The sequence below is a fragment of the Streptomyces sp. NPDC127106 genome (assembly GCF_042677605.1).
GTDB lineage: Bacteria > Actinomycetota > Actinomycetes > Streptomycetales > Streptomycetaceae > Streptomyces.
Genome location: NZ_JBHXTC010000008.1, coordinates 1 through 56,120, shown reverse-complemented (window position 1 = coordinate 56,120; position 56,120 = coordinate 1). Strand labels below are relative to the sequence as shown.

Genomic DNA, 56,120 nt, shown 5'->3' with positions numbered 1-56,120 from the left:
CCCGGTCCGCCTCCTCGTCGGTCCACGGCCCGTGCACCTCGGCGACGAGCCCCAGGACGCCGCCGAGCCCCCGCCCCGCGTCCCAGGCCTCCAGCAGCTCTTTGATGGAGGCCAGGGTGTAGCCGCGGTCCAGCAGGTCGGCGATCTGGCGCAGCCGTGCCAGATGCGTGTCGCGGTAGACGTTCGAACGGCCGCGCCGCTCCGGCTTCGGCAGCAGGCCGCGGTCCTGGTACGCCCGGATCGTGCGCACCGTGGCTCCGCTGTGGTGCGCCAGATCCTCGATCCGGTACTCGGCTGCTGCCTGATCGGACAATCCCGGCTCCCTACGACATGGCGGCCCGGCCCCGCCTGCGCAGCGAGCCCTCCTGCGAGGGATGGTACGACCGCCGGAATGAGGGGTACACGGCCGCGCGGCCCCCGTTCACAGCCGGGGCTCCATCCGGGCCAGCCGCCGCAGGGCGCGCGGCGCGAAGCGGGACATCCACAGGGCGCCCCTGGACTCCGGCGTCACCGGGACCACGGCCTCGTTGCGCACGACTGCCCGAAGGATCGCCTCGGCGACCTTCTCGGGCGGGAAGTTGCGCAGCCCGTACAGCCGCGAGGCGCGCTCCTGGCGGCGCTTCTCCTCGGTAGCGTCCACCCCGGCGAACCGGGACGTAGCGGTGATGTTGGTGTTCACGATGCCCGGGCAGATCGCCGAGACGCCGATCGACTGCGAGGCGAGTTCGGCGCGCAGGCACTCCGACAGCATCAGGACCGCCGCTTTCGATGTGCTGTACGCGGGCAGGGTACGCGACGGCAGGTAGGCGGCGGCCGACGCAGTGTTGACGATGTGCCCGCCCTGGCCGCGCTCGGCCATCTGCTTCCCGAAGATCCGGCAGCCGTGGATGACGCCCCACAGATTGACGTCGAGGATCTTCTTCCAGTCCTCCGCCGTGGTCTGCAGGAACGGGCCGGACAGGCCTATCCCGGCGTTGTTGACCAAGACGTCCACCACGCCGTACTCGGCCGCGGTCTTCGCCGCGAGCTTCTCCATCGCCTGCTCGTCGCTGACGTCGACGCACTCGCCCCAGGCCTCGGGGGCCCCGACGAGCCGCGCCATGTCGGCCGTGCGCGCAGCGCCCTCCGCGTCCCGGTCCACGCACACCACCCGGGCCCCGGCCTCGGCGAACGCGAAGGCGGTGGCCCGGCCGATGCCGCTGGCGGCGCCGGTGACCAGGACCAGGCGGCCCCCGAACCAGTCGGCGTACTTGCCCGGGGCCTTGTCCTCCGGGGCCCGTACGGCGGGTTCCTCCCGGGCGGTGACGAACTCGGTGATCCATGCCGCCAGCTGGTCGGGACGGGTCCGCGGCACCCAGTGCTTGGCCGACAGGGTGCGCCGCACCAGGTCGGGGGCCCACCTCTCCAGGTCGTCGTAGAGGTTCTCGGAGAGGAAGGCGTCGCCGGTCGGTGTGATCAGCTGCACCGGTGCGTGGGCGTACGCGTCGTCGCGGGGGCGGCGCAGCCGGGACCGTACGTTGTCGCGGTAGAGCCAGGCCCCGTGTGCGGCGTCCGAGGACAGCGAGGTCGTCGGGTACGAGCCCGCCGGCACCTTCTCGATGCGCTGCAGGACGGCGGGCCACCGCTTGCCGAGCGGGCCGCGCCAGGCGAGCTCCGGCAGGACCGGTGTGTGGAGCATGTAGACGTACCAGGATTTGACCCCCTGGCTCAGCAGTTGGACGGTCCGGCGCGGTGTGGGCCGGCTCATCCGCTTCTTGATCCAGTGCCCGAAGTGGTCGAGGGAGGGTCCCGACACGGAGGTGAAGGAGGCGATCCGGCCCTCGGTACGAGCGACGGTCGCGAACTCCCAGCCCTGTACGGAGCCCCAGTCGTGGCCGACCAGGTGCACCGGGCGGTCGGGGCTGACCGCGTCCGCCACAGCCAGGAAGTCGTCGGTCAGCTTCTCCAGCGTGAAGCCTCCACGCAGCGGCACGGGTGCGGTGGAGCGCCCGTGGCCGCGTACGTCGTAGAGCACCACGTGGAAGCGGGCCGCCAGCCGCTCGGCGACCTCCCCCCAGACCTCCTTGCTGTCGGGGTACCCGTGCACCAGCACCACGGTCGGCCTGGTCGTGTCCCCGAGCTCGACCACGCACAGGTCGATCCCGCCGGTGCTCACCCGGCGCTCGCGCGCTCCCGCCAGACCCGTCCGGCGCGCGCCGTCCGGCCCGTTCACACCATCCACTCCGCCCTTGCGCTCCACACTGCTCATGCTGCCCCCTCCTCGGCCCAGCGCCGCACGTGCGGCAGATCGTCGTCCAGCCAGAACGCGCTCTCCTCGGGATCCCGGGAGTCCGTGACGACCAGGATCTCCTCGAACTTCGCGCCGGTGCCCCGGAACCCCAGGTGCGGCTCGACAGCCCACATCCCCGGCTGCGGGGCGTGGTCGGAGAAGCGGTACGGGCTCCACAGCGGGGACCAGCCCTCCCGGTGTCCGTGCAGCGCGTCGGAAGCCAGCCCCTTGAGGGACTGCGCGCCGAACCCGAACGCCGTCGGGGACCAGCGCCGCTCCCGCACCCGGTCGACCTTGTGCGCGATCACGCCGAAGGGGTAGGCGCGGTGCCGGTTGGCGTACCCCTGCCGGACCATCAGCCGGTCGACGTTCCCGTATATCTCGCGCAACGGCCGGCGCTCGCGGACCTGCTCGAGGATCAGCTCCCGGTGGGCGTGCAGGTCGGACATCAGCCGGTCCTGCACCGGGTTCAGCCCGAGGCTGCCCGAGTAGCCGATGTCGGCCGCGTACCCCCGGTGGACCGGCGCCATGTCGAGGATGAACGGCATCCCCGGCTCCAGCTTCCGGTTGGTCGGGAAGAACTGCAGGGGGATCTTGAAGTCCGCGAAGGCGGTGCGGTCCCCGAACCAGGCGAACGGCAGGTGGAACCAGTCCCGCACGCCGCGCTCGCGCAGCCACTCCCGCTGCATCCGCGCGGCCTCGCGCTCGGTCACACCCGGCCGCAGCTGCGCCGCCACGGCCTCGGCGCACTCGTACGCGAGGCGCTGCGCCGCTCTGAAGCCGTGGAGGTCGGCGGCGAGCCGATCGGTGAGCCGTGTGGTGCGCTGCCTCGTGTCCCCACCCATAGCCGTCCGTCCGTAGAGCCGTACCGCCCGTAACTTGACATTGATGAATGTGACAATGGCCGGAGGTCACGTCAAGGGTCGTGCGCGAACCCTGTGGACAAAGTTGTCCGGTGCACATCAGTCTTCCGTCAGGGTTCGTAGTCCTGAAGGCTGATACCGGATCGCGCTCCAAGTCTGACGACCCGCTGTTGACGCGCCACTACCGTCGAAGCCGTGACTGTCATCGCGGCCGAAGGCCTGACCAAGCGGTACCCCCGAGTGACCGCCATCGACCGGCTCTCCCTGGACATCGGCCCGGGAGTGACCGGCCTGGTGGGCGCCAACGGGGCCGGCAAGTCCACGCTGATCAAGATCCTGCTGGGACTGTCCCCCGCCACGGAGGGGCGCGCCTGCGTGCTCGGCCTCGACGTCGCGACGCACGGCAGCGCCATCCGGGAGCGGGTCGGCTACATGCCCGAGCACGACTGCCTGCCGCCCGACGTCTCGGCCACCGAGTTCGTCGTGCACATGGCGCGCATGTCCGGGCTCCCGCCGGCCGCCGCCCGCGAGCGGACCGCCGACACCCTGCGCCACGTCGGGCTGTACGAGGAGCGCTACCGTCCCATCGGCGGCTACTCGACCGGCATGAAGCAGCGCGTCAAGCTCGCCCAGGCGCTGGTTCACGACCCCCAACTGGTCCTCCTCGACGAGCCCACCAACGGCCTCGACCCGGTCGGCCGCGACGAGATGCTCGGCCTGATCCGCCGCGTGTACACCGACTTCGGCATCTCGGTGCTGGTCACCTCCCACCTCCTCGGCGAGCTGGAGCGGACCTGCGACCACGTCGTGGTCGTCGACGGCGGCAAGCTGCTGCGCTCCAGTTCCACCAGCGACTTCACGCAGACCACCGCGACGGTCGCCGTCGAGGTCACCGACTCCGACGCGCACCCGGACGGCACCGCCGCCCTGCGCGCGGCGCTCATCGCGGCCGGCGTGGTCCTGCACCCGGGCGAGGAACAGGGGCTCCCCGGCGCGGGCCACATCCTGCTCGTCGAGGCCACCGGTGAGAGCACCTACGACACCATCGTCGACACCGTCGCCGGCCTCGGCCTCGGCCTGGTCCGCATGGAGCAGCGACGCCACCACATCGCGGAGGTCTTCCGCGACCACGACCAGCGGAAGGGAACCGGTAGCGATGGCGCCTGAGACCTCCACCCAGATCCACAACATCGGCTACCGGTCCTACGAGGGCGACCGGCTGGGCCGCTCCTACGCCCGGGTCTCGCTGTACTCGCAGTCCCTGCGCGGCGCGTACGGACTCGGCCGCTCGGCCAAGTCCAAGGTCCTCCCCATGATCCTCTTCGCGGTCATGTGCATCCCCGCGCTGATCATCGTTGCGGTCGCCATCGCGGTGCCCGGGTCGACCGACCTGCCGATCAAATACACGACGTATGCCCTGACCACCCAGATGGTCATCGGCCTCTACCTCGCTTCACAGGCACCGCAGTCGGTCTCCCGGGACCTGCGGTTCAAGACCGTCCCGCTGTACTTCTCGCGGCCCATCGAGCGGGTCGACTACGTCCTGGCCAAGTACGCGGCGATGGCCTCGGCCCTGTTCGTCCTCACCGCCACCCCGCTGCTGATCATGTGGATCGGCTCGCTGCTGGCCAAATTCGATTTCGCGGACCAGACCAAGGGGTTCGCTCAGGGGCTGGTCTCCGTGCTGCTGCTCTCGGTTCTGTTCGCGGGCCTCGGCCTGGTCGTGGCCGCGCTCACCCCGCGCCGAGGGTTCGGAGTCGCGGGCGTCATCGCCCTGCTGCTGATCCCCTACGGTGCGGTCACCGCGGTGCAGGGCGTCGCCTACAGCGCCGGGACGACCGCCCCGATCGAGTGGATGGGGCTGTTCTCCCCGATCACCCTGATCGACGGCATGCAGACGGCGTTCCTCGGCGCCACCTCCGCCTTCCCCGGTGGCGAAGGCCCCTCGGCCGGCGTCGGCTTCGTCTACCTGCTCGTCATCCTCGCCCTCATCGTCGGCTCGTACGCCGCCCTGATGGCGCGCTACCGGAAGGCCGGGCTGTGACCACCATCGACATCGACCACACCTCCCGCTGGTTCGGGAACGTCGTCGCAGTCAACGACGTGACGATGCGCATCGGCCCCGGCGTCACCGGACTGCTCGGGCCCAACGGAGCAGGCAAGTCCACCCTCATCAACATGATGGGCGGCTTCCTGGCCCCCTCCACGGGCACCGTCACCCTCGACGGCGCCCCCATCTGGGGCAACGAGCAGGCCTACCGGCAGATCGGCGTCGTGCCCGAGCGCGAGGCCATGTACGACTTCCTCACCGGCCGGGAGTTCGTCGTCGCCAACGCCGAACTCCACGGCCTCGACGCCGCCGCCGCGCAGCGCGCCCTGGCCACCGTCGAGATGGAGTACGCGCAGGACCGCAAGATCGCCACCTACTCCAAGGGCATGCGCCAGCGGGTGAAGATGGCGTCCGCGCTCGTCCACGACCCGTCGGTGCTCCTCCTCGACGAGCCGTTCAACGGAATGGACCCGCGCCAGCGCATGCAGCTCATGGACCTGCTGCGGCGCATGGGCGAGGACGGGCGCACCGTCCTGTTCTCCTCCCACATCCTGGAGGAGGTCGAACAGCTCGCCTCCCACATCGAGGTGGTCGTCGCCGGCCGGCACGCCGCCTCCGGCGACTTCCGCAGGATCCGCCGCCTGATGACGGACCGCCCGCACCGCTACCTGGTCCGCTCCTCCGACGACCGGGCCCTCGCCGCCGCCCTGATCTCCGACCCGTCCACAGCCGGGATCGAGGTCGACGTCAAGGAAGGCGCCCTGCGCATCCAGGCCGTCGACTTCGGGCGCTTCACCGAGCTGCTGCCGCAGGTCGCCCGCGCCCACGGCATCCGGCTGTTCACGGTCTCGCCCTCCGACGAGTCCCTCGAGTCGGTCTTCTCCTACCTCGTCGCGGCCTGAAGGAGCTGGCACCCATGTACAACCCCACCGTGGCGCGGCTCACCTACCGCGCCCTGCTCGGCCGCCGCCGCGCGCTGATCCTCTTCGCGCTGCCCGCCATGCTGATCGTCATCGCCGCAGCCGTCCGCGTCTTCACGGGCCTGGACGACAAGATCGCCGCCGATCTGCTGGGCGGCTTCGCGCTCGCGACGATGGTTCCGCTGATCGGCGTCATCGCCGGCACCGGTGCCATCGGGCCGGAGATCGACGACGGCTCGATCGTCTACCTGCTCTCCAAGCCGGTGAAGCGGCCGACGATCATCATGACCAAGTTGATCGTCGCGATCGCCGTCACGATGGCCTTCTCCGCCATCCCGACCCTGATCGCCGGCTTCATCCTCAACAACAACGGCCAGCAGATCGCCGTCGCCTACACCATCGCCGCGCTGGTCGCCTCCGTCGCCTACAGCGCCCTGTTCCTGCTGCTGGGTACGGTCAGCCGGCACGCGGTGGTCTTCGGCCTGGTCTACGCCCTGATCTGGGAGTCGCTCTTCGGCAGCCTGGTCTCCGGCGCCAAGACCCTCAGCGTCCAGCAGTGGGCCCTGGCCCTGGCCGAGAAGGTCGCTGGCGAAGGCTACGTCGACGCCACCGTCGCCCTGCCCACCGCGATCGTCCTTCTGACGGTGGTCACCGTCGGAGCCACGCTGTACGCGGGCCAGAAGCTGCGCCGTCTCACCCTCGCCGGCGAGGAGTAGGGCGACTCCGGATCCAGCCCGGTTCGATCCCGGAACCCTGTGCCCCGCCCGGCCCACCGGTCAGGCGGGGCACAGTCGTGCGGGGCATCATCGGGACATGGCCGAGTGTCGGTCTGCTTGCCCGGCCGCTGACCCGCACCCCGTCCCCGCCGTCTTCCTGAGCGCGTTTCACGTGAAACATGACGGGGCGGCGCGGCGCGGGGCCGGGGCCGAGCCGCCGAGGCGCGAAGCGACGAAATTCACTGGTACGGGACTTCCGCCCCGGGCAGAGTGGGCGGTGCGGGGAGAACAAAAGGTCCGGGGCAGCCACTTCGAGCGCGCCGTTCGGCGCGGGCTGCCCCGGACCCTCTCGCATCTGCGCGTCCGCGCCGTCCGCGCGCGGTGGCGCCTTACGCGGCGCCCAGCAGGCGCTCCAGAACCACGGCGATACCGTCCTCCTCGTTGGAGGTCGTGATCTCGTCGGCCACCGCCTTGAGCTCCGCATGGGCGTTGGCCATCGCCACGCCGTGCGCCGCCCAGCCGAACATCGGGATGTCGTTGGGCATGTCGCCGAAGGCGATCGTCTCGGCGGCCTTCACTCCCAGTCGGCGCGCGGCCAGGGACAGCCCGGTGGCCTTGGTCAGGCCGAGCGGCAGGACCTCCACTATCCCCGGACCGGACATGACGATGTCGACCAGCGAGCCGACCGTCTGCCGCGCCGCGGCGGCGAGAGCGTCGTCGTCGAGCTCCGGGTGCTGGATGTACAGCTTGTTCAGCGGAGCCGACCACATCGTGGCGGTGTCGTCCAGGTGCACGGCCGGCAGGCTTCCCTGCACCCGGTAGCCGGGCCCGATCAGCACATCGCCGTCCACCCCGTCACGGCTGGCGGCCAGCGCGAGCGGACCCACCTCGGCCTCCAGCTTCGACAGCGCCAGGCCGGCCAGCTGCCGGTCCAGCGTGACCGAGGTCAGCAGCCGGTGTGCTCCCGCGTCGTAGACCTGCGAGCCCTGGCCGCACACCGCTATCCCCCGGTAGCCGAGGTCGTCCAGCACGCGCCGGGTCCAGGGCACGCCCCGGCCGGTGACGATGATGTGGACGGCACCCGCCGCGGTGGCTGCGACGAGCGCTTCCCGGGTGCGCTCCGAGATGGTGTGGTCGTCACGCAGGAGCGTGCCGTCGAGATCGGTCGCGACGAGCTTGTACGGGAACGGGGCCGGGCTCACTTGGCGATCGGCTCCAGGACCTCGCGGCCACCCAGGTAGGGGCGGAGCACGGCGGGGACCCGGACCGAGCCGTCGGCCTGCTGGTGGTTCTCCAGGATCGCGACGATCGTGCGCGGCACGGCGCACAGCGTGCCGTTCAGCGTCGCCAGCGGCTGGGTCTTCTTACCGTCGCGGACGCGGATCGCGAGGCGGCGGGCCTGGAAGCCGTCGCAGTTCGAGGCGGAGGTCAGCTCGCGGTACTTGCCCTGCGTCGGGATCCACGCCTCGCAGTCGAACTTGCGCGAGGCGGACGAGCCGAGGTCGCCGGTGGCGACGTCGATCACCTGGAACGGCAGCTCCAGGCTGGTCAGCCACTGCTTCTCCCAGGCGAGGAGGCGGGCGTGCTCGGCCTCGGCGTCCTCCGGCGCGACGTACGAGAACATCTCGACCTTGTCGAACTGGTGGACGCGGAAGATGCCGCGGGTGTCCTTGCCGTAGGTGCCGGCTTCACGGCGGAAGCACGGCGAGAAGCCGGCGTACCGCAGCGGCAGCTTCTCGGCGTCGATGATCTCGTCCATGTGGTACGCGGCGAGCGGGACCTCGGAGGTGCCGACCAGGTAGTAGTCGTCCTTCTCCAGGTGGTAGACGTTCTCGGCGGCCTGGCCGAGGAAGCCGGTGCCCTCCATGGCCCGGGGGCGCACCAGCGCCGGGGTGAGCATCGGGATGAACCCGGCCTCGGTGGCCTGCGCGATCGCCGCGTTGACCAGGGCCAGCTCCAGCAGGGCGCCGACACCGGTCAGGTAGTAGAAGCGCGAGCCCGACACCTTGGCGCCACGCTCCACGTCAATCGCACCCAGCGCCTCGCCGAGCTCGAGGTGGTCCTTGGGCTCGAAGCCCTCGGCGGCGAAGTCGCGGATCGTGCCGTGCGTCTCGAGGACGGTGAAGTCCTCCTCGCCGCCGACCGGGACGTCCGGGTGGACGACGTTGCCGAGCTTGAGGAGCAGCGTCCGGGCGGCCTCGTCGGCCTCGTTCTGCTCGGCCTCGGCCGCCTTGACATCGGTCTTGAGCTGCTCGGCCTTCTTCAGCAGCTCCGCGCGCTCCTCCGGGGAAGCCTTGGGGATGAGCTTGCCGAGCGACTTCTGCTCATTGCGCAGTTCGTCGAAGCGCATCCCGGAGGACCTGCGGCGCTCGTCGGCGGAGAGCACTGCGTCGACGAGTTCGACGTCCTCTCCACGGGCGCGCTGCGAGGCGCGGACACGGTCAGGGTCTTCACGGAGCAGCCGAAGGTCAATCACCCCTCCAGGCTACCGGTCTGGGCTTCCCGGGCTCACACCGATATCACGCTGCGTGTCGCTATGTCCCAATTGCCATGAATGGAAAACTTTGCGGGGCTGGCCGGACGTGGCCGCTCTCCGGTCGACAAATGCCACCGATTCCTCAGGGAGGGGGCAATCCCAGCATTCGGACACCGTCGGAGCCGCCGGGGCATCCTCTTGTCCACAGGAATTGCCCGGCCCGCGGAGTTGTCCACAGGCTGTGCGCTGTGTCTGTGGACACGGAATCAGATCAATCCCGTCCACTAGGTGGTCATCGCGATTCAAGGTTCAAACCACCCTCACACACTCATTCGGGTGGGAATGGCTCGCTCCAAAGAGTTGGTCGGTGATGCGCGGGTGACGCCGTTCACCCGCCGCTCTTCCGCGTGAAACCTGGACCGCGGACCGATTTGTCGACCTTGCGGGCCCCGACTGTCGACTAGTCCACAGGTTTTCTTCTCGCCCTGTGGATAACTCTGTGGACAGGGGGCGGAAGTCGGACCCGGCCTATGGACGGCCGTCGAGGCAGCGGGTCAGCCAGTCGGAAGCCGCCGTGAAGTCGCCGTCCGACGTCCCCGGCCGCGGAGCCCGCACGTCACCTCGAGCGACCCCGGCACGGGGATAGGAGCCGAGGAACCGCACCTGGGGACACGTTCGCTTGAGACCCATCAGTGCTTCGCTCACCCGCCGGTCGGAGACGTGCCCCTCGGCGTCGACCGCGAAGCAGTAGTTGCCGATGCCCTGACCGGTCGGCCGGGACTGGATCAGCATCAGGTTTACCCCCCGCACGGCGAACTCCTGGAGCAGCTCCAGCAGCGCGCCGGGGTGGTCGTCACCGAGCCACAGCACGACCGAGGTCTTGTCGGCGCCGGTCGGCGCGGCGGGCCGGGCCGGCCGGCCGACCAGCACGAACCGCGTCTCGGCGTTCTGCGCGTCGTGGATCTCGGTGACCAGCGGGACGAGCCCGTACGTGGCGGCCGCGAACTCGCCCGCGAAGGCCGCGTCGAAACGGCCCTCCTGTACCAGTCGGGCCCCGTCGGCGTTCGACGCGGCCGACTCCCACACCGCGTCGGGCAGGTTCGCGCGCAGCCAGTTGCGCACCTGCGGCTGGGCGACCGGGTGCCCGGTCACGGTCTTGACGTCCGACAGTTCGGTACCGGGCCGTACGAGCAGCGCGAAGGCGATCGGCAGCAGCACCTCGCGGTAGATCATCAGCGGCTCACCGGAGGCCAGCTCGTCCAGGGTGGCCGTGACACCGCCCTCCACCGAGTTCTCGATCGGCACCAGCGCCGCAGCCGCCTCCCCGTTGCGCACGGCGTCCAGCGCCGCCGGCACCGACACCATGGGGACGAGCTCCCTGGTCGCGGCTTCCGGCAGTGTGCGGAGGGCGGCTTCGGTGAACGTGCCCTCGGGACCGAGATAGGTGAAGCGGGTGGCCGACATGCGATCAGCCTAATGCCGGGCACCCGCCGGGAGCGGCGCTGTTCACCCTTCGAGCAGGCGCTGCCCCACGTACTCCCCGTCACGCGGTCCGGACGGTACCGCGTACAGGCCGCTGGACTCGTGCCGGATGAACTCCGACAGGGCGTCCCCGCGGTCCAGCTTGCGCTGCACGGGCACGAAGCCGCGCAGCGGATCGGCCTGCCAGCAGATGAACAGCAGCCCGGCGTCCGGAGTGCCGTCGGCGGAGATCCCGTCGTGGAACGAGAAGGGGCGTCGCAGCATCGCCGCCCCGCCGTTCTGCTCGGGGGCGGAGATCCGAGCGTGGGCGTTGGCGGGGATGACGGGCTTGCCGTCCGGCCCGAGCTTGTCGAGCTCCATCCGGCTGCTCTCCGTGCCGCCCGTGAGCGGCGCGCCCGTGGCCTTGGTCCGGCCTATGACCTGCTCCTGCTGGGCGAGGGACCGCTTGTCCCACTCGTCCAGGAGCATCCGGATGCGCCGGACGACCGCGTACGAGCCCCCGCCCATCCACGCGTGCTCGGCGGGCCCCGGCCCGGCGGCGGGCACGAAGATCCGCTTGTCGAAGTCGGGCTGCGAGGACTTCGGATTGTTGGTGCCGTCGACCTGGCCCATCAGGTTGCGGGCGGTCATCGGGGCGGCAGTGGCGCCGGGGGACCGGTTGAAGCCGTTCATCTGCCAGCGCACGCGGGCGGCCTCCCCGGCGTCCTTCTGGAGGGAGCGCAGCGCGTGGAAGGCGACGAGGCCGTCGTCGGCGCCGATCTGCACCCACAGGTCGCCATTGCTGCGCTGCGGGTCGAGCCGGTCGGAGGAGAACTCCGGCAGCGGGTCCAGGGCCGTGGGGCGGCGGTCGGTGAGCCCAGTGCGCTCGAAGAAGGAGTGGCCGAAGCCGAAGGTCACCGTCAGGGAGGACGGCCCGGCGTCGAGGGCGATGCCCGTGTCCGCCGTCGGAGCGGTCTCCCCCGCCATGAGACGGCGGGCGGTGTCGGACCAGCGGCGCATCAGGGCCGCGGCCTCCTTGCGGCCGGCGCCAGGGACCAGGTCGAAGGCGAGGACGTGACCCTTGGCCTGGAGCGGCGTCGTGATGCCGGCCTGGTGGTCGGCATGGAACGCGACCCGGGTGGCGCCCACCGAGGACAGCCGGGCCCCGCCGTGGGGTGCACCGGCCGCTCCGGGCGGCCCGTCGGCCAGGGCGGAGTGCACGAGTGCGCCGCCGGCGCCGCCGAGGGCGATTCCGGTGGCGCCCGCGGCGCCGACGGTGCCCAGCAGCCGGCGGCGGGAGATTGCGATGTCGGTGTTGCTCTCGGTCACGCTGGTCAGCCGATCTTCACGGTCTTCTGCACGGTCGTCTGGTCGATCTCGGAGGTACGCACGGTCACGTCGATCCGCCACTCCCCGGCGAGCGGCAGCTGGACACCGGAGGCGGTCCAGTGTCCGGGGGCCGCGCGTTCGGAAACGAGCGGGAGGGGGCCGATGTCCTTGGCGGGCAGGGTGAAGGCGACCTTGATCTCGGGGATGTCGAGGGGGTTGCCGTCGGGGGACTCGGCCCAGAGGTGGAGCGTGTTGGCGCCGACCCGGCCCGGATCGAGTTGGAGCCGGACGGAGCCCTTGCCGTTCGCGCCACCGGCGTCGAACGGCAGGGTGATCTTGACGGCGCGGTCGGGTACCGCCGTGGCGGCGCCCGCTGCGCGACCGGTCTCCTGCGCGACGGCGCGCCCGGGTTCGGTGCTGGTCAAGAGGGTGGTCACGGCGAGGAGTGCGACGGCCACGCCCGCCTCGGCGAGTACGGAGCGGCGCAGGCCGGCCCGGTTCGGGTCGGCGTCGCGAGCCTGCCGCTCGCGGGCGTTCTGCATGGCCGCGCGCTGCCGGGCGAGCTGGGCTGCGCGCTGCGGATCCTCGGGGACCCCGGGGTTCTCGGGGGCCTCGGCGGGGGTGGACGTTTCACGTGAAACACCGCTCGCCGTGGCGGCCTCGGCCAGCTCTTCGGTCAGCTCCTCGGCCGACTCCGCCGGCTCCTCGGCCAGCCGTGCGGTCCAGCGCCGGGAGAGGTAGGCGATGCCGACGAGGACGGCCACGAGCCCGACCTTCAGCAGCAGCAGACGTCCGTACGCGGTCCCGGTGAGGGCCGACCAGCTGCCGAGCTGGCGCCAGGACTGGTAGACGCCCGTGGCGGCGAGCACCAGGACCGCGGCGAACGCGAGCCGGGAGAAGCGCCGGACGGCATCGCGCTCGATGCCCGGGACCTTGTGGAGCGCGACGAGCAGTGCGGCCAGCCCACCGAGCCAGGCGGCCGCGGCCAGCAGGTGCAGCATGTCAGCGGGCATGGCGATACCGGGCTGGATGCCCGTGGAGGCGTGCTCGGAAAGGGCCCACGTCGCGGCGATGCCGGCGGCGACCACACCGCCGCCGATGCAGAGACCGAAGAGGAGGTCGGCGGTGTCCTTCTCGGCGGCGCTCCCGGCCGCGTCAGTGCCCTCGGCCGGCTCGGCCCACTCTGCGCCTTCGGCGCTTTCGGTCGTGCCCCCGGTCGGGCCGGCACCGGTCTGCCGTCGTGCGTAGGTGCCGAAGAGCACGGCGATGAAGAGCGCGGCGGCCCCGAGCAGCAGCAGCCGGGACACGAGGGCGGCGCCCGTCTTGGTCTCCAGCACGGCCTTCAGGCCGCCCAGGTCGAACGCGTCGGCGAACTCCCCGGACCCGGTGTACGGGTTGCGCAGCAGCAGCATCACCAGCGTGGCCGCGGTGAGGGTCACCCAGGCCCGCAGGACGAGCTTCTGGACCGGCCGCTGCGCGGCCCCCCGGCGCCAGCAGGCCAGGACGAAGACGCAGCCGCCCACCAGCACCGTGAAGCCGGCGTAGGCGGCGTAGCGGGCGATGCCGTACGCGATGCCGACGGGACCGCCGCCCGCCTGCCGTTCGGGCAGGGTGACGCTGGTGGCCGACGGGGCGCCGATGGAGAAGGTGAAGGCGCCCGAGATGGGGTGGCTGTCGGCGGAGACGGCCTGCCAGGCGACGGTGTACGTGCCGTCGGGCAGGCCGGAGTGCAGGGCCGTGCCGTAGCGGACGGTGGATCCGCTGCACATGTCGCGCAGCTCGCCGGTGTCCACGCGCTTGCCCTGGGGGTCCAGGACGCGGATCGAGTCGTCGCCCATGGCGACCTGCTCCGAGAAGGAGAGGGTGACCTGGGCGGGTGCCGTGGCGACCACCGCCCCTTCCTTGGGGTCGCTCGCGGTGAGTGCGGCGTGTGCCGTGGCCGGTGCGGCCGCGGTGAACAGGGTCGCCAGCAGGGTTGCGAGGACCAGCGCGAGCCGCGGCAGGAGTGCCGCGGCCCGGTCGCGGGCCGTGGAGGGGGCGGGGGCGGTGGCCGTCATGGCGTGTCAGTCCCTCGGTCCGTCAGTGCGTCAGTGGGATGCGGTGTGCTGGGCCTGGTACGTCCGTTCCTTCACGTCCAGTTCGACCTTGACCGGGTCGGCCTTCTCGAAACGCAGTTCGATGGTGACCTTGTCGCCGACGCTCGGCTTGTTCTTCAGCCCCATGAACATGATGTGGTTGCCGCCGCGCACCAGCTTGAGCTCGCCGTTCGCCGGCACGTCCATGGACGGGACCTGCTGCATCTTCTGGTCCTTGGTCTCGTGGATCTGCATGTCGTCCGAGAGCTGGCTGGTGACGGCCGTGAGTTTGTCGGCGGTCTTGGAGTCGTTCTTGATGACCATGAAGGCGCCGGCCATCTTGTCGTTGACCGGTTCGGGCATGAACGCGCCGCTGACGGTCATCTTCGGCTTGTCAGCGGCGTCCGCGGCGTCCGCGGCGTCCGAGCCGGCGGAGCAGCCGGATATGGCCCACGCTGCCGTCAGGGAGAGGGCGGCGGCGAGGGTGCGGGTGGTGCGGGTGGTCACGGGTTCTCTCCCTTGATGATCTTCGGCAGGTCCTTGGTGTAGGTGTCGACGGTCGTGTTCTCGCCGTAGAGGAGGTAGCCCTCGTTCGACTTGGGCGAGAACGCGATGACCTGGGCGCCGTGCATGGAGACGACGCTGCCGTCGGCCTCCTTCTTGGCGGGGTCGATGCCGATGCCGAGCCGGCGCGCGGCGGCCTGGATGGTGGCGAAGTCCCCGGTCAGTCCGACGAAGGACGGGTCCTGGGCCTTGAGCCACGCGCCGAGGGATTCGGGAGTGTCCCGTTCGGGGTCGGTGGTGACGAAGACGACGCGGAGGTTCTCCTGGTCGGCCTTCGGGAGCGCCTTCCTGGCGACGGCGATGTTGCTCATCGTCAGCGGGCACACGTCGGGGCAGTTGGTGTAGCCGAAGTAGATGAGGGTCGGCTTCCCCTGGGTCTGCTCGCGGAGGTTCCACGGCTTGCCGCCGGTGTCCGTGAGGACCAGCTCCGGCTTGTCGAAGGGGCGGTCGAGGACCGTTGCGGCCCCGGCCTTGGACTGGCCGGTGATCTGCGTGACCCCGTCGGTCTTGGCGGGGGCCCCACCGCCGCAGGCGGTGAGGGTGAGCGCAGCCGCCGCCACGAGGGCGGCGACCGTCACACGTGTGGTGTGCATGGCGTGTTGTCCCTGGAATCGGGTGGATTGCTGACGCGCCGCCGGACGAGGGCCCGGCCGCGCGGAGGCCGTGATGTGTGTGGAAACGCCCTTGGCGGGCGACGGGTCAGGAGGCGCGGCGGCGCGAGGAGACGCCGAACGCGACACCGGCGAGGCCGATGACGATGCCGGCGACGCCGAGGGCGCGCGCGGTCGTGTCCGAGCCGCTTCCGGCAGCGGCCTCGGTGTGGCCGTCCTGGGCCGGGTGACCGGCAACGGCGGGCTTCTTGGCGTCGTCGTGGTGGGCGTCGGCGGCCTTGGCCGCGGTCAGCTTCAGAACGGGAGCCGGGGTCTGCGGCTCGGCAGCGCCCGCCTTGGGCTCCTCGATCCAGCGGACGACCTCGTTGTTGTCGTACGTCTGGAGCGCCTTGAAGACCATTCGGTCGGCGTTCTCCGGCAGCTTGCCGACGGAGACCGGGAACTGCTGGAACTTGCCGGGCTCGATCTTGCCGCCGCTCCACGTGACCTTGGTGACGGCCTCGTTGATCTGCTTGCCGTGCACCGTGAGCGGCTTGTCGAGCTTGGTCTTCTCGACCGTCACGGTCCAGCCCGGAACGTCCTGCGGCATCACGGACGTCAGCGGCTGGTCGGCCGGGAAGTTGACTTCCAGCTGCGTGGTCGAGGCGTTGTCGCGCTCGTTCGGCACCTTGAAGTTGAGGGTGGCGTAGCCGCCCTTCTCCGCTTCGCCGGGCTGCACGCTGACGTGGGCGAAGGCCGGGCCGGACAGGACGAGGACGGCGCCGGCGGCGAGGGCGGCGGCGAGGGAGACGCGCGAGGTCTTCATGGCGGAAACACTCCACAGGGGGCAGTGGTGACGGTGGATCCGTGCGCGGGCGCGCGCGGGTTCCGCGGCACTACCGCCCGGTGCTCGGTGCGAGGTGTTCCGGGGTGAAGGGTGCCGCGTCAGGCTGCGAGGTCGAAGGCCGTGGGCGGCCCGCGCCTGATCACCGTGTGCTGGAGCGCTTCCCGGCCCGTGGGAGCCGCGGGCTCGGTGGCGGTGGGCGGGAGCTGCGGCCCGCCCGCGGTGGCCGGTGCGAGCCCGGCGCCGAGTGCCCGTACGAGGGCCAGCGCGGCGCGCAGCGGGCGTACCGGTCCGGCTTCGGCGGAGCTGCGGGACAGCTCGACGAGCCGGAACAGGGCGGCGTCGCCGCGCCCGAGCAGCCAGGCCGCGGCGAACGCGGCCAGCAGGTGGCCGGCGAACATGCCGGGGCCGAGCAGGCCGGCGGCCGGTTCGGCGGCGGCCCGGGCCACGTGGGCGTGGGCCTGTGCCTCGGCCTGGGCGGCGAGGGCGGCCGGGTCCAGTCCGGCGGCTTCCAGGATGCGCCGGGCGTCGGCCGGTCCGGGCGGGACGGAGTTGCCGCCGCACACCAGCTGCGCGGCGAGTTCCGCGAGCGAGGTGTCCGAGGCGCTACGCGCCTCGGCGGCCGCCGCGCGGTGTTGGGCGAGGCCGAACACCATGTGCAGTCCCAGTTGGCCTGCGGCGAGCCCGGCGGCGAGGCCGGGCAGCGAGCGCCGCCGTCCCGCGAGCGGGGCGGCAACGGCGAACACAACCAGGAAGGCCATGACCAGAGCCCACCAGGGCACGGTGGCGCAGGACGCCAGCGCGTGCCCGGCCGCGGACAGCACGACGCAGACCGCGGTGAACACCGCGGCCCGGATCAGCCGGAGGCCGACTCCGGCGGGCGTCGCATGGGGGACAGTCATGGCCGGGTCATCATCGCACTGTGCCCCTGCCGCGCATACGCCAGGTCCGGAAGGTCGCGAGTGCCCGCTCTGCGAACCGCTCATCTCATGCGTCCATCGCACTGCCATACACGGCGGCCCCGGCGTGCCGCATCGGCCGAATGAGGGCTGTGCGGGCCGCCGTGTGCTTACGGTGCGCCGGGGGCGGCAATAGGTAACCGTATGAGCATCTGGTGGTCTCTCCAGTTGAGGCGCGAAGCCGCGAGCGTGCCGCTCGCCAGGCGACTGCTGCTGAGGACGATGGAGACCGCGGGGGTGGATCCGGACATCTCCTTCGACCTGTCGGTGGCCCTGAGCGAGGCCTGTGCGAACGCGGTGGAGCACGGCGGTCCCGCGCCGGCCGCCGGCCCGGACGGGGAACCGGCGGCGGAGGCGTGCGGGGCCTACCGCGTCACGGCGTACCTGGACGGGGACTGCTGCCGCATCGAGGTGACCGACTCGGGGCCGGGATTTCCGGAGACCGTGGGGCCCGCGGCGTTCCCGGAGGATCCGGACCCGGCGCCCTCGGAGCGCGAGAGCGGCCGCGGCCTGTGGCTGATCGAGGAGCTCGCCGACCACGTCCGGTTCCGCAACCGGCCGGGCAGCGGCGCAGTGGTCAGCTTCGACAAGATCCTGAAGTGGCGCGAGGGGGCGGCCCTGCTCCAGGCGTCGTGATGCGCCGACGGGCGGGACCCCGTGCGTGTGCGTACGGGATCCCGCCCGTCCAGGGCGCGTGCGGCGCGGGTCGTCAGCAGGACGGCGGACCGTCAGCAGGACCGCATCAGCAGGACCGCGGACCGTCAGCCCTTCAGACGGGCCATCCAGGCCTCGACGTCGGCCGAGGCGCGCGGCAGGCCGGCCGACAGGTTCCGGTTGCCGTCCTCGGTGACCAGGATGTCGTCCTCGATGCGGACGCCGATGCCCCGGTACTCCTCGGGCACGGTCAGGTCGTCGGCCTGGAAGTACAGGCCCGGCTCGACCGTCAGGCACATGCCCGGCTCCAGCGTGCCGTCGACGTACGCCTCGGTGCGCGCGGCGGCGCAGTCGTGGACGTCCATGCCGAGCATGTGGCCGGTGCCGTGCAGCGTCCAGCGGCGCTGCAGGCCCAGCTCCAGGACGCGCTCGACCGGGCCCTCCAGCAGGCCCCACTCGACGAGCTTCTCGGCCAGCACGTGCTGGGCGGCGTCGTGGAAGTCGCGGAACTTCGCGCCCGGCTTGACGGCGGCGATGCCGGCCTCCTGGGCCTCGTACACCGCGTCGTAGACCTTGCGCTGGATGTCGGTGTACGTGCCGCTGATCGGCAGCGTGCGGGTGACGTCGGCGGTGTAGAGGGAGTGGGTCTCCACACCGGCGTCGAGCAGGAGCAGGTCGCCGGAGCGGACGGGGCCGTCGTTGCGGACCCAGTGGAGGGTGCAGGCGTGCGGGCCGGCGGCGCAGATGGAGCCGTAGCCGACGTCGTTGCCCTCGACCCGGGCGCGCAGGAAGAAGGTGCCTTCGATGTAGCGCTCGGAGGTGGCCTCCGCCTTGTCGAGGACCTTCACGACGTCCTCGAAGCCGCGGACGGTGGAGTCGACGGCCTTCTGCAGTTCGCCGATCTCGAACTCGTCCTTCACCGCGCGGGCCTCGGACAGGTAGACGCGCAGCTCCTCGTCGCGCTCGGCGGTGACCTTGTCGGTCAGGGCCTTGTCGACGACGGAGTCGTGGCCGCGCACGACGCGCACGGGGCCGGTGGCCTCGGCGAGGGCGTCGGGGAGCTGGCGCACGTCCTTCACCGGGATGCCCAGGAGCTGCTCGGCCTCGGCGAGGGAGTGGCGGCGGCCGACCCACAGCTCGCCCTGGCCGGAGAGCCAGAACTCGCCGTTCTCGCGGTTGGAGCGGGGCAGCAGGTAGATGGTGGCCGTGTGGCCGTTCTCCCCGGCCGGTTCCAGGACGAGGACGCCGTTCTCGGTCTGGTCGCCGGTGAGGTAGGCGTACTCGGTCGCGGCGCGGAAGGGGTACTCGGTGTCGTTCGAGCGGGTCTTCAGCCGGCCGGCGGGCACGACGAGGCGGTCGCCCGGGAAGCGTGCGGACAGGGCTTCGCGGCGGGCTGCGGTGTGCGGGGCCTGGGCGATGGGCTCCAGTCCGTGGAGCTCGGTGTCGGCCCAGCCCGTGCGCATGTTCTCGGCGAGTTCGTCGCTGACGCCCGGGTACAGCCCGTTCTTCCGCTGCTTGTGCGTCTTCTTGGGCTGCTCTTCTTCCGGGGTCTCCGGGGTGAGCTCGTCAGCCACGTCTTCTCCTCAGCTACGACAGCTACGACAGGACCGGGTAGGGACCTCGTCCATCGTATGTGCGAGGGGAAGACGCCCGGGGGCGGCTGTGATAAATCAGTCAAAACGGGCAGCGAGCAGGACCAGGTCCTCCCTCTCCTCCTTCCGGAGGGTCGCGGAGGCAGCGGAGGAGACGGAGACGCCGGGCGCGCCGGGGACCGCTTCGCCCAGCGCCGGGTCCCCCTCGGGCAGCACCGTGCGCAGGACGTGGTCGCACAATGCCGCCGGGTCGTCGCGGACGCCGCGCGGGGCTCCCGCCGCCGCGGCGTGCAGCCGGGCGTAAGCCCGGTCCATCGGGTCGCCGATGCGCCGGAGCAGCCCGTCCGTGTACAGCAGCACCGTTTCTCCAAGCGCGGGTTCGATCTCCACGCTCGGTGCCTCCCAGCAGGTCAGCATTCCGAGCGGCGCGGAGAGCGAGGTCTCCACGTACTCCGTGCGCCGCTCCCCGACCACCAGCGGCGGGGTGTGCCCCGCCCCCGCCAGGACGATCTTGCGCCGGGCGGGCTCGCAGTAGGCGAAGAGGGCCGTGGCGCAGCGCGCCGGCTCGGTCAGGCGCAGCAGCAGTTCGAGGTCGGACAGCACCGCGACCGGGTCCTCGCCCTCCATCACGGCGTACGCCCGCAGCGAGGCCCGCAGCCGGCCCGTGGCGGCGACGGCGCTGGGGCCGCCGCCGGTGACGGAGCCGACGGCCAGGCCCAGGGCGCCCTCCGGGAGCGGGAGCGCGTCGTACCAGTCGCCGCCGCCGTGCGGTCCCGTGTGGTGGCGGGCGGCGAGCTGGACGCCGGGGATCCGGGGGAGCCGGCTGGGCAGCAGCTCCTCGGCGATCGTGGCGAGGCGGCTGCGGGACCGTTCCACCTCCAGCATCCGGGCGAGGTGCTCGGCGGCGTGGCGGACGTAGAGGCCGACGACGTCGCGCTGGCGGTCGTTCGGCTCGGCCTGTTCGTCGTACAGCCAGACGGCGGCGCCGAGCCTGCCGGTGGCCTCGGCGGTCAGCGGCAGGGCGTAGCTGGCGGCGTAGCCGAGCCGCGCGGCGACCTCGCGGTGACGGGGGTCGACCGGGGTCCCGTACCCGTCGGTGCCGGGGGCGGCGTCGGGCTCGGGGAGCAGCTCGGAGCCGCCGTGTGCGTCGGGCAGTCCGTCGAGGATGCGGCCGTACGAGGTCGCGGCGCGCGGGACGGTCTCGATGTGCCCGAGGTCGGCGCGGCCGAGGCCGAGGCCGATCGTGGCCGTGGGGCCGAGTCCGTCGGAGGGTTCCAGGACGATCAGGCCGCGGCGGGCGCCGACGAGGGCGGCTCCGGCGCGCAGGAACTCCTGGAGGGAGGACTCCAGATCGCTGGCGCGGGCGAGGCGTTCGGTGAGTTCGTGGAGGGTGGTCAGGTCGGAGACCATGCCCGCGAGGCGGTCCTGGACGAGGGTGTTCGGGGCGGGAGCCGCGGCGGGTACGGGGGCGGCCAGGACGGGTGCGGGTGCGGGTGCGGGCGCCGAAGTGTGCGGGACTGCTGCTACTGCGGGATCGATTCCAGCCACTTTCGGCAGATGCGGGGCGCTCATGGCGTCCGCCTTTCCACCTGGTGCGATTCGCCATATAGCATCGCAAACCCCCAGATCGTGCTGCGCCGCCATCAATGAATCCACATCTACACGCACACGAGGATCGATGTCCAGCATTGTCAGGCTGGGAATCCTGGTGTCCGTGAGGCGGCAACTCACTGTCCGGTCAAGGCTAGAACTTGGCTGGAAAAAGCCGGAAGCGGACGGTTTTTGCGATCGACTGAGCGGGCGTCGAAGTGGCCTCGGGTACGTAGTCAGTGATGCCCGGGGGTAGTTGGCGCAGCCCGGCATCTGTCGGGAACCGCCCCGGCGGGGGTCGTCGTCCTTAGCGGCGGCAGCCGGTCTCGGCGCCGGTTCGGGTTGCGTTCCGCCCCGCCGGACGTTTCATGGACCCGTAAGAAACTGCACGAACCGTGTGAACCTGCTTCTGGCGGACAGTGACGCGAAACGTGTACGTGTGGTGATGCACCGCTTACATGGTGTGATGTGGCCCTCGACGTTCAAGGAAAGGAACGAGCGCTCATGCGCGAGATCCTCGGAAGGCGTCTCCAGTGGCTCCGCAACCGACTGAAAACCCTCCGGCCCGCCCCGGCCCGGAGCGGCGACCAGGCATTTCCCGACACGGCGCTCCCCGGCACCGGGCTCCCTGGCACCGGGCTCCCCAGCACCGAGCTCCCCGGCCCGGCGTCCCACGGCACAGGACTCCGCGACGCGGCGGTGGCCTGCGCCGTGGGGCGACGGTGGCCCGTCCTGCCGGGCGTCGGCCGGTGCGCATCCGGCACCGCCGACCGCTGCGCCTGCCCCGACCCCGACTGCCCCGTCCCCGGAGCGCACCCCTTTGCCCCGGGGCTGCTCGCGGCCACGACCGACCCCCGGATGGTGGCGTGGTGGTGGACCCGGCGGCCCGCCGCCCCCGTCCTCCTCGCCACCGGCGGCTCCGCGCCGTGCGCGGTGAGCCTGCCCGCCGCTGCGGCCGCGCGTGCCGTCGCAAGGCTGGAGGCGCAGGGCATGCTGCTCGGCCCGATCGTGGCCACGCCCACGCGCTGGTCGCTGCTGGTGGCGCCGTACTCGTTGGAACGGCTCGGCGAACTCCTCTACGCGAAGGACCACGTCCCGTCCGCGCTGCGTTTCCACGGTGAGGGCGGCTACCTGCTGCTCCCGCCCTCACCCGCCTGCGGCGGCGGGCAGGTGTGGTGGGAGCGGGAGCCCGCGGGCGCCGGGAGCCCGTGGCTGCCTGAGGTCGAGACCGTGGTGGACGCGCTGGTCGAGGCGAGCAGCGGGGCCTCCGGCGGCGGCAGCCGACTCGCGTACTGACGGGCCCGGGAGGTTGACGGGCTGGGGTGGTTCACGGGCCCGGGAGATCGAGGGGCCTGCGAGGTTGAGAGGGCGCGGAAGGCGTCGCTACCCCACCACCGGCCCTTCACTCGTACGGGTGTCGGTGCGACGTGTTTCCAAGGGAATTGGGCGCGGGGATCTCCGCGCCCCATTCCCGCGTCGCTATCTTCGCCGAATGAATCTCCGCTTGATCGGTATCGGCGCCGGTGTGCTGATCATCTTGTCGCTCCCGCTGGCCGGCGCGATCGCCGGACCCGATTTCGCCGGTCAGGGCGACGGAAAAGGCGACGGGTTGCTCTCCGCCCTCGGCTTCGGCGATGCGTCGGGCCCGTCCCGTACGCCGGCACCCCCCTCCGCCCCGGAGCGCCAGAAGGGCGCGGCGCAGTCGGGAACGACGGCCGGGAGCGGGTCGGGTCAGGGCGCAGCGGGCCAGGCGGCGGGCAAGGGCGGGTCGGACCGGCCGGGCCCGTCCGAGCAGCCCCGCACGGACTCCCGGTGCGGACCCGAACTCTCCTCGCCCCAGGGGCTGGAGGCGCAGACCTGCGTCCTGACCGTCGCGGGGGAGACCTGGGGCCGGAGCTACTTCCGCAACACCGGCGGCCGTGCGCTGGACGCCGTACTGACGGTGATGGGGCCCGCCGGGAGGACCGTGCAGATCCGGTGCGCGGTCGGGGCGGGGGTCGAGCCCGGGCTGTGCGAGACGCCGCGGGAGCCCTCGGCCGGGCCGCAGGACGCCTACTCCGCCGTTGCGGAGTTTGCAGTTCCGGGCGACGAAGGGCGGCTGCTCCTGCGGTCCGGGAGCAACTCGCCGGCGCCGGGCGAGGGTTGAGCCGCCCCGGAAATGGAAGGGCCCGGTCGCTGGCGACGGGGGATGCACCAGCGACCGGGCTACAAGAACGGTAACAAGAGATCGCCTGTTCGCAAATTCGATCTCTGATATTCAGACACCGATTTGCAGACCATTAGCGGGAGTTGTGACCGCGGTCACCGCTCCTGCGGGCGCCGGGGCGATCAGCTGAGCGTGATCTGGCGGTTGGTGAGCCCGCCGCGCGCCCGGCGCTCCTCCGCGGTCAGCGGCGCGTCCGAGGCCAGCGCCGTGGCCAGCCGCTCCGCGAACTCGGCGGCCGGCTTCTCCACGTCGTCAGCGGTCATGCCGGTGGGCAGGTCCCAGACCGGGACCACCAGGCCGTGCGCCCGGAAGGAGCCGACCAACCTGGTGCCCTCACCGAGCGAGGAGGTGCCGGCCGCGTGCAGCCGGGCCAGGGCGTCGAGCAGCTTCTCCTCGGGGTGCGGCATGACCCAGCGCAGGTGGTTCTTGTCCGGGGTTTCGCACCAGTAGGCGGCTTCCACGCTCGCCAGCTTGACCGTCGGGATGGCTGCGGCGTTGGCGCGCTCCAGGGAGGCGGCGATCTCCGGGGAGGCGTTCTGGGCGGTCTCCGCATCCGGAATCCAGAATTCGAAGCCGCTGTGCACAACCGGCTCGAAAACGCCGTCGGTGTCCAGGAGATCCTGAAGTCGGGGGCCCTCGGAGGGGACCCGGCGGCCCGGGACCGGATTGCCCGGTTCCGTGGCGAGGGCGCGCTCCAGGGTGTCGGCCATGTCCCGGGCGAGGTCGCCGGTGGTCGAGTCGTTCTGGAGGGCGAGCAGGACGGAGCCGTCCTCGCGGCGCAGCGCCGGCCAGGCCATGGGCAGCACGGTCACCAGGGTGACGGAGGGGACGCCCTCGGGCAGGCCGCCCTTGAGCGTCAGCGGGATGGTGGCCGCCGGCACGAGCTCGCGCAGCGCCACCCAGTCGCACTCGCCGGGCAGGCCCTCGAAGGGGCGCTGCACGTGCGCGGTGGCGGCGTGCGCGGCGGCCGCGCCGTGGCAGGCCTTGTAGCGGCGCCCGGATCCGCAGGGGCAGGGCTCGCGCGCGCCCACCACCGGGATCTCCCCGTTCTGGAGCTGCGGCTTTGCAGTCTTGGCTGCGGGGCGCTTCTTGGCCATCGTGGGTGTCTCCCGGTTGCGGCGGTACGGCTGTTGCGTCTGGGCGTGAGCCTAGCCGTTCCGACCGCCGCAACCGGTGGGGTGCGGCCGGGAGCACGGTCGGCGTGCGCTCCCGGTCGGCCGCTCGTCGGGACACTGTGGTGATGGTCGTACCGATGACCGCCAGTGCGGGTGCTGCACCTGGGTTGGTCGTCGGGTCGGTCGTCGGGTCGGTCGGGTCTCCGGTCAGGGAGCCAGATCGTCCAAGGCGGTGCTGAAGTCGAGGACCGGGGGTGCAACGCGCGTAGCAAAATCCAGGTGACGGGGCCCGCATGCAACGATCACCCAGACGGTGACCTCGCCTGCGGCTCCGTCCCGGACCCCCCAGTCCTGTGCGAGGGCGCTGATGATGTTCAGCCCCCGGCCGCCGTGCGCGGTGACCGAGGGCGTGGCCGGAAGCGGGCGGGTGGGACCGCCCCCGTCCGTGACCTCCACCGTCAGCTGCCCCGCCGTGTCGATGCGCCATGCGGCGCGTATCTCCCCGTCGCCGATCTCCCCGGCGCCCAGCGGTCTGCCGTGCCGGCAGGCATTGCTGAGTAGTTCGGAAAGGATCAGTACGGCGTCGTCCACGACCGATTCGGACACCCCGCTCATGCGCAGTTGCTCGCGCATCCGGTGTCTCGCCTCGCCTACGCCCGCAGGACCATGGCGTACGTCCATGCACGACGACGTGGGCACTTCCTGTGCCACCACCAACGCCACCCCCCGGAACCTCCTTAGTCCCACGCCATGGTCTGAATGCCCCAATGGCCCGGACCGGAAACCGACGAACCGGAGCCCTCTGACGCATTCATGACCACCGTTGCGGAGCGGATGCGCCGGGGCACACCCTGTCACGGGCGAGTCTTGCGAGACGGGTGGGTAAATGGGGACGTCAGCGCCCGAGCTGTGACAGAACCTGTCGCGGTCTGTTCGTGATGATTGCTTCCACGCCCAGATCAGCGCAGAGCTGAACGTCCTCGGGCTCGTTGACGGTCCACACGTGTACGGAGTGGCCCGCGTCCTGCAGTCTTCGGATGTAGGCGGGGTTGTTGCGCACGATCCGCATGCCCGGGCCGGCGATCCGCACGCCGGCCGGAAGCCGCCCGTCCCGCATCCGCGGGGAGACGAACTGCATCAGGTAGACCGTCGGGATCGTCGCCGCCGCGGCATGCACCCGGTACAGGGAGCGGGCGGAGAAGCTCATGACGCGGACCGGGTGCGGGCCCTCGGCGGGCGGAGCGTCCAGGCCGAACCGTTTGAGGAGGAAGAGGAGGCGCTCCTCCACTTGCCCGGCCCAGCGGGTCGGGTGCTTCGTCTCGATCGCGAGCGGTATGGGTCGGCCGGCGTCGGAAACCAGCTCCAGCAGTCGTTCCAGGGTGAGGACCGAGGTCCGCTCGGGGTCGGCGTCCCAGTCGGGGGACTCCTCGCGGTCCTTCCACGAGCCGAAGTCGAGGGCGGCGAGATCGGCCAGCTCCAGGGCCGAGACGGCGCCGCGGCCGTTGGAGGTGCGGTTGACCCGGCGGTCGTGGACCAGGACCAGATGGCCGTCGGCGGTGAGCCGGACGTCACATTCGAGGGCGTCCGCCCCGTCCTCGATGGCCCTGCGGTAGGCGGCCAGCGTGTGCTCGGGGGCATCCTCCGAGGCGCCGCGGTGGGCGACGACCTGGATGGGGGGCGGCGTTGCGTGGGTCACCGGGTCATGGTGCCACCGAGGAGGCTCCGGACGGAGGCCTTCGGTCGCGCGAAGTGTGACCGAAATGCCAGATATAAAGGATGGGGGAGACGCACAGGTCCGGCTTACAGTGCTCTGACGGGTGATGGGGAACGCTTTTCCCAGGAACTTGTGCGGCACGTCGAACGTTCAGTCGGGCCGAAACGCCAGTTTGTGAAGCCGTGTGTGACGAGGAGAGAGCGCTGTGAGCACCGATAACGAGGGAACCGCGGCCCCGACGCCCCCCGCGGCCCCTTCGGCACGCCCGCCGGCCGCTCCCGCCTCCGTTCCGGAGCCGCCGGCCGCTGCGCCCGCTCCGGCCCCGGTCTCCGCCGGAGAGGCACCGACGGCCGCCGTCCCGCCGGTCCCGGCCGCGGCTCCCGCAGCCGCCCCGGCCGCGGCTCCCGCAGCCGCCCCGGCCGCGGCGCCTGCCGCCTTCCCCGCCGGTACCCCCGCCGAGCCCGTGACCCAGCAGCTCCCGCCGATGCCCGCGCCCGGCACGGAGCCCACCCAGCAGATCCCGCCCGCCCCGCACCAGGCTCCGGCCCCGGCGTACGCGCAGCCCGCCGCGCCGGCTCCGGTCACGGCTGCGTACGGCGCCGAGGGCTGGCCCCCCGCACCGCCGGCGGTCCCGGCGTACGGCGGGGGCGGCGGCCACGGCACCGGTTGGGGCACCCCCCTGGCCGACGGCGTGCCCCCGGCCAAGCCGAAGGGGCGGGGCGGCCTGATCGCCGCCGTGCTCGTGGCGGCCCTGCTCGCGGGCGGCGTCGGCGGTGGCCTCGGCTACTGGGCGGCGGAGCGCAAGAGCGACGGCTTCGGCTCGACGACGATCGCCGCCGGCAACACCCCGAAGGACCTCAAGCGCGAGCCCGGATCCATCGCGGGCCTGGCTGCCACCGCGCTGCCCAGCGTCGTCACCATCCAGGCCTCCGCCGGCGACGGCGAGGGCGGTACCGGCACCGGGTTCGTCTACGACCAGCAGGGCCACATCCTCACCAACAACCACGTGGTGGCCTCCGCCGCGAACGGCGGCAAGCTCTCCGCGACGTTCTCCGACGGCAAGAAGTACGAGGCCGAGGTCGTGGGCCGGGCCCAGGGCTACGACGTGGCCGTGCTCAAGCTGAAGAACCCGCCGGCCGGCCTCAAGCCGCTTCCCCTCGGCGACTCCGACAAGGTCGCGGTCGGCGACGCGACCATTGCGATCGGTGCCCCCTTCGGCCTGTCCAACACGGTCACCACCGGCATCGTCAGTGCCAAGGACCGCCCGGTGGCTTCCGGCGACGGCTCCGGCAGCAAGAACTCGTACATGAGCGCCCTGCAGACGGACGCCTCGATCAACCCCGGGAACTCCGGCGGTCCGCTGCTCGACGGACGCGGCGCGGTCATCGGCATCAACTCCGCCATCCAGTCCGCCGGCGGCGGTGGCGGCGGGTTCGGCAGCGGCCAGGCCGGTTCGATCGGCCTCGGCTTCGCCATTCCGATCAACCAGGCGAAGACGGTCGCCGAGTCGCTGATCAAGACGGGCAAGCCGGTCTACCCGGTCATCTCCGTCTCCGTGGACCTCCAGTCCAAGGTCGACGGAGCCAAGATTTCCGAGCAGGGCGCGCCGGCCAACGAGCTGGTCGATCCCAACGGCCCGGCCGGTAAGGCCGGCCTCAAGCCGGGCGACATCATCACCCGCTTCGGCGACCGGCCGATCGACAGCGGCCCGACGCTCATCAGCGAAATCTGGACGCACAAGCCGGGCGACGTCGTGAAGCTGACCTACCTGCGCGACGGCAAGCCGACCACCGTGGACATCACGCTCGGCTCCCGCGTCGGCGACAAGTAGCGGGCAGGCTGCCGGCCCGGCCGGCCGGCAGCCTGGGCACCACCGGCCGGAACACGCCGGGACACTGGCCGGATGATGAGGGGCCGTGGGCGGGATACCGCCTACGGCCCCTCCCAACGTCCGCTTATGCTTCCCATGTGTTCGATTCGCGGCACATACGTACTTTCCACGAAGTCGTGGCCTCCGGTTCCTACTCGGCGGCCGCGCGCGCCCTCGGGTACACACAGCCCGCGATCACCCAGCAGATGAAGGCGCTGGAACGCGCCGTCGGCACCCCGCTGTTCACCCGCGTCGGCCGCAGGATGCAGCTCACGGAGGCCGGAAAGTCCCTGGCCCGGCACGCCGAGTCCATCCTCGGCAGCCTCTCCGCCGCCGAGGCCCAGATGAAGGCGCACGCACGCCTGCGCACCGGGCGGGTGCGCCTGTGCGGCTTCCCCAGCGCCAACGCCACCCTCGTTCCCGAGGCCCTGAGCTGCCTGGCCAAGGACCATCCCGGCATCCAGGTCGAGCTGCTGGACGGGGAGCCGCCGGACTCGCTGAGGCGGCTGGAACGCGGGGAGTGCGACGTCACCCTGGCCTTCACCTACCCCGGGCTGCACGAGGAGGTTCCCGAGGAGGTCGTCGAGGTCAGACTGCTGGAGGACCAGCTCACCGTCCTGCTCCCGACCGGGCACCGGCTGGCCCGGCGGCGGGCCGTGCACTTGGCCGACCTCGCGGAGGAGCGGTGGATCGCGGGCTGCCCGCGCTGCCGGGCCAACCTGCTGCACGAGTGCGCCGAGCTGGGCTTCGTCCCCGACATCCGGTTCGCCTCGGACGACAACCTGGTGGTGCAGAGCATGGTGGGGCAGGGGCTCGGTGTGGCGATGATGCCCGCCCTGGTCCTGCCCTCCCTCTCCCTGGCCCGGGTCTGCGGGCGGCCGATCCAGCCGGACGCACGCCGGCACATCTCGGCTTATGTGTACCGCGACCACCTGCGGATACCGGCGACGGCCGTGGTTCTGGACGCGCTCACGTCGGCGGCCTCGAACCGTGTCGGCTGCTGACCCTGCTGATCTCCCGCACGGCAACCCATAAGCGGTACTTGGGATTTCAGGTGAAAACTGTCGTTGGACGTGATGGGTGAGCTGTTCGACGCTGCCCATATGACCACCACGACACCGGCCCGTACCACTGCGAGGATGGCCGCCCTCGTCCAGGAGATCCGCACGGTCGTGGACCGGGGGCTGGCCCCGGACCTGACCGCCTACCTCGTCGGCGAACGACTCGCCCCGCACCTGGGCATGCCTGACCTGCTCATGCCCGAGCAGTGCGAGGGCAGCCCCGACCGGTACCGGCAGCACGTCCTGCACGCCGAGCCGGACGGCAGCTTCTCCGTGGTGGCGCTGGTGTGGCTGCCCGGGCAGGAGACCGCCATCCACGATCACGTCTCCTGGTGCGTGGCGGGTGTGCACGAGGGTGAGGAGAGCGAGCTGCGTTACCGGCTCGCGCCCGCCACCGCGACCTCCGGCGCACGGCTGGTGGCCACCGAGGCCGTGGTCAACGGCGTGGGCGACGTCTGCGGATTCGCCCCGCCCGGCGACATCCACAAGGTGCGCAACTCCTGTACCACCAGGGCAATATCGATCCACATCTACGGAGCCGACGTCGTCCGCCTGGGCAGCAGTGTGCGCCGCGTCTACACGCTTCCCGCCGACTGATGGCGCTGCTCAACCGCCCGGTGCGGGCGGCAGGAAACGCGCCGGCGGGCCGGGTTTCACGTGAAACATCCTCGTCCTGGCCGGGTTTGTGCCTGGCGGCCGCCGGGGTCGCCGTGGCGTGGTGCGTGCACCGCTTGGTGCCCTCGATTCCGATGCTGACCGCGTCAGTGGTGTTGGGCATCGCCGCGGCCCACCTTCCCGGCCTGCGGGCGACGGTACGCGGGACCGCGCGTCCAGGCCTCTCGCTGGCCGGCCGGCGGCTGATGCGGATCGGCATCGTGCTGCTCGGCCTCGGGCTGGGCCTGGACCAGGTGCTCGGTCTGGGTTGGGCCACCGTGGTCATGGTGGCGGGCGTGGTCGCGGCCACCTTCCTCGGGACGCTCTGGCTGGGCCGGCGACTCGGCCTGCCGGGCGACCAGCCGCTGCTGATCGCCACCGGCTATTCGATCTGCGGGGCCTCGGCGATCGGGGCCGTGAGCCAGGTGGCCGGCAGCGACGAGGAGGACGTGGCCGCCTCCGCCGCGCTGGTCACCCTGTGCGGCACGCTGGCCATTGCCGTGCTTCCGCTGCTGCAGGATCCGCTCGGGCTCTCCGACGTGGCGTTCGGGCGCTGGGTCGGTGCGAGCGTCCATGACGTCGGCCAGGTGGTCGCGACCGCGCAGACCGCCGGCCCCGGCTCACTCGGGGAAGCGGTCGTGGTCAAGCTGATGCGGGTGGCGCTGCTGGCTCCGCTCGTGGCGGCCGTGGCCTTCGCGCTGCGGGCCCGGCACCGGGGCGAGCGCACGCCGTCCGGGCGCCGCCCGGCTCCTGTGCCCCTGTTCGTCGGCGGCTTCCTGGCCGCGGCCGCCCTGCGTGCCACCGGCGTGCTGCCCGAGGCGGCTCTGGAATGGGCGCACACGGTGCAGGAACTCCTGCTGGCTGCCGCGCTGTTCGGGCTCGGCAGCGCGGTGGACCTCCGCTCCATGGCCCGGACCGGCGGTCGGGCGGCCCTGCTGGGACTCGGGGCGTGGGTGGTGGTGGCCGGCGTCTCGTACGCGGGCGTGCTGGTGACCGTATGAGGGAAGAGATGGTGAGGGGCGGGAGGGGCGTACGGCCGGCTCCACGAGCGGAAGTTGGCCAATTCCTGGCCTGAACCGACCGAACGTTCCGGCCGTCTCCTGACATCTCGTGCCGCGCGTGCGACCCTGCGGCCGATCCGCACCGACAGCTCTTCACCCCCACCCTGTCCGGTTCGACGGGACCGGGCACGGCAGAAGGAGTCATGCGTGAATCGTCATCGCACGGCTGCATCGGTCCTCCTGGCGGCGGGCGCCCTGATCGGGGGCGCACTGACGGCGGCCGCCCCGTCGGCCGCCGCGGAATCCCCGGCCTCGTTCCGGCAGCAGCACACCCCGGGCTTCTGGACCGCCGAGCGGATGCGCAGCGCCGTCCCGCTGGACGTGGTGGCGGCACCGGGGACCGGTCGGGCGCCGGCCACGACCGCGGACCGGCCCACGCTGATCGCCCCGACCCCCGCCTCCGCGCCCGCATCCGAATCCGCCTCCGCCGCGGTGTCCCCGATGGCCTTCCCGCAGGCGGGCGGCGCTTGGACGGGCGGCGGGGCGGTGGTGAAGACCTCCGGCCGCGTCTTCTTCACCCTCGGCAACCGGACCGCGTCCTGCTCCGGTGACTCCGTCACCAGCGCGAACGGCAGCACGGTGATCACCGCCGGCCACTGCGTGAAGTACCAGGGCGCCTGGCACACCAACTGGGTCTTCGTCCCGGCGTACGACAACGGCAACGCGCCCTACGGCCAGTGGCCGGCCACGAAGACCTTCGCCACGGACCAGTGGGCCGCCAGCGAGGACATGAACATGGATGTCGGCCTCGCGGTCGTCGCCCCGCAGAACGGCCAGAAGCTGAGCCAGGTCGTCGGTGCCCAGGGCATCCTGTTCAACGGCGGCTACAACAAGCGGATGTACTCTTTCGGCTTCCCGGCCGCATCGCCGTACGACGGCAGCAAGCTGGTCTACTGCAGCGGCAACAGCGGCAAGGACTTCTTGCTGACCAAGGACCACAGCCTGGCCTGCAACATGACCGGCGGCTCCAGCGGCGGCCCCTGGTTCCAGGACTTCAACGAGACGACGGGCCTGGGTACCCAGGTCTCGGTGAACAGCTTCGGCTACACCTTCCTGCCGAACCGGATGTACGGCCCGTACTTCGGCAACGAGGCGAAGGCCGCTTACGACAAGGCCCAGAATTCCTGACGCCACCGCCTCCCGCCTCCCGGTACTCTGTACCGGCCAGGTGGGTTGCCCGAGCGGCCTAAGGGAACGGTCTTGAAAACCGTCGTGGCGCAAGTCACCGTGGGTTCAAATCCCACACCCACCGCACCAGGTCAGACGACGTGCTGATCAGAAGGGGTGTCCCGGATCCGGGGCACCCCTTCTCCGTTGGGCCCTTCGGGTGGTGTTTGTCGGACGATCGGCGCGGGTGGCGAGGGCCCTGCGGTTGCGGGCACATCATGACGAATGTATGCAGATCCGCCCGTCGGAACAGTGCGAAGCGAGGCACCTCGTCATGGCTCAGCGCATCACCCCAAGCTCGGTCTGGACCGTTGTCGTCGCCGTGCTCGCGGCACTGCTCTCCGCCCTCGGGCTTCGCGGCAAGGCCGCCGCCGAGCCGGCCGTCGCCGCCGGTGCCGCTCCCTCCCGGGGCAGGTCCGTGGAGGTGTGCCGGCCGGCCGCACCGCGGAGCCGGCGGGCGGTGATGCGGAGCGGGGTGCTGCCGCCGACCATCAAGCAGCGGATCCGCGCCGAAGCGCACGGCGGGACCCCGTCCGTCCGCCGCTCGGTTGCCGCTGCCGCTGCGGCCGCCCGGGCGGCCGGTGAGGGTGCCCCCATCGGGGCTGCTGTGCGTGTTGCTCCTCGTGCCGCTGGCTCTGCGTGGGATGGCGTGGCCGCCACCGACGTCCGGCTGCGCCTCGCGCTCGCCGCCTAGCCACGGGGGCGGATACGGGCAGCGCGGGGGCGCGCGGGACGGCGCGCAGGGGGCGTGAAGCCTGGGAGTGCAGGGTCGCAGGGCCGGGAGGCGGCGGGGTTCCCGGACGGAGCGGCCCTTTTCGGCGTTCCCGGGACACGTCGGGATGAGTGAACGTTTCTTCTTTGTCGTCGCCCGGGATTCGCCCACCTCCACGCGCCTGACCTGTGACATTGGTGCGCGAATGAGGTTTATCGGCGGTTTCTCATGCCTGCGGGGGAATTACGGACTCCGGGGTGGTTCGCCGGGGAGCCGTTGGGCAACCCTGGTCTCGCGACGTCGTCACCATGCGAAACGACCGAGGCGGGCGGCCAACTGCCACGGTCCACTTCCGACTTCGGTTCCAGGGGGAATCACGAACATGGCAAGCATCCGTACCGCCCGCGCCCTCGCCGCCGTCGCCTCGCTCCCGCTCGCCGCCGCGCTCTGCGGCGGGGTGGCGTCGGCCGACAACGGCGCCTTCGCGGACGACGGATCGAATGCAAGCGTCGCCGGCATCGTCGGCAGCGGGGTGGGTGGGAGCAACCTCGGCAACTCGTCCACGTCGCAGCAGGTCGCCACCGGCTCCGGCGCCTCCAACCAGAGCAACTCCGCGCAAGTCAACGGCCCGGCCCTGGCCGGAATCCAGCAGGCCAACTCGAACGTGGCGGTCTACTTCCTGCCCATGGGGTAGGCGCTGCGGACACCCGTTTCCGCGCACTGAGGTGCCCGTGCGGCCGGATCCGCTGGGATTCGGCCGCACGGGCTTCCCTTTCCTCGTACGCCCCGGCGGAAACCGTCGTCGACCTTGACATCCCGCGGAGAACTGACGGACAGTCAGATTCACATCGACGATGTGACGCCGGGAGGCCTGCGCCGTGCACCTCGCCCCGACCGAAGGCCAGTTGCGGCTCCGCGCCGAACTGCGCGCGTACTTCCACGACCTCCTGCCGGACGGAGTCCCCGCGGACCCGGCCGCCCAGCGCGCCCTGCTCCGCCGCATCGGCGCCGACGGCCTGCTCGGCCTCGGCTGGCCTGTCGAGTACGGCGGCCAGGGGCGCGGCGCCGACGAGCAGTTTGTGTTCTTCGACGAGGCCTACCGGGCCGGCGCCCCCGTCTCGATGGTCACCCTCAACACGGTGGGCCCGACCCTCATGAAGTACGGGACCCCGCAGCAGAAGGACTACTTCCTTCCCCGGATCCTGCGCGGCGAGACCGTCTTCGCCATCGGCTACTCCGAGCCCGCCGCCGGCACCGACCTGGCCTCCCTGCGCACCCGCGCCGTACGCGACGGAGCCGACTGGCTCGTCGACGGCCAGAAGGTCTTCACCTCCAACGCCCAGAACGCCGACTGGATCTGGCTGGCCTGCCGCACCGACCCCGCAGCCCCCAAGCACAAGGGCATCTCGATCATCCTCGTGCCGACCACCGCGCCCGGCTTCTCATGGACCCCGATCGAGACGGTCGGCGGCCTGACGACCACCTCGACGTACTACGACGCGGTTCGGGTGCCCGAGGGCAACCTCGTCGGTCCCGAGCACGGCGGCTGGGGCCTGATCACCAACCAGCTCAACCACGAACGGGTCGCCCTGGCCGCCATCGGCATGCAGGCCGAGGACTTCTACGACGCTGCGCTCCGGTACGCCCGCACCCCCGACCCGGTGACCGGCGAACGCCCCGCCGACCTGCCCTGGGTCCGGTCCCGGCTCGCCGAGGCCCACAACCGGCTGGCCGCCGTACGCCTCCTCAACTGGCGCCTCGTCCAGGACGTGGGCGCCGGCACCCTGGCCCCGGGCGACGCCAGCGGCGTGAAGTTCTTCGGCACCGAGACCGCCGTCGAGGTGTACCGGATGTGCCAGGAGGTGGTGGGCGAGCGGGCCCTCGTACGGGGAGCCGGGCCCGGATCCGTCGCGGACGGCGAGCTGGAGCGGATGAACCGGGCCGCCCAGATCAACACCTTCGGCGGCGGGGTCAGCGAGGTCCAGCGGGAGATCGTCGCCATGACGCGGCTCGGGATGAAGGGGAGGAAGCGATGACCGCCACGGCGCCCGGGGGGGCCGAGGACACGGCAGCAGACCGGTTCCTCGCGCAGCTCCAGGCTTTCGAGGGCCGGCCGGCCGCCACCACGGGGCAGGGCAAGGACCCCGTCAACGAGGCGATGATCCGCCACTGGTGCGAGGCGATGGGCGACGCCAATCCCGCCTACACGGGCCCCGACGCGATCGCCCCGCCCACCATGCTCCAGGCCTGGACGATGGCCGGACTGTCGGGGCACTCCGCCCGGTCGGGCGCCTACGACGAACTCCTCGGCCTCCTCGACGGCGCCGGCTGCACCTCCGTCGTCGCCACCGACTGCGAGCAGGAGTACCTCCGCCCGCTGCGCCCCGGCGACACCGTCACCTTCGACGCCGTGATCGAGTGCGTGTCGCCGCGCAAGACGACCAGGCTGGGCTCCGGCCACTTCGTGACCACCCGCATGGACATCCGCGTCGGGGGAGAACTCGCCGGCACCCACCGCTTCCGGATCCTCAAGTACGCGCCCGCGGCGCCCCGGCCGGCCGGCCCGCCGCCCGCCGCACCCTCCCGGCGGCCCGAGCGGCCCCGCCGCCCCCGCCCCGTGGTCAACCGCGACAACCAGGGATTCTGGGACGGCGTTCGGGACCACAGGCTGCTGATCCAGCGGTGCGCCTCCTGCGCGACCCTCCGCTTCCCCTGGCTGCCCGGCTGCAACGCCTGCGCGAGCCTGGACTGGGACACCGTCGAGGCCTGCGGCGAGGCCACGGTCTTCAGCTACGTCGTCATGCACCATCCGTCGTTCCCGGCCTTCGACCCGCCGTACGCGGTCGCGCTCGTCGAACTCGCCGAGGGAGTCCGCATGATCACCAACATCACCGGCGTCCCCTACGACGCGGTGCGCATCGGGACGCCCGTCCGGCTGGAGTTCCTCCGGGTGGACGAGGACCAGGAACTGCCGGTCTTCCGCGGCGAGGCGGAGGGCTGATGGACTTCCACCCCACCGAGGAGCAGGCCGCCGCGGTGGCGCTCGCCGCCCGCATCTTCCGCGACCTCGCCACCCACGAACGCCTCGCCGCGGCAGGCACCGGAACCGACGCCGAACTGTGGAAGGCCCTCGCCGGGTCCGGGCTGATCGGTGCGGTGGAGGACATCGGCCTGCTCGGGCTGGTGCTGCTGCTGGAGGAGCAGGGCCGCACCACCGCGCAGGCCCCGTACGCCACCACCTGCGTGTACGGGGTCCTGCCCGTCGCCCTGCACGGCAGCGCCGAGCAGCGGGCCCGCCTGCTGCCCGCCCTGGGCGCGGGCGAGGCGGTGGCCACCGGCGTCTTCCCGGCCCGCGGACGCTTCACCGCGTCGGCGGACGGCCGGCTGACCGGCACCGCTCCCGTCGTGCCGTGGCTGCGCGACGCCACGCATGTCCTGGTCCCCGACGCGGACCGGACCCTGTGGCTCGTACGGACGGACGCGCCCGGCGTGGAGACCGCGGCCGTGGAGACCACCGCCCCCTGGGCCGCAGGACGGCTCAGCCTGTCCGGTGCGCGGGCCGAACCGCTCGGCCCGGCCCTCGCTCCGGGCAGGCAGCCCTACGAACAGGTCCTCGCCGCCGCCCGCACCGCGTTCGCGGGCCTGCAAGCGGGCGTCTGCGCGGGTGCCGTGGCCCGTGCGGCCGAGTACACCTCCACCCGCGAGCAGTTCGGCCGGCCGCTGTCCACCAACCAGGGGGTGATGCTGCGCGCGGCCGATGCGCACATGGACACGGAGGCGATCCGGGTCACCACCTACGAGGCGGCCTGGCGCATCGATCAGGCGCTCCCGGCGTACGAGCACGCCCTGACGGCAGCCTGGTGGGCCTCGGAGGCGGGCAAGCGGGTCGTCCACGCGGGCCAGCACCTGCACGGAGGGACGGGCGCCGACCTGGACCATCCCGCCCACCGGCACTTCCTGTGGGGGCGCCAGCTCGACGCCTATCTCGGCTGCGGCAGCGAGCTGCTGGCCGAGCTCGGCGCCCTCGTGTCCCGGCCGCACACACCCTCCGAGGGGGAGGACGCATGAACGTGGGCGACACACTGCCGCCACTGGAGATTCCGATCACGCGCACGCTCATCGTCGCGGGCGCCGTCGCCTCCCGGGACTACCAGGACGTGCACCACGACGCGGAGCTCGCGCGGGAGAAGGGCTCCCCGGACATCTTCATGAACATCCTGACCACGAACGGCCTGGTCGGCCGGTACATCACCGACCACCTCGGTCCCCGGGCCGTCCTGCGCAGGGTGGCCATCCGGCTGGGCGCCCCGAACCACCCGGGCGACACCATGACCCTCATCGGTACCGTCACCGCCCTCACCGGGGACACCGCCGAGATCCGCGTGGTCGGAGCCAACGGCATCGGTCACCACGTCACCGGCACCGTCACCGTGACCCTGCCGGTCCCGGGAGGCACGGCATGAGCGTGCGGAACCGGGACAGGCTCGGCGGCCGCGCCGCCATCGCCGGCATCGGCGCGACCGAGTTCTCGAAGGACTCCGGCCGCAGCGAGCTGCGGCTCGCCGTCGAGGCCGTGCACGCGGCCCTCGACGACGCCGGGCTCACCCCCGCCGACGTCGACGGCATGGTCACCTTCACGATGGACACCAGCCCTGAGATCACGGTTGCCCAGGCCGCCGGGATCGGGGACCTCTCCTTCTTCTCCCGCATCCACTACGGCGGCGGCGCGGCCTGCGCCACCGTCCAGCAGGCCGCCCTCGCCGTCGCGACCGGGGTCGCGGAGGTCGTCGTCTGCTACCGCGCCTTCAACGAGCGTTCCGGCCGCCGGTTCGGCTCCGGCGTGCAGCAGCGCGAAGCCTCGGCGGAGGGCGCGGCCCTGGGCTGGTCGCTGCCGTGGGGGCTGCTGACGCCGGCCTCCTGGGTGGCCATGGCCGCCCAGCGCTACCTGCACGCCCACCACCTCACGGCCGAGGCGTTCGGCCACGTCGCCGTCACCAGCCGCAGGCACGCCGCGAACAACCCCGCCGCCTGGTTCCACGGCCGGCCGATCACCCTGGCCGAGCACGCCGCCTCGCGCTGGATCGTCGAGCCCCTGCGGCTGCTGGACTGCTGCCAGGAGACGGACGGCGGCCAGGCGCTCGTCGTCACCAGTACCCGGCGGGCCCGGGACCTGCGCCACCCGCCCGCCGTGATCACCGCGGCGGCACAGGGCGCGGCCCGCCGCCAGGAGGGCATGACCTCCTTCTACCGCGACGACCTCACCGGCCTCCCCGAGATGGACGTGGTCGCACGGCAGCTGTGGCGGACCAGCGGGCTGCGCCCCTCGGACATCGACGTCGGCATCCTCTACGACCACTTCACCCCGTTCGTGCTGATGCAGCTGGAAGAGTTCGGCTTCTGCAAGCCCGGCGAGGCCGCCGACTTCGTGGCTGCGGACGCGCTGCCCCTCAACACCCACGGCGGCCAGCTCGGGGAGGCGTACCTGCACGGCATGAACGGCATCGCCGAGGCGGTGCGCCAGCTACGCGGCACCTCCGTCAACCAGGTCCGCGGGGCCGCCCACGCCCTGGTCACGGCCGGGACCGGGGTGCCGACCTCCGGGCTGATCCTCGGGGCGGACGACTGAGCACCCCGGTGCCCGCGGCCCGCACGCCGCCCCCGCCTCCTCCACCTTCAGGAGGTGGGACACGCCCCACCCCTACAACCTGAGGGGGACCCGCCTTCGGCACCTGCGGCCGATCCGCTGCCAGGCCCCGCGCTTCTAGCGTGGAGCCATGACCACGCCCGTGTGCACGCTCGCCTCGCAACCGACGCCGTACCCGTCCTTCTCGGCGTACGTCCGGACCCGGGGCGCGGGCCTGCTGCGCACCGCGCGCTCGCTCACGCCCAACCCGTGCGACGCCGAGGACCTGCTCCAGACGGCGCTGGCCAAGACCTACGCCGCCTGGGACCGCATAGAGGACCACCGGGCCCTGGACGGCTACGTCCGGCGGGCCCTGGTCAACACCCGCACCTCCCAGTGGCGCAAGCGCAAGGTCGACGAGTTCGCCTGCGACGAGCTCCCGGAGACCGAGGCGCCGAGCACCGACCCCGCTGAGGCGCAGGCCCTGCGCGACGCGATGTGGCGCGCCGTGACCCGGCTGCCCGACCGGCAGCGCGCCATGGTCGTCCTGCGCTACTACGAGGACCTGAGCGAGGCTCAGACCGCCGAGCTCATGGGGGTCTCGATCGGCACGGTCAAGAGCGCCGTCTCCCGCGCGCTGGTCAAGCTCCGCGAGGACCCGGAACTCACCCCGGTCCGCTGAGCGCATCCCTCCCCCGAGCTGCTGCGACCAGCGATGTTTCACGTGAAACCCCAGCCGCCGTTTCACGTGAAACAACGCCCACGCCTGCGGTGCGGCCTGTGCGCCGTGCACCGTACGCACACCCCGGGCCTGTGCACGGCGCCACGCCGCGCGCTCCGACAGCGATTGCGCGCCGTGTTTGTACCCCCGGGTAGTGACATGCCGACCGGTACGTGCGCAGAATCGGCAGCAATCCAAGCCGCCGCAGCGCCGCAGCGCACACGGGAGGACGCTTTGCTGAGCACCATGCAGGACGTACCGCTCCTCGTCAGCCGGATACTCCGGCACGGGACGACGATCCACGGAAAGTCCCAGGTCACGACCTGGACCGGCGAGGCCGAGCCGCACCGGCGCAGCTTCGCAGAGATCGGCGCCCGCGCTGCACAGCTCGCCCACGCGCTGCGTGACGAACTCGGAGTCCAAGAGTCGGATGCCATAGGGACTCTGATGTGGAACAACGCGGAGCACGTCGAGGCGTACTTCGCGATCCCCTCGATGGGCGCCGTCCTGCACACCCTCAACCTCAGGCTTCCTCCCGAGCAGCTCGTCTTCATCGTCAACCACGCCGCCGACCGGGTCGTTCTGGTCAACGGGAGCCTGCTGCCGCTGCTCGCCCCGCTGCTGCCGCACCTGCCCACCGTCGAGCACGTGGTCGTCTCGGGCATCGGCGACCGCTCCGCACTCGACGGGCTCGGCGTCCGCGTCCACGAGTACGAGGAGCTCCTCGCGGGCCGCTCCGACCACTACGACTGGCCGGAGCTGGACGAGCGCCAGGCCGCCGCTATGTGCTACACCTCCGGCACCACCGGCGACCCGAAGGGCGTCGTCTACTCGCACCGTTCCATCTACCTGCACTCCATGCAGGTCAACATGGCCGAGTCGATGGGGCTGAACGACAAGGACACCAGCCTCATCGTCGTCCCGCAGTTCCACGTGAACGCCTGGGGCCTGCCCCACGCCACCTTCATGACCGGCATCAACATGCTGATGCCGGACCGGTTCCTGCAGCCCGCCCCGCTCGCCGAGATGATCGAGCGGGAGCGGCCCACACACGCCGCGGCCGTCCCCACCATCTGGCAGGGGCTCCTCGCCGAGGTCACCGCCCGCCCGCGCGACCTGACGTCCATGCGGCAGGTCACCATCGGCGGCGCGGCCTGCCCGCCCGCCCTGATGGAGGCGTACGACAGGCTCGGTGTCCGCCTCTGCCACGCCTGGGGCATGACCGAGACCTCGCCGCTCGGCACCATGGCACACCCTCCGGCCGGCCTGAGCGCCGACGAGGAGTGGCCGTACCGGATCACCCAGGGCCGCTTCCCGACGGGCGTAGAACCCCGCCTGGTCGGCCCCGGCGGTGACGTCCTGCCCTGGGACGGGAAGTCGGCGGGCGAGCTGGAGGTGCGCGGCCCCTGGATCGCGGGTGCCTACTACGGAGGATCGGGTGAACCGCTGCGTCCCGAGGACAAGTTCACCTCCGACGGCTGGCTCAAGACCGGCGACGTCGGCGTGATCAGCCCGGACGGCTTCCTCACGCTCACCGACCGCGCCAAGGACGTGATCAAGTCCGGCGGCGAGTGGATCTCCAGTGTGGAGCTGGAGAACGCGTTGATGGCACACCCCGAGGTCGCCGAAGCCGCGGTCGTCGCCGTCCCGGACGACAAGTGGGGCGAGCGCCCCCTGGCCACCGTCGTCCTCAAGGAGGCCGGGAGCGTGGACTACACGACGCTGCGCGCCTTCCTCGGCCAGTCCATCGCCAAGTGGCAGCTGCCCGAGCGCTGGACCTTCATCGAGGCGGTCCCCAAGACCAGCGTAGGCAAGTTCGACAAGAAGGTGATCCGCAGGCAGTACGCCGACGGCGAGCTCGACGTCACCGTGCTCGACTGAGCCGCCGTCAGCCGCGCGTGAGCCAGGGCCGCAGCAGCCTGCTGACGGCGGGCATGGCCACGTAGGTCATCAGGGTGCTGAAGACGGCGGCGAAGACCGCCGTCCGCAGCACGAAGTTCACGTCGACCAGGTACGGCCCGAGCACCGCGTTGCCCACCAGTGAGATCGGGAAGATGGCGAGCCCCGAGCTGATCGCCATCTTCCACCGGGGCGGCGCGGGCTGGACCGTACCCGGCTTCGCGAACCAGGTCTCCATGCCGTGCAGCTCGCGCCGGGCTATTTCCGTGTGGTGATGGCCCTCGCAGTTCGCGAAGAAGGCGGCCCGCTCCGGGGAGTCCTGCCAGCGCCGCAGCGCGGCCTGGTCGCGGAAGCGGTGCACGAGGAACCAGGGCCCGCCGTTGCGCGCCGGGCGGAACAGCCCGTAGCCGAGGTGATCGGGGAAGGACGCGGCGGTCTCCAGGATTCCGCGCGCCCAGGTCTCGAACGCCTCCTCGTACCCGGGCTCGACCTGCCGGGCGATGAGGAGGCTCACCTCCCCGTTGTCGGCGGGGACGGCGTGCTCGGACGTGTCGGTGATGGCCATCGGGTCGGGTGACTAGTTGGTGCCGATCTTGGACAGGATGTCCACGATGCGTCCCTGGACGTCCGCGGTGGTGGCCCGCTCGGCGAGGAAGAGCACGCTCTCCCCGGACACGAGCCTCGGCAGCACGGCATCGTCGATGCCGGTGGCCGTGTAGACCACCAGCGGGGTCCGGTTGAGCTGGCCGTTGGCGCGCAGCCAGTCGACGATGCCGGCCCGCCGGCGGCGCACCTGCATGAGGTCCATGACCACCAGGTTGGGTCGCATCCGGGACGCCAGCTCCGCCGCGTCGGTGTCCGCGCCCGCCCGGGCCACCTGGAGGCCGCGCCGTTCGAGCGCGGCCGTGAGCGCGGTCGCGATCCCGTCGCGCTCCTCGATCAGCAGGACCCGCGAGGGGTGCTGCTCGCTGTCGCGCGGCGCGAGCGCCTTGAGGAGCACCGCCGGATCCGCGCCGTACGCCGCCTCGCGGGAGGCGTGGCCGAGCCCGGCCGTGACCAGGACGGGCACCTCCGCGGCCACCGCAGCCGCGCGCAGCGACTGCAGGGCGGTGCGGGTGATCGGGCCGGTCAGCGGGTCCACGAACAGGGCAGCGGGGAACGCGGCGATCTGCGCGTCCACTTCCTCGCGGGAGTGAACGACCACCGGGCGGTAGCCGTTGTCGTTGAGCGCCTGCTGGGTCTGCGCGTCGGGCGCGGGCCACACCAGGAGCCGGCGCGGGTTGTCCAGCGGCTCCGGCGGCAGCTCGTCGTCGACCGGCGGCGGAACGGGCCGGCTGACCACCTCGACGGCGCCGCCGGGCCCGTCCAGTGGCTCCGGCCCTTCGGCCGCGCCCGCCTCCGGGGCGCCTATCACGAAGGCACGGCCCTGCGGCGCGGGCTCGGCGAGCCGCCGTCGGCGTCCGGAACCACCGGTGGCGGCGCCGTTGCCGGAAGCAGCGGCCGGGTCGACCGAGATGCCCTGGCCGAGGGTGCGGACGCTGATCGGCTGTCCGGGCTCGGTCGGCCCGTCCTGCGGCTGCCGGGCCGCGGGCACGGCAGCCCGGCCGGCCGGCTCGTCGTCTTCGGGGGCGGTGCGGGCCGCCGGAACCGGCCAGGCGGGGGTGGGCGGCAGGGCACGGCGCCGCCCGGTCGGCGGTACGGCCTCACCGTCGCCCGCAGCCGCCTGCGCGGCGGGAGCCGCGGACTCCGCGCCGGGCGTGCCCAGCGCCCGCCGGGCACGCCGCCCGACCGGAGCCTCGCCGGCGGCGGGGGCGCCGGGCCCGGCACCCGGAGCGGAACCGGGAGCGCCGCCAGGGGCTGCGGCGCCGGCCGGAACCGGGGTGCCGCCGGGGGCGGACCCGGGCGATCCGGCCACGGCCGGGACCGGTCCGGCGGCGGGAGCGGCAACGGGAACGGCCGCAGCGGTCGCAGTTGCAGCGGGAACGGGGGCCGGCGCGGGCGTCGGACCGGCGGGCAGCGCGAAGCCGCCCTCCGGGGCGATCGGCCGGGCGGGTGCCGGGCCGCCGGCGCCCACGGCGGGTGCGAGTCCTGCCGCGGGCACGGGACCACCGGGCCGGGCCGGGCCGGCCTGGCCCAGCGCACGCCGCCGCCCGGCGGGGTGCTCGCTCACCGGGACCGAAGGCACTGCGGGTACAGCGGGGACCGGCGGCAGTGCGGGCATGGCGGTGCCTTGCGGGGGCACGGGCCGGCCGGCACCCCCCTCGGCGCCCTCGCCGTCGCCGTCCCGGCCGCGCCGGCGGCCGGTGCCGAGGCCGGCCGGGTTCACCGGAGACTGCGCGAGCGCGGGGGCGGCCGCGTCCGCGGGAACCTCACCGGGGGCCCGCCGACGCCCGGAGGGCAGCGCTAGCGCTGCCCCGGCCGAGGCGCCGCCGGGCGCGTCCGCCTCGTCCGCGGAATCCTCCAGGAAGGCGTCCACCCCGCGCCGGCCGCGCCGGCCGCCGGTGCCCTTGGCGGCCGCTCCGTCGGCTGCCCTGCCGCCCTGCGCGTCCGTCTGCGGCTGCGGCTCGGGCTCCGGCTCGGGTTCCGGTTCCGGCTCGGGCAAGGTCACCGTCCCGGCTCCTGAGCCCAGCGGGAGCTCCAGGACGTACGCGCCGCCGGGCGCGCCGGGCACCTCCACCGTCTGCAGCATGCCCCCGTGCGCGGTCACGATGCCGCGCACGATCGGCTCGTGCACCGGGTCGCCGCCCTGGTACGGCCCGCGCACCTCGATGCGTACGACCTTGCCGCGCTGCGCGGCGGCCACCACGATCGTGGAGTCCGCGTATCCACTGCCCTGGGGGGTCTTGCCGGTGGCGTCCACCCCGGCGACGTCCGCGACGAGGTGCGCGAGGGCGGTGGCGATCCGTTCCGCGTCCACCTCGGCCTCGATGGTCGGCGCGTGCACGGCGAACTGTGCCCGGCCCGGGCCGATCAGCTCGACGGCGCCGTCGACGCCGGCCTTGACGACGCCGTCCATCAGGACGTTCTTCTTCTTCAGCTTCTCGCTGCCCGCGTCCAGGCGCTGGTAGGCGAGCACGTTGTCGACGAGGGTGGTCATCCGGGAGTACCCGGCGGCCAGGTGGTGCAGCAGCTGGTTGGCCTCGGGCCACAGCTGGCCGCCGTCGTCGGCGGCCAGGGTGGCCAACTCGCCGCGCAGCTCGTCCAACGGGCCCCGCAGGGAGTCGCCGAGGACCGCGACGAGCTGGGCGTGCCGTGCGGCCAGCGCGTCGAAGGGCCGCCGGTCGGTGAAGGTCATGACGGCGCCGACGAGCACGTCGCCGTCGCGCACGGGGGAGGTGGTCAGGTCCACGGAGACCGGCTGTCCGGCCTTGTTCCACAGCACCTGGCCGCGCACCCGGTGCTTGCGGCCGCTGCGCAGGGTGTCGGCGAGCGGGGACTCCTCGAACGGGAACGGGGAGCCGTCGGCGCGCGAGTGCTGGATCAGGGCGTGCAGCTCGCGGTTGCCGAGGTCGGTGGCGCGGTAGCCGAGGATCTGCGCGGCCGCCGGGTTGACGAGGACGACGCGGCCGTCGGTGTCCGTGCCGACGACGCCTTCGGCGGCGGCGCGCAGGATCATCTCGGTCTGCCGCTGCGAGCGGGCCAGCTCGGCCTCGGTGTCCACGGTCTCGGAGAGGTCGCGTACGACGAGCATCAGCAGCTCGTCCCCGGTGTAGGCGGGCTGCGGCTCGCGGTAGGCGTCCCGGCCGTCCAGGTGGGCGTGGGTGACCTCGACCGGGAACTCGCTGCCGTCGGTGCGCCGCGCGACCATCCGCTTGGGCTTGGCCCGGCCGCCGTCGTCGTCGCCGGGGCGGCGCATGGAGCCGGGGATCAGCTTGGAGTCGAAGTCGGGGAACAGGTCGAGCACGCCGCGACCGACCAGGCCGGTGCCGGGGCTCTCCATGACCTCGAGGGCGATCGAATTCGCGTTGACGACCGTGCCGTTGGCGTTGACGAGCAGCAGCGCGTCCGGAAGCGCGTCGAGTATTGCTGCGAGGCGAGCAGCGCCTCGGGATGGCCTGCTGCTCACGACGAGCTTCCTCCCTGACCACGTCTACCGGCATGTCACGGGAGGAGTCTAAGGGCACGGCCCCGGCCCGAGGTGGCGGATGTTCCGGGTACTCCGGGCATCCGCCACATCCTCCCAGGTCAGGAGCGCCCGGCCGGAAGCACAGGTTCCAGGTTGCGCCACCGTGCGATCTCGCACCCGTTGGTCCGCCGGAATGAGGCGTTCACCTTGCGGCCCTGCCACGTGCCGGTGATGTGCGCCCTGGCCGGCCCGCCGTCCTGCTGGGTGCACATCTGACGCTTGGACCCCTCGGCGAAGGGGTTCTCGCCGGCCTTGGCGAAGCGGTCGAGGCGGGCGCACGCCTGCTCCGCCCGCGGATGGTCCCCGCCGACGGGGTTGCACGCGAGCAGGTACTCCCCGTCCGCCCGGGGGTTGCCGGTGTGGGAGACGGAGATCGTGAGGCGGTCGGGGGAGGACAGCAGCCGGTCGAGGGGCAGCGGGGCCAGCGGCGGCAGCGGGCCCGCGGCGGCGGTGGCCAGGACGGAGGTGACGGCGAAGGCGGCGAGTCGCAGCATGGGGCACTCCAGGTCGTCCGTACGTCGTACGCCGGACCAACGACGTGCGCACGCGGTGCGTGACGGCCGCCGCGGACCCGTGTGCCGGGAGTGATTAAGCCTTTGCTCTGTGGCCAGCTTGCCTAGTACCGTGGGAGCGGATTGGTGACCGGCCCTGCGGCTGTGTCATCATCTGCACGCACCCTCTACGCGGGGGTGCACTGGAGGCGTCGCCTAGTCCGGTCTATGGCGCCGCACTGCTAATGCGGTTTGGGGCTTACCCCCCATCGAGGGTTCAAATCCCTCCGCCTCCGCAGTCAGCGAAGCCCCGGTCCTCACGGACCGGGGCTTCGCTGCGTTTCCGGCGTGCTCCGCATCCTCCGCGCCCATGAAGGCCGTCCGAACCGCGGCAGTGTTCGGGGTCCGTACGCACCCGGTCGGGGCGCGCATCCGTCCGGACGATCACCCTCCGGGGCGTTTTCGCAGGTCAGAGCCGGTTTGGTTAACGGATTTCGCGTCCCGGCAAGGTCCATGTATTGTTGTTCTCGCAAGGCCAACGGGGCGAAAAACCCCGGGAAGCCCAAGCACTCGTAGCTTAACGGATAGAGCATCTGACTACGGATCAGAAGGTTGCAGGTTCGAATCCTGCCGAGTGCACAGCAGGCCAGAGGCCCCGGAGAAATCCGGGGCCTCTGGCGTTTCCCGCGCGTACAGCAGCGAAGTACAGCAACCGCCCTAGCCGCCGATGCCGCCCATGGCCTCGGACAGCTTGGCCAGCGCGTCACGCATGTCTTCTTCGCTCGCCTCGGCGTAGACCTCCATGGTCATCGCGATCTGCGAGTGCCGCAGGATCCTCTGGGCCACCTTGGGGTGGACCTTGAGCGCGACCAGGAGCGAGCTGCACGTGTGCCGGGTGTTCCGCAGCGGGATCACGCGGAGGCCAGCGCGGCGGGCCCGCAGCGCGAACATTCGCGTCAGGTTCCCGGGCTCGATCGGCGTTCCGTACTTGGTCGTGAACACCAGGTCATGGCTCCCCTGCCAGAGCTCTCCCGCCGCCTTGCGATCACCTATCTGCTGTGCCCATCGCATGCGGAGCGCCTTCAGGCAGAGTGCCGGCAGGGGCAGGAAGTCATCGGAGTCCTCGGTCTTGGTCTCCCGGTGCAGGATCTCCCGCCCGGCCCGCTGTATCTGGTGGTCCACGTAGAGCTGCCCGGCATCGAAGTCCACGGACTTCCACGTCAGGCCGAGCACCTCACCGCGGCGCAGGCCGAGGCAGAGCACGAGCATCCAGGCAGCGAGCAGGTGATCGTCCCGGGCCACGCCGTCCGCCAGGAAGCGGCCCGCCTCGACCACGGACCAAGGCTTGATCCGGCGACGCCGCGGCTTGGGCACCTTCACGAGCGAAGCGACGTTCTTCCCGATCTCCTCTTCGATCACTGCGTGCGTCAGCGCGGCCCGGAGCGCGTCACGGGCGCCCTGGACGACGCGGCGGGACGGGTAGGCCTCGCAGCACTCGCCGACCGCGCAGCACCGCCGCTGTGCCAGTGATCGCTTCTGGTCCTTGTCCTGGGCGCAGCACTGGCAGATCGTGGCCAGCTTGTTCAGCCACTCCCGCACGTCCCGGACGGTCAGCTTGTCGAGGCGCTTCGACCCGAGGTGCGGGGCGATGTAGAGCCGGACGTACCCCTCGTACGAGACGTACGAGAGCGGCGCGAGGTCGGGCTTGACGATCTCCTGGAGCCAGTAGGCGAGGAAGGCCGCCACTGTGCGGTGCCGAGTCACCACGGGCCCCTTCTTGGCCTCAGCATGCAACTTGATCCACTTGTCGTGGACCTCTTCCCGCGTCTTGCCGTAGACGTACTTGCGCTTGCGCTTGCCGTCCGGCGTGTCGACCCAGGCGTACGCGGCGAAGCCGTTCTTGTACGGGTAGATCGAGCCCTCTCCGTTGGCACGCTTCCCGCTCATGCCGACCACCGCTCGGTCTCGGAGGTGACCCGCTCGACGTACTCGTCCACCCAGGCGGGCAGGATCCGCCGGTTTCGGCCGATCTTCACGGATCGAATCTCGCCAGTGATGACGAGCATCTTGGTTTTGGACAGGCCGAAGCCGAGCATCTCGGCAACCTCGGCGGTGGTGTGCCACTTCCGTTGGATGACGGCGGTGGTCATATGGCGGCTCCTTCCAGGACGAGTTGATCGGACAGGGCTTCGCGAGCGGTCTCGCGGTTGAGCTGGATGTCTCGGGCGATCGAGGCCGCCAGCACGGATTCGCCGGGGCTGTGGCCGTGGCCGGCGTACTGCCAGGAGGCGAGGACGAGGACGGTGTCCGGTTCGATGTCGGCGAGGCCGCGTGCTTCGCGTTCCTGGGCGGCGCGGTAGTCGGCGCGGGTCTGGCGGAGGTCGCCGAGGGTGGTGGAGTACTGGCGGGACTTGGTGGAGAAGTGGCCGCGGAAGCCGAGCATGTGGGCCCAGGCGGCGAGGCGGCGGTCCGGGTAGAGCGGGTCCAGGTCGAGGCAGGCCCCAATCAGGCGGGCGGTGTGGTCGGGGACGTCGAGGAGGACCAGGGCCTCACGGTTGCCGATGCGGCGGTCGAGGGTGCCGGTGTCCTCGGCGGCCTTGGTGGCGTACTTGGCGACGTACGAGGCGACGGCCTGTTCGGTGATGTCGGAGCCGTCCCCGAAGGCCTTGATGGGGCGGATGTCGAGTTGGGTGCCCCAGCGGAGGGTGCGGGTCGGCTGGTCGTCAGCGGCCGGGACGGTGATGGACGTGTACGTGTGCGCGACGGCTGCCCGGATGGCTTCGGTGAGGAGGTGGGTGGTGGCCCAGTACGGGGGCGGGGTGAGCGGGCCGATGGGCCCGTCGAGGCGGATCACGGCGTGGAAGTGGATGGCGCCGCGCTTTTGGAACTCGGCGACCTTGCCGAAGGAGACCCGGCACGACTCCTTCAGCTCGCGTTGGGTGAGGCCGGCACGGGCGGCGATCTCGCGGCGGAGGCGGGTGGTGAAGCGGGACCAGAGCTGTCCGGCGTGGTTGTTGAAGAGGACGGCGCCCGCGTAGTCGTACGTGGTCGGGTCGAGGGCGGTGCCGAGGATCGGGTCCTCGGTGGGGTGGCGGGTGCCGCAGCGGCAGCGGCCGGAGTCGGGCCGGTTGTGGACGGGGCCGAAGGACGGGGCGGTGAGGGTGGCGAAGACGCGGGGGTGATCGCGGACGGTGGCGGGGACGGTGTGGCGGTCGTCTCCGGCGAGCCCGGCCCGGATCAAGTGGTACGTGTCCCCGGCGTACGTCCAAGCGCAGGACGGGCAGCGGGAGGCACGGCGGTTGCCGCAGGCGATCCGGAGGCGGGCGCCGGGCTCGTTCTCGGTGGAGTAGCGGTCGTAGGTCTCGCCACTGGTCTTGTCCTTGGTGAGGGTCCAGCCGGTGATGTGGATCGGGTCGGAGCAGCCGCCGGTGCGGTGGATCTGCTCCTCCCAGCGGCGGAAACCGGGAGCCCCGGCCACCTTCAGCAGATCACTGAGGAGGCCGGGGTCCAGGTCCGCGAGGTTCGCGGTCACGCAGCCACCGCCGCAGGAGCGGGCGCGAAGACCGTGTAGACCTTCAACGTGATCCGGCCCATCGGGGCGATGAAGAGGAGCTGCTTCTCGTCCTTGAAGTCGTTGAGCTGGACGTCCAGGGCGTCGGTGTGGGTGGCCTGCCGCCAGGCTTCAAGGTCGGCCAGGCTGTCGAGGAGGACGTGTGCCGCGGTGGGCGTGATCTGGCTGGTGGTGATGTACGCGCCGGGCAGATCCGGGTGCAGCTCGGCCAGCTGGGCGAGGGCCGCGAACACGGCGGTCTGTGCGGTCAGCGGGTTGTTCATGTCGGCGTCGGTCAGCACAGCGCTCACCGTCCGGCCGGGGTGATGACGGCGCTGCGGGCAGGGCGGGTGCCGGTGCCGTGGCAGGCCGGGCAGTGGGCGGTGATGGTGCGCAGCTGGCCGATGCGGTCGCGTCCGCCGAGGGTGATGTGCACGGCGGAGAAGCCGTCGCAGTTCGGGCAGATGCGGGGCGGAGCCGGGGTGTGCTGGGCCATGATGGTGGTCCTTTCGATTGCGGTCGGGAGGGGCCGGTCCGTCCGGGCGGCGGCGATGCTTGGTGGCTTGTGCGTCGCCCGGAGGACGGTCAGCGGTGGGTGTGGCGCGGGGAGCGGCGGCCGGTGGTGCCCTTGGACGCGTACATGGCGGCGTCGGCGCCCGCGAGGGCCTCGGAGAGGCTCGGCAGGGGCAGGTCCGCGATGCGGCAGGAGCCGACCGAGGCGGAGACCGGCAGCTCGCGGTCCTCGTAGATCACAGGGGCGTTCAGAGCGTTGGTGAGGTCGGCGAGGGCCCGGGAGTAGTCGGGGTGCCGGTGGACGGCGACGAATTCGTCTCCACCGAGGCGGCCGGCGAAGCCGTGGCGGCCGCACCAGGCGGTGAGCCGGGCGGCGGTGGCGGCGAGGGCTGCGTCCCCGGCGGCGTGGCCGTGGGTGTCGTTGAGGTGCTTGAAGTCGTCCAGGTCGATCAGGAGGACGACGGAGTCGTTGCGGCGGATGTAGCGCTCGGCGCGGCTGGTCCACCCGGCGCGAGTGCGCAGGCCGGTCAGCGGGTCGCGGCGGGCCATGGCCAAGCGGTGGGTGAGCAGGCCGGTGTGGGCGGCCCAGCCGATGAGCGGCAGGCATAAGGCGATCGATTGCGGGTCCACGATGCTCCTTCGTGCGGTCGGAAGTGGCAGGTGGGCGACCGGGGGCGGCGATGCTTGGTGGCTCGTGACGCCCCCGGAAGGCCGGGCCGGTCAGTGGTTCCCGAACTCCTGGCGCAGGGCGCGGACGAGGAACAGGACCACGACGGCGCTGACGGACAAGGCCGTGGCGGTGACGGCGACGGCCAGGAGCAGCGAGACGGCGACGGAGGCCAGGGCCAGGACCCCGGCGACCCCGCCGGCGGCGAGGGCGACCGCGGCGCCGGGCGTCTTGGGGGCCAGGGCCGCGAGGCCGGCCGGAACCGTCACCGGGGCCGGGGCGGTCTCCTGCTGGTCGGTGGCGGGGACCGGGGTCGGACGGATGGTCACCGGGGTGTAGGTGTCGGGGGCGGGGTACTTGGGCTTGAACACCGGGTTCTCCTTCCAGGGCTACTTGTTGACGGCCGCGTCGATGGCGGGGGCGAGGAAGCTGTCCGCGAGGAGGAAGCCGCCGAGGAGGATCACGGCGACCAGCCACCAGGGCGGTCGGACGAGCTTCACGCCCAGGACGCCGACGACGATCAGGGCGAGCCAGAGCGGGACGTCCACGACGGGTTCTCCTTCGAGGTCAGCGCGGGGCGCAGCGGTGGGAGTGGGCGGCGAGTTCGGCGGCGGCGCGGCTGAGGTAGTCGGCCGACCAGCCGCAGTGGGGGGCGGTGCAAGCGGCGGAGTGCATCTCGCGGCCGTGGCGGTCGATGTAGGTGCCGACCTCCACCGGGCCGATCCGGCGGACGTCGCGGAAGCGGTAGCGGGGCACGGGCGGGTCTCCTCTCAGGCGAGCTGTGCGGCGATGGACGCGGCCATGGGGGCCGGGACGCCAAGGCGGGCGCGCAGGGTGTCGGCGTCGATCGGGCTGCCGGTGCGGGCGCGGTGCTCGTCGGCGACCTTGCGGCCGTAGGCGAGGAGCGCGTCCGGTACGGCGACGGCCGGGTTCGGCGGCGGGGGCGGGGGTAGGGCCGGAGCGGGATCCGGCGCCGGGATCTCACTGACGGCAGGCTCCGGATCGGGCTCTTGGAACGGCTCGACGTCGATGTCTTGCGCGTTGGCCTGGTGGTGCTCGTGCTCGGGGTCCGGTTCTGCGGCGGGTTCCTCGGCCGGGTTGTGGACGAGGAGGGTTCCGCCGAGGAAGGCCAGCGCGGGCCAGCCGGCGACGAGGATTCGCAGCCAGGCCGGGACGGCGTTCAGGTCGAGAAGGCCGGCGGTGGCGACGTTCGCGCCGAGCGAGGCGGCGAGGGCGACGGCGAACCAGGTCCAGGCGGACCGGGTCGGCTCCCCGGCATCGCGCAGGAGCCGTAGGCGGTGCCAGGCGGCGACGAGGAGCAGGTCCACGCTGACCGGGTAGGCCCAGGCCTTCCAACCGTCCTGCCCCGCGGCTTCGGCCAGATCGTGCAGGTGGGCGAAGGACAGGGCCCCGGCAATGACGGCCTGGACGAGGACCGCGTCCGGACGGACCTTGAAGTGCATGGTGTTTCACCTCCTTCAGGCATGGGAGGAGTAGGGACTTGGCGCTGAACGGTCGCGCCGACCGAATGCGGGGAGATCAGGCGGTCTACTTGCCCTGCGAGGGCACTGCGGTCCGCCGCGGGCGGAAAGCTGCCAGGGCCGGGATGTCCGGGGTGAGGTGCTCGTACCGGGCACAGACGGCTGCGGTCTCATCGAGGGAGACGTACGCGGACCGGATGCGGGCCCACCCGCCCGAGAGCAGGCCGACGACGGCGGTCCCGGGACGATCGATGGCGATGTTGGTGGCCGCACTCACGGCGCGGAGGCTGATGTCGCCCAGGGCCATCTTCGCGGAGGCTTCGTCGTTGACGCGGTGCGCCACACGGCCGGTGAGTTGTGCGCGGAGGGCGGTGGCGCCGGCGCCGAGGTCGGAGCCGAACCGCTGCCCGCAGATTTCCAGGTACACGGCCGCGGCCCGGCCGAGCTGTCCGAGGCGGATCAGCTGGGTGACCATGTGGTCCCGGCGCTTCTCGTCGGACCTGTTGGCTATCAGGAAGAGCTCGGCGACCTCGTCCACGATCAGCACGATGGGCGCCGGTCGGATGCTCTCGGGCAGGCCCCAGACGTCCGAGGTGATCTCCTCCACCGTGACGCCCGACCCGAGGCCTTGCGAGGCCCGGATCAGCTCGTAGCGCCGGATCATCTCCTCGACCAGCGCGTCCAGGAGATCGGACGCTTCTTCCGGGGTGTAGGCCAGCCCGGACAACCGACGGGCGAACGGTGCCAGTTCCACACCCCACTTGCAGTCGATCCCGACGAGCGCAACGGGCTGCTTGGCCAACCCCTTGACGAGGGCCCTGAGGTAGACCGACTTGCCTGATTCGGTGGCGCCTACGACCAGCTCGTGAGGGCTGGCCCGGAAGTTCCGCATGTGCGGGGTGCCGTCGGCCCGCAGAGCTACCGGCACCTTGAGGAGCTCGGTCGCCGGGATGTCGGGCGGCATGACCACCTGCCGCAGTACGTCATAGCCGATGAGCCGGATCTGCAGGAACCCGGGCTTCAGGGAGGTGACGTGCACTCCCTGCATGCGCCAGGAGTGTCGCAGCCGTTCGGTAGCTGCATCGAAGTCCCGGACTTCCTGACCCGGCAGCATCTTGACCCGCAGGACCAACCCGAACCGCGTGATCCTGATCCGGCGCGGCTTTGGGAGCGCCGGGGCGGCCGCGCGGCGCATGGCTGTTGCCAGGATCACCCGGGACCGGGACGGCTGCTCAGTCAGCCCGCAGGCCTCCATCACCGAGCGGTATGTCCACAGCAGTCGCACCACGGTGGCCAACCAGCCGAAGCCGACCCAGTACCAACCGGGCCTCTTCCACTTCAGCCACCCCAGTCCGACCGCGACCAGCGATAAGCCGACCAGTGCGGCAATCTGTCCGCCGGTCATCGCGTCAGACCTGGGCCGGAGCGGGCGCCAGCGAGGTGATCGCCGCGGCGCGGAAGCTGATTCCGTGCCGCCTCTGGCCGTTGAACTCGTTCTCCCACGGCCGGGCGATGAGGCCGGTGATCGCGACCGGCGTACCCATCGCGAACTCTCCCGTGATGCCCGGCTGCGGGACGGCGACGGACAGGACCTCGGACACCCCGGCCATCAGGAACACCACGTCGACGGTGACCAGCGGGGCGCCGGTCTCCAGGTCGACGGCGATCTCACCGGTCTTGCGGTCCTTGACCTTCGGCTGCGGCGGCTGGGCAACCATCACCATCGCCGCGGAGGTGTCGACGGGAATCTGACGCATGACAGATCACTCCTCTACAGAGGTTGGACTCCGTCACTCATGTATAGGAGTGACATGAAGAAGAGTGGAGCACTCCTGTACATGAGTCAACCCGCCGCGGAAGAAAACTCGCGGCGGGTTGCAGGGAGTTGAGCGCCCGTCAGTCGGAGGCAGGGATCCGGTACTCGAAAACGAACTGGTCAGCCGCCATGAGGGTGTCGCAGACCTCGACCACGCGCCCGGTCTCGGTGACGGCGTTCCGCAGGAGGTGAACGACCGGGGCACCGGGGCTCAAGGCCAGCTCGGACGCCTCCGCCTTGGCGGCCGGCCGGGCCTGCAAGGTCTCGACGAACTCGGCGAACACGTGGCCGTGCTCCTCCAGCCGGGCATAGATGCCACCGCCACCGGGGTTCTCGGCGAACAGCTCGGGAATGTCCTTCACCACGTCCCACGGGAGGTACGACGTCGCCGTCTCCACCGGCGTCCCGTTGCGGAAGTACAGCCGCCGCCGCGCGAGGATCTGCGTACCGGGCTCAACGTCGAGCCGAGCGGCAATATCCTCCGGGGCCTCCATAGGACCAATGAAGATCACACTGACCTTGGCCGTGGCACCCGACTGCTCCGACTCGGCGAGGTACGCCGCCTTGCCACCCCGCCGCAGCGACCGACGGAACCGATCCGAGGACCGATGCCGCACGGGCGGCCGGGCCTTCACGTACGAGCCCTTGCCGTGCCGGGTGTCCACGAGCCCACTGGCCCGGATCTCGGTCATGGCCTTGCGGATGGTCCCGCCGGACACGCCGTAGCGCTCCACCATCTCGGCTTCACTCGGCACCTGGTCGCCGGGCTTGAGAGTGCCGGCTCTGATCTGCTGGACGATGTCCTCGGCGATCTGCAAGTACCGGGGTACGGCCTTGCCACCTCCTACAGCTGTTCCCATGGTCCTTTTCTTCCTCCTATGCTCCTGTACATGAGTAACAGCGCCCCGACGACCAGGTCAACGCCCCGCCATTCCGTGTCCGTAGCGGGTGTGGTGGTCCGCGACGACGGTCGGCTCCTGGCGATCCAGAGGGCGGACAACGGTACGTGGGAGCTCCCGGGCGGAGTGCTGGAACTGGAGGAGACTCCGGAGGAGGGCGTGCGCCGCGAGGTCCTGGAGGAGACCGGCCTCCAAGTCGACGTCGCCGAGCTGACAGGGGTCTACAAGAACGTCGTCGTGGGCGTCGTCGCGCTGGTCTTCCGCTGCAAGCCGGTGGGGGGTGCCGAGTGCACTTCGGACGAGACCACGGCCGTCCAGTGGCTCACGCCTGAAGAGGTGTCCGAGCGGATGTCCGAGGTCTACGCAATCCGGCTCCTGGACGCCTTGGACGGACGCGGGCCCCACGTGCGGAGCCATGACGGGCGCCAGCTCTTCGCGGTGCGGTGAAAGTTTCCCTACTCCATCAAGGCACCCGCCGCGCACGGCGCGGCGAGCGCGCCCGCCGGCCGGGCCTGCGCTCCTGTCTCCGCCCCGCTCCAGCCCGGCCGCCGGCCGCGCGCCAGACAGCGCGGGTTTGATGGGGGGACTCCCCCGCGGCGCCTGAACCCGCTCAAATCCGCGGTTACACCCCACTCTGGCCCAGGCCGCCAGGCCGAGCGAGCCCAGGCCACCGAACGGCCACGATCCACCCGAGCCCGTCCAGCCAGGCCTGCCCGAATTTACCCAGGGCCCTCACCTGCTCGCGGGACCGCACATGAGCCCAAGCCACGGTCAGAACCATGCCTCCGGCGGGGGCGCTCAGGCTCCGGGATGACGGGGGTCTGCACTGCGGGTGCGGGCCGGTTTGTGGTGCGGGTGGGGAGCTGTCATCCCGCCTGCCGTCGACCCAGGCAAGCCGAGCAGACACGGGTCCTGGCGTCCAGGTCGTTCGTACAGTGGCGCGCTCCACCTGGACGCCAGGACCCGCGTCCGCTCCACGTACGTGTGGGTCGACGGCAGACGGGATGACAGCGGGGGCGCGGTGCGGCTGCGGCCTCCACTCCCCGCCTGTCTCTGATGGGATCGATTTGCTTGTTCGAATGGCGCATATCTGCCATATCCGTCATTTGGGTCTGCATACGCTAGGGCGCGCCATGGAACGCGATGGCTCGCCCTCTTGATTCGCCACCCTTCGCCAGGGTGCGCACCGTGGAGAGCCACCTTTGGAGGGCTTCACGCTGGACAACGAAAGAGCCCGCCAGCACCGCTGTGGCTGCAACCGATTGCGGTACTGACGGGCATGCGACGCTTGCAAAGGAAGCATCTCTATGAGTTTGACGCCTCGACGGCAGCCGCTGTCAAGCATCCCGGACGGGCCCTGGGCATCGGTCGTCATCATTGTGGTCGTTGTCTGGCGAGTGCCACCGGAACTCGTCGTCACCGTACTGCCCTTGCTGGGGGGTGTCGTGGCCTTGTTGCTGGGGCGGGAGGCTGGCGGGCGCATCCAGAGGGCGGCGGTTCCTGCGCGGCATCGTTGATCCCGGTACAGCAACTCGGTACCGCAACCACAGCGGCCGTACCTGACCGTCAGTACCCCGAGCTGGTCGTGACGCACCCGATATGACCGTTGCCGACCTATCTCTGTAGAGCTACGGATCAGAAGGTTGCAGGTTCGAATCCTGCCGAGTGCACAGCCGAAGAGGCCCCCCGGTTCTTGGGTTCAAGGGGTCGTCGCAACACCACTTGGTTTCAGGTGGTGAGTAGATCACGTAGAGGCGGGGGGGGGGGGGGGGCCCCGCCCCCGCGGGCGCGGGCGCGGGGGGGAGGCGAGGGGGGGGCTGTG

55 protein-coding genes and 3 tRNA genes (1 of these 58 running past the window's edge) are annotated in these 56,120 nt (G+C 71.7%); 25 read left to right on the top strand and 33 right to left on the bottom strand.

The genetic code is table 11. The features are described 5' to 3' along the window. From ACFVGY_RS10765 to ACFVGY_RS10755, 3 genes are all read right to left on the bottom strand, one after another. Positions 1-313 carry the beginning of a MerR family transcriptional regulator gene (locus tag ACFVGY_RS10765; RefSeq protein WP_385674170.1) on the bottom strand. It extends 626 nt beyond the left edge of the window, so 313 of the gene's 939 nt are visible here — the first part of the coding sequence; the start codon lies at positions 311-313; its stop codon lies off the left edge, out of view. 108 nt (positions 314-421) lie between these two features. Further along, complete coding sequence (locus tag ACFVGY_RS10760; RefSeq protein WP_385674167.1) at positions 422-2,248, bottom strand: SDR family oxidoreductase; 1,827 nt, start codon at positions 2,246-2,248, stop codon at positions 422-424. Next, positions 2,245-3,114 carry a M24 family metallopeptidase gene (locus ACFVGY_RS10755; RefSeq protein ID WP_385674164.1) on the bottom strand — a complete coding sequence of 290 codons (870 nt, stop codon included), beginning with the start codon at positions 3,112-3,114 and terminating at the stop codon, positions 2,245-2,247. The genes ACFVGY_RS10760 and ACFVGY_RS10755 overlap by 4 nt, the downstream gene beginning before the upstream one ends. Positions 3,115-3,327: 213 nt before the next feature. On the opposite strand from ACFVGY_RS10755, the gene ACFVGY_RS10750 reads away from it, so the two are divergent. Genes ACFVGY_RS10750 through ACFVGY_RS10735 form a run of 4 tightly spaced genes read left to right on the top strand, consistent with a single transcriptional unit; the run spans position 3,328 to position 6,818 of the window. Beyond that, entirely contained in the window at positions 3,328-4,299 is a 972-nt protein-coding gene (locus ACFVGY_RS10750; RefSeq protein WP_385674161.1) for an ABC transporter ATP-binding protein, read from the top strand. Then, positions 4,289-5,176, top strand: coding sequence for an ABC transporter permease subunit (locus ACFVGY_RS10745; RefSeq protein ID WP_385674158.1), 888 nt, complete (start codon positions 4,289-4,291; stop codon positions 5,174-5,176). Before ACFVGY_RS10750 ends, ACFVGY_RS10745 begins: the two co-directional genes overlap by 11 nt. Next, entirely contained in the window at positions 5,173-6,084 is a 912-nt protein-coding gene (locus ACFVGY_RS10740) for an ABC transporter ATP-binding protein (protein ID WP_385674155.1), read from the top strand. The genes ACFVGY_RS10745 and ACFVGY_RS10740 overlap by 4 nt, the downstream gene beginning before the upstream one ends. A 14-nt stretch (positions 6,085-6,098) precedes the next feature. Next, a complete protein-coding gene (locus ACFVGY_RS10735) occupies positions 6,099-6,818 on the top strand; it encodes an ABC transporter permease (RefSeq protein WP_385674152.1) in 720 nt (239 codons plus the stop codon). A gap of 389 nt (positions 6,819-7,207) precedes the next feature. On the opposite strand, the gene ACFVGY_RS10730 is transcribed toward ACFVGY_RS10735, so the two are convergent. The 9 genes from ACFVGY_RS10730 to ACFVGY_RS10690 form a co-directional block, all read right to left on the bottom strand. Next, on the bottom strand, positions 7,208-8,020 hold the full coding sequence (locus ACFVGY_RS10730; protein WP_385674149.1) for an HAD family hydrolase: 813 nt from the start codon (positions 8,018-8,020) through the stop codon (positions 7,208-7,210). Continuing rightward, positions 8,017-9,294 carry a serine--tRNA ligase gene (gene serS / locus ACFVGY_RS10725; protein ID WP_385674146.1) on the bottom strand — a complete coding sequence of 426 codons (1,278 nt, stop codon included), beginning with the start codon at positions 9,292-9,294 and terminating at the stop codon, positions 8,017-8,019. The genes ACFVGY_RS10730 and serS overlap by 4 nt, the downstream gene beginning before the upstream one ends. A 528-nt stretch (positions 9,295-9,822) precedes the next feature. Continuing rightward, entirely contained in the window at positions 9,823-10,758 is a 936-nt protein-coding gene (pheA, locus tag ACFVGY_RS10720) for a prephenate dehydratase (RefSeq protein WP_385674143.1), read from the bottom strand. A gap of 42 nt (positions 10,759-10,800) precedes the next feature. Further along, complete coding sequence (efeB, locus tag ACFVGY_RS10715) at positions 10,801-12,093, bottom strand: iron uptake transporter deferrochelatase/peroxidase subunit (protein WP_385674523.1); 1,293 nt, start codon at positions 12,091-12,093, stop codon at positions 10,801-10,803. After that, entirely contained in the window at positions 12,090-14,141 is a 2,052-nt protein-coding gene (locus tag ACFVGY_RS10710) for a copper resistance protein CopC (protein WP_385674140.1), read from the bottom strand. Before ACFVGY_RS10710 ends, efeB begins: the two co-directional genes overlap by 4 nt. 30 nt (positions 14,142-14,171) lie before the next feature. Beyond that, complete coding sequence (locus ACFVGY_RS10705) at positions 14,172-14,666, bottom strand: copper chaperone PCu(A)C (protein WP_385674138.1); 495 nt, start codon at positions 14,664-14,666, stop codon at positions 14,172-14,174. Then, on the bottom strand, positions 14,663-15,316 hold the full coding sequence (locus tag ACFVGY_RS10700; RefSeq protein ID WP_385674135.1) for an SCO family protein: 654 nt from the start codon (positions 15,314-15,316) through the stop codon (positions 14,663-14,665). Before ACFVGY_RS10700 ends, ACFVGY_RS10705 begins: the two co-directional genes overlap by 4 nt. A gap of 106 nt (positions 15,317-15,422) precedes the next feature. Continuing rightward, on the bottom strand, positions 15,423-16,139 hold the full coding sequence (locus ACFVGY_RS10695; RefSeq protein WP_385674132.1) for a YcnI family protein: 717 nt from the start codon (positions 16,137-16,139) through the stop codon (positions 15,423-15,425). Positions 16,140-16,258: 119 nt separating this feature from the next. Continuing rightward, a complete protein-coding gene (locus ACFVGY_RS10690) occupies positions 16,259-17,059 on the bottom strand; it encodes a hypothetical protein (RefSeq protein ID WP_385674129.1) in 801 nt (266 codons plus the stop codon). A 201-nt stretch (positions 17,060-17,260) separates the two neighbouring features. Here ACFVGY_RS10690 and ACFVGY_RS10685 point away from each other — a divergent pair, with 201 nt between their 5' ends. After that, complete coding sequence (locus ACFVGY_RS10685) at positions 17,261-17,752, top strand: ATP-binding protein (protein ID WP_385674126.1); 492 nt, start codon at positions 17,261-17,263, stop codon at positions 17,750-17,752. A 125-nt stretch (positions 17,753-17,877) separates the two neighbouring features. Here the strand turns inward: ACFVGY_RS10685 and ACFVGY_RS10680 are convergent, their stop codons facing one another. Then, entirely contained in the window at positions 17,878-19,344 is a 1,467-nt protein-coding gene (locus ACFVGY_RS10680; protein ID WP_385674123.1) for an aminopeptidase P family protein, read from the bottom strand. Positions 19,345-19,440: 96 nt separating this feature from the next. Further along, positions 19,441-21,051 carry a PP2C family protein-serine/threonine phosphatase gene (locus ACFVGY_RS10675; protein ID WP_385674120.1) on the bottom strand — a complete coding sequence of 537 codons (1,611 nt, stop codon included), beginning with the start codon at positions 21,049-21,051 and terminating at the stop codon, positions 19,441-19,443. Between the two features lie 405 nt (positions 21,052-21,456). Here ACFVGY_RS10675 and ACFVGY_RS10670 point away from each other — a divergent pair, with 405 nt between their 5' ends. After that, the gene (locus tag ACFVGY_RS10670) at positions 21,457-22,248 is read left to right on the top strand and encodes a bifunctional DNA primase/polymerase (RefSeq protein WP_385674117.1); all 792 of its coding nucleotides are present in this window, start codon (positions 21,457-21,459) and stop codon (positions 22,246-22,248) included. Positions 22,249-22,444: 196 nt separating this feature from the next. Continuing rightward, a complete protein-coding gene (locus tag ACFVGY_RS10665) occupies positions 22,445-23,098 on the top strand; it encodes a hypothetical protein (RefSeq protein WP_385674114.1) in 654 nt (217 codons plus the stop codon). 182 nt (positions 23,099-23,280) lie between these two features. Here ACFVGY_RS10665 and ACFVGY_RS10660 read toward each other — a convergent pair whose 3' ends face one another. From ACFVGY_RS10660 to ACFVGY_RS10650, 3 genes are all read right to left on the bottom strand, one after another. Then, positions 23,281-24,255 carry a DUF5926 family protein gene (locus ACFVGY_RS10660; RefSeq protein WP_385674112.1) on the bottom strand — a complete coding sequence of 325 codons (975 nt, stop codon included), beginning with the start codon at positions 24,253-24,255 and terminating at the stop codon, positions 23,281-23,283. Between the two features lie 225 nt (positions 24,256-24,480). Further along, entirely contained in the window at positions 24,481-24,906 is a 426-nt protein-coding gene (locus ACFVGY_RS10655; RefSeq protein ID WP_385674109.1) for an ATP-binding protein, read from the bottom strand. 262 nt (positions 24,907-25,168) lie between these two features. Next, on the bottom strand, positions 25,169-25,969 hold the full coding sequence (locus tag ACFVGY_RS10650; RefSeq protein WP_385674106.1) for a glycerophosphodiester phosphodiesterase: 801 nt from the start codon (positions 25,967-25,969) through the stop codon (positions 25,169-25,171). Between the two features lie 223 nt (positions 25,970-26,192). Here ACFVGY_RS10650 and ACFVGY_RS10645 point away from each other — a divergent pair, with 223 nt between their 5' ends. From ACFVGY_RS10645 to ACFVGY_RS10575, 15 genes are all read left to right on the top strand, one after another. Then, complete coding sequence (locus ACFVGY_RS10645; protein ID WP_385674103.1) at positions 26,193-27,818, top strand: S1C family serine protease; 1,626 nt, start codon at positions 26,193-26,195, stop codon at positions 27,816-27,818. A gap of 137 nt (positions 27,819-27,955) precedes the next feature. After that, complete coding sequence (locus ACFVGY_RS10640; RefSeq protein ID WP_385674100.1) at positions 27,956-28,861, top strand: LysR substrate-binding domain-containing protein; 906 nt, start codon at positions 27,956-27,958, stop codon at positions 28,859-28,861. Between the two features lie 99 nt (positions 28,862-28,960). Next, complete coding sequence (locus ACFVGY_RS10635; RefSeq protein ID WP_385674097.1) at positions 28,961-29,515, top strand: cysteine dioxygenase; 555 nt, start codon at positions 28,961-28,963, stop codon at positions 29,513-29,515. Next, on the top strand, positions 29,515-30,573 hold the full coding sequence (locus ACFVGY_RS10630) for a YeiH family protein (protein WP_385674095.1): 1,059 nt from the start codon (positions 29,515-29,517) through the stop codon (positions 30,571-30,573). Before ACFVGY_RS10635 ends, ACFVGY_RS10630 begins: the two co-directional genes overlap by 1 nt. A gap of 207 nt (positions 30,574-30,780) precedes the next feature. Next, on the top strand, positions 30,781-31,761 hold the full coding sequence (locus ACFVGY_RS10625; RefSeq protein WP_385674092.1) for a trypsin-like serine peptidase: 981 nt from the start codon (positions 30,781-30,783) through the stop codon (positions 31,759-31,761). A gap of 39 nt (positions 31,762-31,800) precedes the next feature. Further along, positions 31,801-31,885, top strand: a tRNA-Ser gene (locus ACFVGY_RS10620). Positions 31,886-32,074: 189 nt separating this feature from the next. Continuing rightward, complete coding sequence (locus tag ACFVGY_RS10615; RefSeq protein WP_385674089.1) at positions 32,075-32,494, top strand: DUF6344 domain-containing protein; 420 nt, start codon at positions 32,075-32,077, stop codon at positions 32,492-32,494. A gap of 400 nt (positions 32,495-32,894) precedes the next feature. Further along, positions 32,895-33,206, top strand: coding sequence for a hypothetical protein (locus ACFVGY_RS10610; RefSeq protein WP_385674086.1), 312 nt, complete (start codon positions 32,895-32,897; stop codon positions 33,204-33,206). A gap of 184 nt (positions 33,207-33,390) precedes the next feature. Then, complete coding sequence (locus ACFVGY_RS10605; RefSeq protein WP_385674083.1) at positions 33,391-34,548, top strand: acyl-CoA dehydrogenase family protein; 1,158 nt, start codon at positions 33,391-33,393, stop codon at positions 34,546-34,548. Continuing rightward, positions 34,545-35,513: a bifunctional MaoC family dehydratase N-terminal/OB-fold nucleic acid binding domain-containing protein gene (locus tag ACFVGY_RS10600; RefSeq protein ID WP_385674080.1), complete on the top strand. Its 969-nt coding sequence runs from the start codon at positions 34,545-34,547 to the stop codon at positions 35,511-35,513. The genes ACFVGY_RS10605 and ACFVGY_RS10600 overlap by 4 nt, the downstream gene beginning before the upstream one ends. Next, positions 35,513-36,580, top strand: coding sequence for an acyl-CoA dehydrogenase family protein (locus ACFVGY_RS10595; protein WP_385674077.1), 1,068 nt, complete (start codon positions 35,513-35,515; stop codon positions 36,578-36,580). The genes ACFVGY_RS10600 and ACFVGY_RS10595 overlap by 1 nt, the downstream gene beginning before the upstream one ends. Further along, the gene (locus ACFVGY_RS10590; RefSeq protein WP_385674074.1) at positions 36,577-36,975 is read left to right on the top strand and encodes a MaoC family dehydratase; all 399 of its coding nucleotides are present in this window, start codon (positions 36,577-36,579) and stop codon (positions 36,973-36,975) included. Before ACFVGY_RS10595 ends, ACFVGY_RS10590 begins: the two co-directional genes overlap by 4 nt. Beyond that, positions 36,972-38,138 (top strand): lipid-transfer protein, encoded by a 1,167-nt coding sequence (locus ACFVGY_RS10585; RefSeq protein WP_385674071.1) that lies wholly within the window; start codon positions 36,972-36,974, stop codon positions 38,136-38,138. The genes ACFVGY_RS10590 and ACFVGY_RS10585 overlap by 4 nt, the downstream gene beginning before the upstream one ends. 148 nt (positions 38,139-38,286) lie before the next feature. Beyond that, positions 38,287-38,817: a SigE family RNA polymerase sigma factor gene (locus tag ACFVGY_RS10580; protein WP_385674068.1), complete on the top strand. Its 531-nt coding sequence runs from the start codon at positions 38,287-38,289 to the stop codon at positions 38,815-38,817. A 273-nt stretch (positions 38,818-39,090) separates the two neighbouring features. Next, a complete protein-coding gene (locus tag ACFVGY_RS10575) occupies positions 39,091-40,737 on the top strand; it encodes a long-chain fatty acid--CoA ligase (RefSeq protein WP_385674065.1) in 1,647 nt (548 codons plus the stop codon). A gap of 7 nt (positions 40,738-40,744) precedes the next feature. Here ACFVGY_RS10575 and ACFVGY_RS10570 read toward each other — a convergent pair whose 3' ends face one another. The 3 genes from ACFVGY_RS10570 to ACFVGY_RS10560 form a co-directional block, all read right to left on the bottom strand. Continuing rightward, a complete protein-coding gene (locus ACFVGY_RS10570) occupies positions 40,745-41,320 on the bottom strand; it encodes an antibiotic biosynthesis monooxygenase (protein ID WP_385674062.1) in 576 nt (191 codons plus the stop codon). 12 nt (positions 41,321-41,332) lie between these two features. Further along, a complete protein-coding gene (locus tag ACFVGY_RS10565; RefSeq protein ID WP_385674059.1) occupies positions 41,333-44,821 on the bottom strand; it encodes a PAS domain-containing protein in 3,489 nt (1,162 codons plus the stop codon). Positions 44,822-44,940: 119 nt separating this feature from the next. Next, positions 44,941-45,375 carry an SSI family serine proteinase inhibitor gene (locus ACFVGY_RS10560; RefSeq protein ID WP_385674056.1) on the bottom strand — a complete coding sequence of 145 codons (435 nt, stop codon included), beginning with the start codon at positions 45,373-45,375 and terminating at the stop codon, positions 44,941-44,943. 202 nt (positions 45,376-45,577) lie between these two features. On the opposite strand from ACFVGY_RS10560, the gene ACFVGY_RS10555 reads away from it, so the two are divergent. Both ACFVGY_RS10555 and ACFVGY_RS10550 read left to right on the top strand, forming a co-directional pair. Then, positions 45,578-45,668: transfer RNA gene (locus tag ACFVGY_RS10555), tRNA-Ser, on the top strand. A gap of 270 nt (positions 45,669-45,938) precedes the next feature. Next, positions 45,939-46,011, top strand: a tRNA-Arg gene (locus ACFVGY_RS10550). Between the two features lie 78 nt (positions 46,012-46,089). Here the strand turns inward: ACFVGY_RS10550 and ACFVGY_RS10545 are convergent. The 13 genes from ACFVGY_RS10545 to ACFVGY_RS10485 form a co-directional block, all read right to left on the bottom strand. Continuing rightward, positions 46,090-47,328 (bottom strand): tyrosine-type recombinase/integrase, encoded by a 1,239-nt coding sequence (locus ACFVGY_RS10545; RefSeq protein ID WP_385674053.1) that lies wholly within the window; start codon positions 47,326-47,328, stop codon positions 46,090-46,092. Next, the gene (locus ACFVGY_RS10540) at positions 47,316-47,522 is read right to left on the bottom strand and encodes an excisionase family DNA-binding protein (protein ID WP_385674050.1); all 207 of its coding nucleotides are present in this window, start codon (positions 47,520-47,522) and stop codon (positions 47,316-47,318) included. The genes ACFVGY_RS10545 and ACFVGY_RS10540 overlap by 13 nt, the downstream gene beginning before the upstream one ends. Further along, a complete protein-coding gene (repSA, locus tag ACFVGY_RS10535; protein ID WP_385674047.1) occupies positions 47,519-48,904 on the bottom strand; it encodes a replication initiator protein RepSA in 1,386 nt (461 codons plus the stop codon). Before repSA ends, ACFVGY_RS10540 begins: the two co-directional genes overlap by 4 nt. Beyond that, positions 48,901-49,224 carry a hypothetical protein gene (locus tag ACFVGY_RS10530; protein ID WP_385674044.1) on the bottom strand — a complete coding sequence of 108 codons (324 nt, stop codon included), beginning with the start codon at positions 49,222-49,224 and terminating at the stop codon, positions 48,901-48,903. The genes repSA and ACFVGY_RS10530 overlap by 4 nt, the downstream gene beginning before the upstream one ends. A 5-nt stretch (positions 49,225-49,229) precedes the next feature. Further along, positions 49,230-49,418: a hypothetical protein gene (locus ACFVGY_RS10525; protein ID WP_385674042.1), complete on the bottom strand. Its 189-nt coding sequence runs from the start codon at positions 49,416-49,418 to the stop codon at positions 49,230-49,232. Between the two features lie 89 nt (positions 49,419-49,507). Then, positions 49,508-50,065, bottom strand: a complete 558-nt coding sequence (locus ACFVGY_RS10520) for a GGDEF domain-containing protein (RefSeq protein ID WP_385674039.1) — start codon at positions 50,063-50,065, stop codon at positions 49,508-49,510. Between the two features lie 90 nt (positions 50,066-50,155). Then, on the bottom strand, positions 50,156-50,473 hold the full coding sequence (locus tag ACFVGY_RS10515) for a SpdD protein (RefSeq protein ID WP_385674036.1): 318 nt from the start codon (positions 50,471-50,473) through the stop codon (positions 50,156-50,158). 18 nt (positions 50,474-50,491) lie between these two features. Then, on the bottom strand, positions 50,492-50,650 hold the full coding sequence (locus ACFVGY_RS10510) for a hypothetical protein (RefSeq protein WP_385674033.1): 159 nt from the start codon (positions 50,648-50,650) through the stop codon (positions 50,492-50,494). Positions 50,651-50,669: 19 nt separating this feature from the next. Continuing rightward, positions 50,670-50,858, bottom strand: coding sequence for a mobile element transfer protein (locus ACFVGY_RS10505; protein ID WP_385674030.1), 189 nt, complete (start codon positions 50,856-50,858; stop codon positions 50,670-50,672). 14 nt (positions 50,859-50,872) lie between these two features. Beyond that, positions 50,873-51,565: a DUF2637 domain-containing protein gene (locus ACFVGY_RS10500; RefSeq protein WP_385674027.1), complete on the bottom strand. Its 693-nt coding sequence runs from the start codon at positions 51,563-51,565 to the stop codon at positions 50,873-50,875. 85 nt (positions 51,566-51,650) lie between these two features. After that, positions 51,651-52,988, bottom strand: coding sequence for an FtsK/SpoIIIE domain-containing protein (locus tag ACFVGY_RS10495; RefSeq protein WP_385674024.1), 1,338 nt, complete (start codon positions 52,986-52,988; stop codon positions 51,651-51,653). Between the two features lie 4 nt (positions 52,989-52,992). After that, entirely contained in the window at positions 52,993-53,340 is a 348-nt protein-coding gene (locus ACFVGY_RS10490) for a hypothetical protein (protein WP_385674021.1), read from the bottom strand. Positions 53,341-53,479: 139 nt separating this feature from the next. Further along, positions 53,480-54,259 carry a GntR family transcriptional regulator gene (locus tag ACFVGY_RS10485; protein WP_385674018.1) on the bottom strand — a complete coding sequence of 260 codons (780 nt, stop codon included), beginning with the start codon at positions 54,257-54,259 and terminating at the stop codon, positions 53,480-53,482. Positions 54,260-54,277: 18 nt separating this feature from the next. On the opposite strand from ACFVGY_RS10485, the gene ACFVGY_RS10480 reads away from it, so the two are divergent. Beyond that, positions 54,278-54,745, top strand: coding sequence for an NUDIX hydrolase (locus ACFVGY_RS10480; RefSeq protein ID WP_385674015.1), 468 nt, complete (start codon positions 54,278-54,280; stop codon positions 54,743-54,745). Positions 54,746-56,120 lie beyond the last annotated feature (1,375 nt).

Excerpts from the sequence above, each read along its gene's own strand:
- ACFVGY_RS10760 (WP_385674167.1), bottom strand. The coding sequence starts at position 2,248 with ATGAGCAGTGTGGAGCGCAAGGGCGGAGTGGATGGTGTGAACGGGCCG.
- ACFVGY_RS10755 (WP_385674164.1), bottom strand. The coding sequence starts at position 3,114 with ATGGGTGGGGACACGAGGCAGCGCACCACACGGCTCACCGATCGGCTC.
- ACFVGY_RS10745 (WP_385674158.1), top strand. The coding sequence starts at position 4,289 with ATGGCGCCTGAGACCTCCACCCAGATCCACAACATCGGCTACCGGTCC.
- ACFVGY_RS10735 (WP_385674152.1), top strand. The coding sequence starts at position 6,099 with ATGTACAACCCCACCGTGGCGCGGCTCACCTACCGCGCCCTGCTCGGC.
- pheA (WP_385674143.1), bottom strand. The coding sequence starts at position 10,758 with ATGTCGGCCACCCGCTTCACCTATCTCGGTCCCGAGGGCACGTTCACC.
- ACFVGY_RS10710 (WP_385674140.1), bottom strand. The coding sequence starts at position 14,141 with ATGACGGCCACCGCCCCCGCCCCCTCCACGGCCCGCGACCGGGCCGCG.
- ACFVGY_RS10700 (WP_385674135.1), bottom strand. The coding sequence starts at position 15,316 with ATGCACACCACACGTGTGACGGTCGCCGCCCTCGTGGCGGCGGCTGCG.
- ACFVGY_RS10695 (WP_385674132.1), bottom strand. The coding sequence starts at position 16,139 with ATGAAGACCTCGCGCGTCTCCCTCGCCGCCGCCCTCGCCGCCGGCGCC.
- ACFVGY_RS10690 (WP_385674129.1), bottom strand. The coding sequence starts at position 17,059 with ATGACTGTCCCCCATGCGACGCCCGCCGGAGTCGGCCTCCGGCTGATC.
- ACFVGY_RS10685 (WP_385674126.1), top strand. The coding sequence starts at position 17,261 with ATGAGCATCTGGTGGTCTCTCCAGTTGAGGCGCGAAGCCGCGAGCGTG.
- ACFVGY_RS10675 (WP_385674120.1), bottom strand. The coding sequence starts at position 21,051 with ATGCTGGACATCGATCCTCGTGTGCGTGTAGATGTGGATTCATTGATG.
- ACFVGY_RS10670 (WP_385674117.1), top strand. The coding sequence starts at position 21,457 with ATGCGCGAGATCCTCGGAAGGCGTCTCCAGTGGCTCCGCAACCGACTG.
- ACFVGY_RS10665 (WP_385674114.1), top strand. The coding sequence starts at position 22,445 with ATGAATCTCCGCTTGATCGGTATCGGCGCCGGTGTGCTGATCATCTTG.
- ACFVGY_RS10660 (WP_385674112.1), bottom strand. The coding sequence starts at position 24,255 with ATGGCCAAGAAGCGCCCCGCAGCCAAGACTGCAAAGCCGCAGCTCCAG.
- ACFVGY_RS10655 (WP_385674109.1), bottom strand. The coding sequence starts at position 24,906 with ATGCGCGAGCAACTGCGCATGAGCGGGGTGTCCGAATCGGTCGTGGAC.
- ACFVGY_RS10635 (WP_385674097.1), top strand. The coding sequence starts at position 28,961 with ATGACCACCACGACACCGGCCCGTACCACTGCGAGGATGGCCGCCCTC.
- ACFVGY_RS10630 (WP_385674095.1), top strand. The coding sequence starts at position 29,515 with ATGGCGCTGCTCAACCGCCCGGTGCGGGCGGCAGGAAACGCGCCGGCG.
- ACFVGY_RS10615 (WP_385674089.1), top strand. The coding sequence starts at position 32,075 with ATGGCTCAGCGCATCACCCCAAGCTCGGTCTGGACCGTTGTCGTCGCC.
- ACFVGY_RS10610 (WP_385674086.1), top strand. The coding sequence starts at position 32,895 with ATGGCAAGCATCCGTACCGCCCGCGCCCTCGCCGCCGTCGCCTCGCTC.
- ACFVGY_RS10600 (WP_385674080.1), top strand. The coding sequence starts at position 34,545 with ATGACCGCCACGGCGCCCGGGGGGGCCGAGGACACGGCAGCAGACCGG.
- ACFVGY_RS10595 (WP_385674077.1), top strand. The coding sequence starts at position 35,513 with ATGGACTTCCACCCCACCGAGGAGCAGGCCGCCGCGGTGGCGCTCGCC.
- ACFVGY_RS10590 (WP_385674074.1), top strand. The coding sequence starts at position 36,577 with ATGAACGTGGGCGACACACTGCCGCCACTGGAGATTCCGATCACGCGC.
- ACFVGY_RS10585 (WP_385674071.1), top strand. The coding sequence starts at position 36,972 with ATGAGCGTGCGGAACCGGGACAGGCTCGGCGGCCGCGCCGCCATCGCC.
- ACFVGY_RS10580 (WP_385674068.1), top strand. The coding sequence starts at position 38,287 with ATGACCACGCCCGTGTGCACGCTCGCCTCGCAACCGACGCCGTACCCG.
- ACFVGY_RS10570 (WP_385674062.1), bottom strand. The coding sequence starts at position 41,320 with ATGGCCATCACCGACACGTCCGAGCACGCCGTCCCCGCCGACAACGGG.
- ACFVGY_RS10560 (WP_385674056.1), bottom strand. The coding sequence starts at position 45,375 with ATGCTGCGACTCGCCGCCTTCGCCGTCACCTCCGTCCTGGCCACCGCC.
- ACFVGY_RS10540 (WP_385674050.1), bottom strand. The coding sequence starts at position 47,522 with ATGACCACCGCCGTCATCCAACGGAAGTGGCACACCACCGCCGAGGTT.
- ACFVGY_RS10525 (WP_385674042.1), bottom strand. The coding sequence starts at position 49,418 with ATGGCCCAGCACACCCCGGCTCCGCCCCGCATCTGCCCGAACTGCGAC.
- ACFVGY_RS10500 (WP_385674027.1), bottom strand. The coding sequence starts at position 51,565 with ATGCACTTCAAGGTCCGTCCGGACGCGGTCCTCGTCCAGGCCGTCATT.
- ACFVGY_RS10495 (WP_385674024.1), bottom strand. The coding sequence starts at position 52,988 with ATGACCGGCGGACAGATTGCCGCACTGGTCGGCTTATCGCTGGTCGCG.
- ACFVGY_RS10490 (WP_385674021.1), bottom strand. The coding sequence starts at position 53,340 with ATGCGTCAGATTCCCGTCGACACCTCCGCGGCGATGGTGATGGTTGCC.
- ACFVGY_RS10485 (WP_385674018.1), bottom strand. The coding sequence starts at position 54,259 with ATGGGAACAGCTGTAGGAGGTGGCAAGGCCGTACCCCGGTACTTGCAG.
- ACFVGY_RS10480 (WP_385674015.1), top strand. The coding sequence starts at position 54,278 with ATGCTCCTGTACATGAGTAACAGCGCCCCGACGACCAGGTCAACGCCC.